The organism is Cypionkella sp. TWP1-2-1b2, assembly GCF_049896245.1.
GTDB lineage: Bacteria > Pseudomonadota > Alphaproteobacteria > Rhodobacterales > Rhodobacteraceae > Cypionkella.
This window is the reverse complement of sequence record NZ_JAFCTX010000001.1, coordinates 55,420-109,264: the sequence shown is the minus strand read 5'-3', so window position 1 is coordinate 109,264 and position 53,845 is coordinate 55,420. Positions and strand designations below refer to the sequence as shown.

Here is a 53,845-nt window from a genome sequence, read left to right as displayed (position 1 = left end):
AGATCATCGGCATCCTGAAAGACGCAGCGGCGGCACATCATCATGCGCCAAAAGGCGAAAATGGCGTCACTGAATTGCATGCCGCCGTCGCCAAGTTGATCGACGGCATCCTCGCTGGCGGCAATTCGGTGCGCAGGCGGTAGCGGTGCCGCGCCTCAAACTGCAAGCAACCCGATAAAGCGCGCGCCGATACGCGCGCGCAGATCTTGCGGCTCGACCTCCAGCGCCTGCGCCATGGCGCGCAGGTGTTGGCGGGTGCTGTGCAACTGGTCAATCAACCCGATCACCACAGCCAAGGCATCGCCCTCCAGATCGAAATGCTCGGCAAGATCACACAGCAGTGCAAGACGCGCCACATCGACGGCGCGAAACATTGCGCCTTCGGGCGAGGGGTGAGCGGTGATAAGCCCCTCGGCCAGAAACACGCCAAGTTGGGAATGTGACAGGCCTGGCACAGCGGCGAGGGTCTGCGTTTCGTTGAAATAGTGCGTTTCGCTGAAATATTCGATCATTCTGCGGCCTCCTGCATCATCGCCTTGCGCGGATCATCGGCATGGCTTTTGCGCCATTCAGCCAGAAAATCGCAAAGGGCTGCGTCACTGCCGGGTGGCGTCACGATGCGCAATTCGATCAGCGCATCGCCCGCAGGACCGCGCGCGCGCGCAACACCGCGCCCGCGCAGGCGCAAGATACGCCCGCTGTTCGCCCCTTTGGGAATGTTCACACTGACCGGCCCGTCGATGGTCGGCGCGGTCACTTTGCCGCCCAGAACGGCCTCATCTATGGTGATCGGCAGTGTGATCAGAATGTCATCGCCCTCGCGCCGGAACACCGGATGCGCGCGGATCTGCACCGTGACCAGCGGGTCTCCCGCAGGGCCGCCGTCATAGCCCGCGCCGCCGCGCCCACGCAGCCGCAGGCTTTGGCCGTCTTGCATACCTTTGGGGATTTGCACCTCAAGATTGCCGCCTTCGGGCAGGGTGATCCGGGTCTTGCTGCCCAGCACCGCATCCAGGAACGCCACCTCCAGCGTGTAGCGCAGATCGGGGCCGGGTTGCGCGTAGCTGCCATCGCCACCCCGCGCGCGTTGCCGCAGGATATGCGCGAAAATATCAGAGGGATCGCCGAAATCGCCAAACCTCGAAGTTGGCCCCGACCTTTGGCCAAAGCCCTGAGCAAACCCTTGACCGCCCGCATCGGCATGATCGCGGTAATAGGTCCGAGGTGGGCGTTCCGCCCCGGTTGCGTCAATCTCGCCCGCATCAAACCGGGCGCGCAGTGCCGGGTCTTTCAGCAGATCATGCGCTGCAGTGATCACCTTGAACCGCGCCTCGGCCCCGGCATCATCGGGATGCAGATCAGGATGCGCGCTGCGCACCAGCTTGCGGTAAGCCTTCTTGATCTCCGCCGCCGTGGCGGATTTGCTCAAACCAAGGGCTGCATACGGATCGTCGCTCATCTGGTCCCCGAAACGGAATTTTGCCTGAGCCTACAACAGTTCCAGCGATGCACCTTGACCCAGATCAGCCCGGTCCCGCAAACCGGCCTGCCTCACTCACAAAGCCGTGCGAAACTGGCGCTTTAGCTTGTAATATGCGTACGCCGTGCGGACACAAAAAAAATAAGGGGTCAGCTATTTCTAGCTAACCCCTTGATTTTATTGGCTCCGGCGGTAGGGATCGAACCTACGACCAATTGATTAACAGTCAACTGCTCTACCGCTGAGCTACGCCGGAACACAAGGGGTCTATAGCAAGGGTGTTTGGGGGCGTAAAGGGGGGGACGCATAAAAATGCATTGCGGCTCAGATGATTTTGAATTGGGCGTCAGGGCTAAGCGGACCTGTGGAGGTCACGATATTTCTGTCATGCAGATCAATGAGATGCGCAAGAATGTTGCGAGCGGCGGCGGGCAGCAGGGCGGGCGGGGTGTCGGTATATAGCTGTACGGCGAGATCGGTGGGGCGAGCGGGGCCTGCCTGTAGCGCCGTACGGATCGCGGTTTCGCGGGCGCGGCGGTGGGCGGCAAGCGCGGCCAGACGGGTGGCCGGATCGGTGATTGTCTCGCCATGCCCCGGCCAGAAGCGCCGCCATTGCCGTGCAGCCAACAGCTGCAGCGACGCCATATAGGCGCTCATATCACCATCGGGCGGCGAGATCAGCGTGCTGGCCCAGCCCATCACATGGTCGCCGCTGAACAGATCCTGCCCCAGCGCAAAGCACAGATGGCTGCCCATATGGCCGGGGGTATGCAGTGCCTCAATCTGCAAGCCTGCCAGTGTCAGCATCGCGCCATCCGCCACCCGCACATCCGGCACAAAGCCTGCATCGACGCCCTCGCCGCCGCCCTGCAACCCCGCCGCCGCCAACCGTTGCATCACCGCAGAGCGCCCCGCCACAGCGTCGCCAAAGCCGTAGACCTGCGCCCCAGTCACCGTCTTCAACTCCGGCACCAGCGCGGAATGATCCAGATGCGGATGCGTCAGCAGAACAGCCCGCAGCGGTACATCGCCCACTGCTGCAAGCACCGCCGCCAGATGGTCGGGCAGGGCGGGGCCGGGGTCGATCACCACCGCGCCCTCGGGCCCGTGCAGCACGTAAGAGTTGGTGCCAGTCCCGGTCATCGGGCTTGGGTTTGCCGCCCTGATCCGCCACACGCCCTCGGCTACTTGCATCCCGGCCTTCCCATCTTGCCGCATCCCCGCTAATCTTGCTGCTATGCAGCGCCGTCTCAAGCCCTTTCTGCCCCGCAGCCTGTTTGGGCGTGCAGCGCTTATTCTGGTGCTGCCGGTGGTGGTGGTGCAGCTGATCGTCTCGATCGCCTTCATTCAGCGGCATTTTGACGGTGTCACCCGGCAGATGACCGGCGGCGTCAGTATTGAGATCCATTATATCCGCGCTCGTGTCGATGCTGTGGCCGATCTGGCGCAGGCCCAGGACGTTGCGCTCGATCTTGCCCGCGGCCTTGATCTTGGCCTGAAATTCCCGCTGAGCCCGGCTGAAATCCCCAAGACGGACAGCCGCGGATGGTTCGACTATGCCGGTCGCGCCGTCGCCCTGACGCTGTATGAGCGGCTGTCTGGCGTGCGCGCGGTCGATCTCACCACCAATCCCTTGGTGGTGCAGGTCTATCTGGATACCAACAAAGGTCCGATCCGGTTTGAGATAAAACGCTCGCGCATCTCGGCCAGCAACCCGCATCAGCTGCTGGTCTGGATGGTGTTCACCTCGGCGCTGATGACCTTCATCGCCTATATATTTCTGCGCAACCAACTCAGCCCGATCACAAGACTTGCCCGCGCCTCGGACGCCTTCGGCAAGGGCCAGACCGTGCCCTATTCCCCGCGCGGTGCCACCGAGGTGCGCGCCGCTGGCAATGCCTTTCTGAACATGCGCGCCCGGATTGAGCGCCAGATCGAAAGCCGCACCCAGATGCTGTCCGGCGTCAGCCATGATCTGCGCACGCCGCTGACCCGGCTGAAACTCGGCCTGTCTTTCCTGCCCGAAGACGACGACACCCGCGCGCTGCAACAGGATGTCGCGGATATGGAGCGCTTGGTCGATGAATTCCTGTCCTTCGCGCGCGGCGACGCGATGGAGGAGGCCGAGCCTGTCAACCCCACCGCTTTGCTGCAACATGTGGCGGATAACGCGCGCCGCATGGGTCAGCCAGTGACGCTGGGCCCCGCCAAATTTGACACAGGCGATGCGCTGGATGTCGCTAAACTACGCCCGCAGGCCATCACCCGGGCGCTGGAGAATCTGATCGGCAATGCGGTGCGCCATGCCAAACATGTCGAGGTCAGCCTGCAAGTCAGCGACCGGGTCTTGCGCTTCATTGTCGAGGATGACGGCCCAGGCATCGCCAAGGACCGCCGCGATGAGGCGCTAGAGCCGTTCAAACGGTTAGACCCCGCGCGCAACCCCAACAAGGGCGGCGGAGTGGGATTGGGCCTGTCGATTGCTTCGGACATCGCCCGCAGCCATGGCGGTGCTTTGCGTTTGGGCGATAGCGAACGGCTGGGGGGCTTGCGGGCAGAAATCAGCGTGGCACGCTGACCCACCGCTCCTTGGCCCTGTCAGGCCTCGTCGCTTGCCTTGATCGCCCACCACAGCGACGCGGCCTGAAAGGGCCAAGGAGCGGCCAAATGTCTGCGCAGAATTTGTATGCGCTCGGCCCGCACAGCAGGGCCACCATGCGCGGGCACCCCCCGTTGAAACGCCGCCGCCGCGTCCTATCTCTGACAAGTTGAAATTTTCGTATTAACCAAATTTTCAGCACATCCGAGCTAAACCGCAACGCAACCCATCGCCGATTGCAGCAATGCGCCCGCCCGCCCTTGCACCCCCCGGCGCGCGCCACTAAGACTCTCGAAAGCATACGGCGTTAAAACAGTTCCACGGACCTAAACAGGCAGGTTTCCATGCGCGATCCAGTTGACCACTACATGAATACCCTTGTGCCGATGGTGGTCGAACAGACCAGCCGCGGCGAACGCGCCTACGATATTTTCAGCCGTATGCTGAAAGAGCGCATCATTTTTTTGTCAGGCCCGGTGCATGACGGCATGTCCAGCCTGATCTGCGCCCAGCTTTTGTTCCTTGAGGCGGAAAATCCGTCAAAGGAAATCTCGATGTATATCAACAGCCCCGGTGGCGTTGTGACCTCTGGTCTGTCAATCTATGACACCATGCAATACATCCGCCCCAAGGTCTCGACCTTGGTGATCGGCCAAGCCGCCTCGATGGGTTCGCTGCTGCTGCAAGCGGGCGAAAAGGGCATGCGCTTCAGCCTGCCGAACAGCCGCGTCATGGTGCACCAGCCCTCGGGCGGCTATCAAGGCCAAGCGACAGACATCATGATCCACGCGCGCGAAACCGAAAAGCTGAAGCGCCGCCTGAATGAGATCTATGTCAAGCACACCGGCAACGATTATGAGACGGTCGAAGCGGCGCTGGAGCGGGATAATTTCATGTCCGCCGAAGATGCCAAGGCTTGGGGCCTGATCGACGAGATTCTCGAAAGCCGTGGCAAGGCTGACGAAGTGAAATAACCCCGGTGCCCGCGGCTGACACCGGGGGCACTTTCGGCCTGCCCCAGTTGGGCGGGGGCACTTTCGGCCCGCCCACGCAGGGCGGGGGCACTTTCGGATTGTGGAGGTTTGGGCCTTGGCTTACACTTCCCTCAAACGCTCCCTACGGGCGCAGGGCAGAGGACACTCATGGCGAACAATTCCGGCAGCGACAGCAAGAACACGCTCTACTGCTCCTTTTGCGGCAAAAGCCAGCATGAGGTGCGCAAGCTGATCGCCGGCCCGACGGTTTTCATCTGTGATGAATGTGTCGAGCTGTGTATGGACATCATCCGCGAGGAAACCAAGACCACGGGGCTGAAAACCACCGATGGCGTGCCAACGCCGCGTGATATCTGCAAGGTTCTGGACGATTATGTCATAGGGCAAGTCCACGCCAAGCGCGTGCTCTCGGTCGCGGTGCACAACCACTACAAGCGACTGAACCACGCCAGCAAAACCGACATTGAACTGTCGAAATCCAACATCCTGCTGATCGGCCCGACGGGTTGCGGCAAGACTTTGCTGGCGCAAACTTTGGCCCGCATCTTGGATGTGCCGTTCACCATGGCCGATGCGACGACCCTGACCGAGGCGGGCTATGTCGGCGAAGATGTCGAAAACATCATCCTGAAACTGCTGCAAGCTTCGGAATATAACGTTGAACGCGCCCAACGCGGCATCGTTTACATCGACGAGGTCGACAAGATCACCCGCAAGTCGGACAACCCCTCGATCACCCGCGATGTGTCGGGCGAGGGCGTGCAGCAGGCGCTTTTGAAGATCATGGAAGGCACCGTGGCTTCGGTGCCGCCGCAGGGCGGGCGCAAGCATCCGCAGCAGGAATTCCTGCAAGTCGATACCACGAATATCCTGTTCATCTGCGGCGGGGCGTTCTCGGGGCTGGAGAAAATCATCGCACAACGCGGCAAAGGCTCGGCCATCGGCTTTGGTGCTGCGGTGAAGGGCCCGGAAGATCGCGGCGCGGGCGAGTTGTTCCAGGAATTGGAGCCGGAGGATCTGCTGAAATTCGGTCTGATCCCGGAATTCGTCGGTCGTCTGCCGGTGATCGCCACCCTGACCGATCTGGATGAGGCCGCGCTGATCACGATTTTGACCGAGCCGAAGAACGCTCTGGTCAAGCAATACCAGCGGCTGTTCGACATCGAAGGCACCAAATTGACCTTCACGCCGGATGCGCTGATCGCCATCGCCAAACGCGCCATCAAGCGCAAAACCGGCGCGCGCGGTTTGCGTTCGATCATGGAAAGCATCCTGCTCAACACCATGTTCGAGCTGCCCGGCATGGATGATGTCGAGGAAGTCGTGGTCAACGAGGAAGCCGTCAACAACGGGGCAGCCCCGCTGTTGGTGCATACCGATGCGAAAAAGAAAGAACCCGCGACTGCAAGCTAAGCCATTGCACGCACAACAGATTAAGCGGCGGGCCAATGGCTCGCCGTTTTGCTTTTAACGTCTTTGTGCCGTCATCTGGCAAAAACAACACGAGTGGCTTACCAATCCCCCCTACATGTTGTGCGCGCAATCCTGCAAAACACAAGTCCATCCCCGCTGGGAAAGCGGCGTTCGGCCTCACCCTGACATCCACGCAGCCCAACCAAACCTCTGGCACCGCTGCGAAACTGCGCCCAAAGTCTTGCCGTGCCCGCCATGCCCCCTAGACCTTTCCCCCCCTTTCGGCCATATCAAGATCAAACCCCTGCGGAGGCCTCTATGTATTTCCTCAAGCGAATGTTGACCTGGTGGAACAGCCAAACTTTGGGCACCCAGATCTATACCGCCCGCAAGGGTCAAAAGGTCGGCGAGGATGAGCAGGGCAATATCTATTACCAAACCGCCGACACCAAGCGCCGCTGGGTGATCTACAACGGCGAATCCGAGGCAAGCCGGGTGTCGCCCGATTGGCACGGCTGGCTGCATTTCACCTGGAATGATCCGCCGACCAAGACCCCGTTGAAGCATAAGGCGTGGGAGCAGCCGCATCAGGAAAACCTGACCGGCACCGCCGCCGCCTATGCCCCCCCCGGCTCGATCCGCGCCCACGCCCCCGCCTTGCGCAGCGATTATGAGGCATGGCAGCCGAAATAATGCCAGCCGAAATGATGGCAGCCGAAATAATGCCAGCCGAAATGATGGCAGCCCGAATAAGGCCTGAGACCCAGACATGACTGAAAATCGCGCAGAAATCTTGGCCGGGGCCGCCGTGCTCGCCGCCGCCTTAGGCTTTCTGGTCTATGCTACGGGCGGGCAGGGCCTGACCGCAGCCGCCGGCACCTATCCGTTGAAAGCTTCGTTCCGCTCGGTCGATGGCATCACACCGGGCTCGGATGTGCGGCTGGCGGGCGTCAAGGTGGGCAGCATCACAGCACTGACGTTGAACCCCGAAACCTTCTTTGCCGATGCCAGCATCGTCATCGACAGCAAAATCCAGCTGCCGACCGACACCGCGATTCTGATCTCGTCCGAAGGGCTGCTTGGCGGTAATTTTGTCGAACTGGTGCCCGGAGGTGCTGCCGATATCCTCGCCCCCGGCGATGAGATTGAAGACACCCAAGGTTCGGTCAGCCTGATCTCGCTGTTGATGAAATTCGTCTCGGGTGGGTCGTCCAGCGGCGACAAACCGGCTGATCCGGCTGCAACAATGCCGGATGCAACAACGCCATGAAACGCTTGGCGATTTGCCTTAGCCTGCTGGCCACCATGGCCACAGCCCAAGACGCCGCCGACGCCCCCGGAGCGAAACTGCGCCTGCTGGATAAGCTGACAGGCAAGGTCACCGATCTGGACCTCTCGAATGGCCAATCGCAAACCGTGGGTCGGCTGACCGTGCAGATGGACGGTTGCCGCTATTACCCCGACAGCCCCGCCGCCGAGGCTTTTGCGCATCTGACCATCCTCGATGCCCAAGTGCCCGACCCGGTGTTCAACGGCTGGATGACTGCTTCTAGCCCGGCATTGTCGGCTTTGGACAACGCGCGCTATGACGTTTGGGTGCTGCGCTGCGACGTGCCCGATGTGGTGCTGCCCAATGTCGAAGACCCGCCCGAGGATACCCCCGGTGAAGGTCAGGACCCCAACGCTGACCCCGCCACCACCGATGGCGGCAACGGCTGATAGCCGGCTGGGGCAAAAGTCGCTTGGCCCTGAACGGCTTGGGCCAACCGACGCTGATACTCCGCCCGCGGAATTTCCACAGCACCTAGGCTCGCCAGATGCGGCGTCAGAAATTGCGTGTCAAACAGTTGAAACCCACCCGCTCGCAACCGATGCGTCAGGTAAGCCAGCGCGGTTTTCGAAGCATTGGTCTGCCGCGAAAACATGCTTTCGCCAAAAAACGCCGCCCCCAAAGTCACCCCATAGACCCCGCCAATCAGCGCCTCGCCCTGCCAAACCTCCAGGCTATGCGCAAAACCCATTCGGTGCAGCGCCGTATAAAGCCCGGTTATCTCGGCGTTGATCCATGTCACTGGTCGATCCGCGCAGCCGTCGACCACTTCTGAGAACGCCTCATCCACGCTGACGCGGTACTCCGCCGTCAGAATATGCTTGGCCAGCGACCGCGAGATATGAAAGCCGTCCAGCGGAAAGACGCCACGCCGTTTCGGGTCCACCCAATGGATTTCAGGATTGTCCCGGCTTTCCGCCATCGGAAAAATCCCCATAGCATAGGCGCGCAGCAGGGTTTCAGGGGTAAGGATTTGGGTCATAAATTGATGCGGCTTTGCTGGATGGAGGGAAATCCTAGTAGCAAACTCTCAGGCAAACAACCCGCCCGGAATCAAGCCGCGAATGCGCCGCCGGGCAATGCTTCGTTGCCCGGCAGGCGATTGTCTTGGCCATCGCCGAGAAGGGGACCGCCCCCTCGGGCGGGCGCTTCTGCGCAGTCTCGCTTAGAACTTCTGGCGAGCAGGCTAAACCATAAACCGCCTGGAATCAGCGTTTCTGCGCCCTGCCGGCGGTCAGGCGCTGCCCTCTGATTGGTTCGAAATGCCAAAAATCCACTAACTGTCTATAGTAAAGTCATTGGCTTAAAACAATAAAATGGTCCGAGTTAGGACCATCAAAAAGGGCGCCCGAAAGCGCCCCTCACTCTTATTGCCCAAAGGTCGCTTCCAGCCATTTCTCCAGCCAGTGAATGCCATATTCGCCGTTCTGAATATCAGGCTCGGCCAGCAGCATGTCAAACAGCGGCACGGTGGTTTCGATGCCGTCGATGATCAACTCGCCCAACGCCCGCTTCAACCGAGCAAGCGCCTCAGGCCGGTCGCGCCCATGCACGATCAGTTTCCCGATCAGGCTGTCATAATAGGGCGGAATCGAATAGCCGCCATAAAGCGCCGAATCCATCCGCACGCCCAAACCACCGGGGGCATGGAACACCTTGACCTTACCGGGGCGCGGCGCGAAATCGGGCAGCCGTTCCGCGTTGATCCGCACCTCAATCGCGTGACCGTTGATCTCCAGCTCATCTTGGGTGAAGGACATCTCCATCCCAGCCGCAACCCGGATTTGCTCGCGCACGAGGTCCACCCCAAAGATCGCCTCGGTCACCGGATGTTCCACCTGCAAGCGGGTGTTCATCTCGATGAAGAAGAACTCGCCGTCTTCATACAGAAACTCGATGGTGCCAGCGCCGATATAGTTGATCTTGGCGACCGCATCGGCGCAGGTCTTGCCGATCCGCGCCCGCATTTCCGGGGTGATGCAGGGGCCGGGGGCCTCCTCGAACACCTTCTGGTGGCGGCGCTGCAAGGAGCAATCCCGTTCCCCCAGATGCACAGCACGCCCTTTGCCGTCGCCAAACACCTGAATTTCAATGTGGCGCGGCTTTTGCAGGTATTTCTCGATATAGACTTCATCATTGCCAAACGCCGCTTTCGATTCCGCCCGCGCGGTGCGGAAGGCGATCTCAAGTTCTTCAGCGTTTTTGGCAACCTTCATGCCACGACCACCACCACCAGCGGTGGCTTTGATGATCACCGGAAAGCCGATGCCTGCGGCCACCCCAATCGCGGTTTCATAATCGGCCACACCGCCGTCCGAGCCCGGAACCACCGGAATCCCCAGATCTTTCGCGGTGATCTTGGCGGTGATCTTGTCGCCCATGATGCGGATATGTTCGGCTTTCGGGCCGATGAAGGTGATGCCGTGATCCTCCAGCGCCTGCGCGAACGCGGCATTTTCGGAGAGGAAGCCATAGCCCGGATGTACCGCCTGCGCACCGGTGATCTCGCAGGCCGAGATGATCGCGGCTTTCGACAGGTAGCTGGCCGAGGACGAGGCCGGTCCGATGCAAACGCTTTCGTCGGCCATCCGCACATGCATCGCATCGGCGTCGGCGGTGGAATGCACGGCGACCGATTTGATCCCCATCTCCTGGCAAGCGCGGATCACGCGGAGGGCGATCTCGCCCCGGTTGGCGATCAGGATTTTTTCAAACATCGGCTTACTCGATGATCATCAGCGGTGCGCCGTATTCGACAGAATTGCCGTCGGCGACAAGGATGCGTTTCACGGTGCCCGCCCGCTGGGCCGGGATGTGGTTCATGGTTTTCATCGCTTCGATGATCAGCACAGTCTGGCCTTCGGTCACAACCGAACCGACGCTGACGAAGGCCGCCGCCCCCGGTTCGGCGGACAGATAGCAAGTGCCAACCATTGGCGAGGTCAAAGCGCCGGGATGCTGCGCCGGATCTTCAATGGCGGCAGGTGCTGCGGCTGCCGGAGCGGCACCCGCAACCGGGGCGGGCGCGTAGTGCATCGCAGGCGCAGCGGCTGCCATTTGCACGATATTGGCCTGCTTGACCACGCGGACTTCGAGGCTGTCATCCTCGCCATACTCACGTTTGACCGACAACTCGGTCAGCTCATTCTTATTCAAAAGCTCTGCAAGAGCCGAGATGAACGCAACGTCTGCGTCGGAAGATTGTTTGCTCATGCTGTCCTCTTTTAGCGTCTTTTGGCGTCATTGCTGCGCGCTGGATGGGCCATATCCGCGCCTTGATCGCACACATATACATAAGCCAGCGCCTAGAAAAAAGGCCCAAGATCGGTTGCGGCTGGCCAGAGCTAAAAAAACTCTCCACAAACCGTCTTGGATAAAATTTACCATTTGATAAAAAAATAAAGCTGTGCCAGCCTCAAAAAAACAACATAGCCAAGGGAGGCCCCGCCTTGTCCAATAGCCCGTTGACCCCCGGTGTGGTGGCAGAGCGCTTGTCGCCTGCCGCTTACGCCGATAACTTTTCCGATGTGCAGCCGGTGTTGGATCGGCATGAGGCGCGGGTGGCGGCGGATCGCTGTTACTTCTGCTTTGACGCACCCTGCATGACGGCTTGTCCGACCTCAATCGACATTCCGTTGTTCATCCGGCAGATCGCCACCGGCACACCGGATGCGGCGGCCAAGACGATCTTTGCGCAGAATATCCTGGGCGGGATGTGCGCGCGGGTCTGCCCGACCGAGCAGTTGTGCGAAGAGGTTTGCGTGCGTGAAGTGGCCGAGGGCAAGCCGGTGGAAATCGGGCGGCTGCAACGTTTTGCCACCGATACGCTGATGGGCAAGGGCGTGCATCCTTTCACGAGGGCGGCTTCGACAGGCAAACGTGTGGCGGTGGTGGGGGCAGGGCCTGCGGGTCTGGCCTGCGCGCATCGTTTGGCGCTGAAGGGGCATGATGTGGTGATATTTGAGCGTCACGCCAAGCCTGGTGGGTTGAACGAATATGGCATCGCCAGCTATAAAACCCCCGAGAATTTCGCTGCGCGTGAGGTGGAATGGCTGCTGAAAATCGGCGGCATCACGGTGAAAACCGGGGTCGAACTGGGGCGTGATATCACTTTGGCCGAGTTGGAAAAGGACTACAACGCGGTGTTTCTGGGCATTGGTCTGGCCGGGGTGAACGCCTTGCGTGCGGCGGGTGAAGATTTGGAAGGCGTGCGCAATGCTGTTGATTTCATTGCAGAACTGCGGCAGTCGGATAAGCCCTCGGTCGCGGTGGGCCGCGATGTGGTGGTGATCGGCGGCGGCATGACGGCGGTGGATGCGGCGGTGCAATCCAAGCTTCTGGGCGCAAATTCGGTGACAATGGTCTATCGGCGCGGCAAGGATAAGATGAGCGCCTCGGAATATGAGCAGGACCACGCGACGCAAAGCGGGGTGCGGATCATCTACGGCGCGGCTCCGGTCAAGGTTTTGGGCGCTGAATCGGTCAAAGGTGTAGAGTTTGCCTATACCCATGACGGTCCGAACGGGTTGGAACTCGGCGAAACCTTTACTCTGAAAGCCGATCAGGTGTTCAAGGCGATCGGGCAGATGCTCGCGGCGGCTCCGGTTGCCAAGGACGGTGCGAAGTTGGTGAAACAGCAGGGCAAGATCTGGGCGGGCGGCGATTGTGCGGCGGGTGGCGAGGATCTGACGGTGACGGCGGTGGCCGAAGGGCGCGATGCGGCGGAAGCTATTCATGCGGCTTTGATGGGGCGTGGTGCGTGAAATCACGCACCCTACGGAGAATTTTGACATGGCAAATCTGACAACCGACTTCATCGGCATCAAGTCCCCCAACCCGTTCTGGCTGGCATCAGCTCCGCCGACCGACAAAGAGGTCAACGTGCGCCGCGCTTTTGAGGCCGGCTGGGGTGGCGTGGTTTGGAAAACCTTGGGCTCGGAAGGTCCTCCGGTGGTGAACGTCAACGGCCCGCGTTATGGCGCGATCTGGGGCGCGGATCGGCGCTTGCTGGGGCTGAACAACATCGAGTTGATCACCGACCGGCCGTTGGAGGTCAACCTGCGTGAGATCAAAGCGGTGAAGCGCGACTACAAAGACCGCGCGATGATCATCAGCCTGATGGTGCCTTGTGACGAGGATTCGTGGAAGGATATCCTTGGCCATGTCGAGGATACCGAGGCCGATGGGGTCGAGCTAAATTTCGGATGCCCGCATGGCATGGCCGAGCGCGGTATGGGCGGCGCTGTCGGTCAAGTACCTGAATATATTGAAATGATCACCCGCTGGTGCAAGATGCACACGAGGATGCCGGTGATCGTCAAGTTGACGCCCAATATCAGCGACATTCGCAAACCCGCCGAAGCTGCCAAGCGTGGCGGCGCGGATGCGGTCAGCCTGATCAACACGATCAACTCGATCACCTCGGTGAATTTGGACAGCTTTGCGCCGGAACCGATGATTGACGGCAAAGGCACACACGGCGGCTATTGTGGCCCGGCGGTGAAGCCGATTGCACTGAACATGGTCGCCGAAATCGCGCGTTCGCGCGAAACCCACGGTCTGCCGATTTCTGGCATCGGCGGCATCACCACTTGGCGCGATGCGGCGGAATTCATGGCCTTGGGCGCGGGCAATGTGCAGGTTTGCACGGCGGCGATGACCTATGGCTTCAAGATCGTGCAGGAAATGATCTCGGGCCTGTCGGAGTATATGGACGAGAAGGGCATGACCTCGACCGCCGATCTGGTGGGCCGTGCGGTGCCAAATGTCACTGATTGGCAGTATCTGAACCTGAATTACGTCACCAAAGCCCATATTTCGCAGGATGATTGTATAAAATGCGGCCGCTGCTATGCGGCTTGCGAGGATACCAGCCATCAGGCGATTGCCATGTCTGCGGACCGCACCTTCACCGTCAAAGACGACGAATGTGTCGCCTGCAACCTGTGTGTCAACGTCTGCCCGGTGGAAAACTGCATCACCATGATCGAGCTGCCGAAGGGGGCGATAGACGAACGCACGGGGCGTCCGGTCAGCACCTATGCCAACTGGACGACGCATCCGAACAACCCGACCGCCACGGCAGCGGAATAAGCTTGCGGCCTCAAGCGCGCTTGTCGACGCTTGTGGCTGCGTCGGATTCCGGCGGATCGGGGTTGGCCTGATCCGGGTCTGGCGGCGCAGTAGGGGGGCCAGGCTCTGCCCGCACCGCTGAAATCTCGCGCTCGTCGAGGTAGGCGCGTTCGGCGTGGTCGGACAGCTCAGGATCGGCGTCTGCCTGCGCCTCGGTTTCGGGATGCAGAGCGGCGGGCGTCACAAAAGCCAACGTCAGCGCCTCGGTGGATTTGGCTTTTGGCGCAGGCGCGGGCTCGGCTTGAGGCAAATCGTCCAGCAAGACCGCGCCATCGCGCAGATAGGGGATGCCGTCAAGGCTGATGCCATCCACCTCGGTCAGCGTTTCGATTTGGTCGCTATCTGCCTGCTCTTGCGCCTGTATCATGGCTGGCGGCACCGGCAGCAGACCCTTGAAGATCGCCTCGCTGCTCGCGGGCGGCAAGATCGGGCGCGGTGCGGCTTCTGTCGGCAGCTCCGCCCGCAACTTCAGCGCCGTAGCATGACTGTCAAGGCTGGGCGTCATCAGGGCCGCCGCCGCACGGGCCACAGGTTTGACGATTAACGATTGGAATTGCGGCGCGGACGGCGCCGCAAGCGACGAGATCTGTCCCATCCTTGCACCTCTTTTACAACTACCCCCAAGCCTGACCTTAGCAGAAATTAACCGCCATCGGGGATACAAACTGCCAAGCTTTCTAAGCGCTTGCCATGCTTTCGCCATGATCTGACGCGGCTTTTCACCCGTCCAACGCCGCAATCGGCAGATAAATCCCGGCGTGCATCTTTCAATTTCGCAAACTAAACCCAACTGTATAGAAAGCCCGCGATGACTTCGCATCCGGCGCATTCATAACAAAAGATATCCCATGCAATATTCGCTTCTTGATCTGTCTCCGGTGGCCGAGGGTCAAACCGTTACTGACGCCCTCGCCAACACGCTGGACCTTGCCCGCCATGCCGAGGCTTGGGGCTATCATCGCTTTTGGCTGGCCGAGCATCACAACATGCCGGGGATCGCCAGTGCCGCGACCTCGATAGTGATCGGGCATGTGGCAGGCGGCACCAAAACCATTCGGGTGGGTTCGGGCGGCATCATGCTGCCCAACCACGCGCCCTTGGTGATTGCCGAGCAGTTCGGCACCCTTGCCACCTTGTTCCCCGACCGGATTGATCTGGGCCTTGGCCGTGCCCCCGGCACCGATCAGGCCACTGCACGCGCCTTGCGGCGCAACATGCAAGCCTCGGACCAGTTCCCCGAAGATGTGCTGGAATTGATCAACTACCTTGACGCGCCACACCCCGACGCCCGCATCCGCGCGGTGCCGGGGGAGGGCACCGAAGTGCCGGTCTGGATACTTGGGTCAAGCCTTTACGGCGCGCAGCTGGCGGCCTATCTGGGGCTGCCCTATGCCTTCGCCAGCCATTTCGCCCCGGCGATGCTGGAACAGGCGATTGAGACCTACCGCGCCACCTTCCGGCCCTCGCAATGGCACCAGAAACCCTATTTCATGCTGCTCACTGGAATTGCGGCGGCGGAGACCGACGCCGAAGCGGAATATCTGCGCAGCTCGCAAGTGCTGGCGTTTTCGCGTTTGCGCTCGGGTCAACCCGGCAAACTGCCGCGCCCGGTGCATGATCTGTCGGAAGTCTCGCCACAGATGCGGGCCGAGGTGGAACATGCTCTGTCTTGCGCGGCGGTGGGCTCGCCCGCCACCATGCGCGGTCAACTGGCCAAGCTGATTGAAACCTATGCGCCAGATGAGATCATGCTGACAGGCATGATCCACGATCATCAAGCCCGGCTGCGCTCGTTCGAGATCGCGGCAGAGGTGATGCGCGGGCTGTAAGCCGCTTATCGGCCCTTGCAGGCCTCTGCGCTGCGGTTGGGCCGCGCAGAGCGCCCGCGAGGAAGCGATGAGCGATCAGATCGCCAGCTGCTGCCCCAGTTCCACCACCCGGTTCGACGGCAGGCAATAGAACGCCGTCGCATCCGAGGCCGATTTGGTCATCGAGATGAACACGCGCTCTTGCCAGAACGGCAGCCCATGGTTGCGGGCCGAGCGGAAGGTGCGGCGGTTCAGGAAGAACGACGTGGTCATGATGTCAAACTTCTCGCCACGCCTGCGCGCCAAAGCCAGGGCGCGCGGCACGTTCGGGGTTTCCATATAGCCAAACAGCAGCCGCACCCGCACGAAATTATCCGACAACCGCTCAATGGTGATGCGGTTCTCGTCATTGACCTTTGGCGTGGTCGCCACCCCCACCGTGACGATGAAATTCTGGCTGTGCAAAACCCGGTTGTGCTTGAGGTTATGCAGCAAAGCCGAGGGCGCGGTATCTGGGTCTTGCGTCAGAAACACCGCGGTGCCCGGCACTTCGATGGGGTGGGATTTTTCCAGCATCTTGATCAGCTTGGACAATTCCACCGCAGAATCATGCGCCTTGCGTTGCACATGTGCGGTGCCACGCACCCATGTCCAGATCAGGAAGCAAGAAGTTGCCGCCATCAGCACCGGCACATAGCCGCCATCCGGCAGCTTGATCAGGTTGGCTGACAGAAACATCAACTCGATGATAAAGATCGGCAACAGCACGGCGATCACGCCCCACAGTGGCCATTTCCATGCTTTCAGGAACAGGATCGAGGCGAGGATCGTGGTGATTACCATATCGCCGGTCACCGCAATGCCGTAAGCCGAGGCGAGGTTGGACGACGATCCAAACGCCACCACAAGGCACAAAACACCGACCATCAGGATCAGGTTGACCTTGGGCAGATAGATCTGGCCCAGCGTGGTTTCCGAGGTGTGACGGATCTCAAAACGCGGCAGCAGACCCATTTGCACGGCTTGGTGCATCATCGAAAACGCCCCCGAAATCACCGCCTGGCTGGCGATGATGGTGGCGGCGACCGACAGCAACACCAAGGGCAGCAGCAGGAAATCCGGTGCCATCAGGAAGAACGGGTTGTGGAACGTCTCGGGATGCGCCAGCACCAAAGCGCCTTGGCCAAGGTAAGACAAAGTCAGCGCCGGGAACACCAGAAGCGCCCAAGCCAGCCGGATCGGACGGCGGCCAAAATGCCCCATATCGGCATAGAGCGCCTCGCCCCCGGTCACCGCCAGAAACACTGAGCCCAGCACGAAGAAGGACGCCTTACCGTTGGTGACAAGGAATCCCAAAGCATGGGCGGGGTTAAAGGCGGTCAGGATGCTTAAGTCATCGCTCAGATGGTAAATCCCCATCGCGGCCATCACCACAAACCACGCCACCATGATCGGACCAAACAGGATCGCCACCCGCTCGGTGCCTTGGCTTTGGAACAAAAACAGCCCCAGAATGATCAGCAGCGTCAGCGGCAAAATGAAAGGCCCCAGCGAGGGGGCGACAAGGTCCAAACCTTCAACGGCTGACAGCACCGACATCGCCGGGGTGATCATCGCATCGCCGAAAAACAGCGAAATCCCGACCACGCCGATCGCCAGCAACCAGCCGGGGCGCTTGTTCAGCGCGCGTTGCACCAAGGCGACCAGTGACAGCGTGCCGCCTTCGCCCTTGTTGTCGGCCCGCATGATCAGAGCGACGTATTTCACCGTCACAATCAGGATCAGCGTCCAGATCAGCAGCGAAATCACCCCGATCACATCATCGCGAGACAGCCCGTCATAGCTGGCGGCGTGCAGCGATTCCCGCATAGCGTAAAGCGGCGAAGTGCCAATATCGCCATAGACGACGCCAATGCAGCCCAGCACCAATTTGCCCATGTTTTGCGGGGTGTGATGCTCGGGGTGCGGGGGAACGGGCGTCGGGTTGGCAGCCCGATCGGGGGTTTCGTTGGTTGGGTTCATTACCTTCGACCGGAAACTCTTGCAGGCGTGCTGGTTATACTGACTGGGTTCAAAGGTCCAGCACTACACGCATGACGTCAGGGTGCCGCTACGTCGCCAGCGGGGGCGAGCAGTTTTGTGAACAGCGTTTGCAGAAACGCGCCGGCCTCAGCGAACGGATCATGCTCGGGCCCTAGCACCGCGCGCACCTGCACGTCGAAATCGGCATAATGCTGGGTCATCGCCCAGATTGAGAAGATCAGATGCACTGGCGGCAGATTGGCGATGCGGCCCTGATCCATCCACGCCTGCAACACGGCGGCCTTTTCATCGACAAGGGCTTTCAAATCGCCCTCGATCACATCGCGCATCCGCGGCGCGCCTTGCAGCATCTCATTGGCGAACAACCGGCTTTCGCGCGGGAAATCGCGCGACAATTCCAGTTTGCGATGCACGTAGGCCATGATTTCGGCCACCGGATCACCCTCGGGGTTCATCGCGCGCAACGGGTCCAGCCAGGTGCGCAGCAACTGATTCAACAGCGCGGTATGCACGGCTTCTTTTGAGGCGAAATAATACAGCAAGTTCGGCTTCGACAGCCCGGCCACATCGGCAATCTGATCCAGCGTCGCGCCGCGAAACCCCTGCTGCGAGAACACGTCCAAAGCCGCATCGAGAATCGTGTTCGAGTTGCGCGCCTGTATCCGGGTTCGGGGTTTGGTCATTGCACTCGCCGCCATTTGCTTCGCCGCCATCTGCACCTAGGAGGGCTAACGTGACGCATAGTTGGGCAGGATGTAAACCCCAATCGGCACGGGCTTTCGGCACAGGCTTGACGCGGGCCCTGCACCGGGTAGCCTGCCAAAAAAGGAGTCTGCCCATGCGCGAAACCTGCACCGCCACCCAACTGGTCGATGATGACCGCGTCCGCGTCACCCGCTTTGACTTCGCGCCGGGGGCCGAGACCGGATGGCACCGTCACAGCATGGATTATGTCATCACCGCTGTCACCGATTGCCACATGCTGCTGGAAGACCCCGACGGCAGCAGCCGCCGCGTGCTGGTCCCCGCAGGCACCGCTTACCGCCGCGCCGAAGGGGTCGAGCACAACGTGATCAACGCTGGCGATCAGGGTATGAGCTTTGTCGAGGTCGAATTGAAGTAACCTGCGGCTACACTGCCAGCGCAGGCTTGCACGCTCAACCCGCCAGCATCGCCTGTATCGCCGCCACCACCAGCGCGTGATCCTCGGCTTGCGGCAGGCCCGAAACCGTCGCGCAGGCCACAATCCCCACGCCTGTCACCCGGATTGGCACAGCACCACCGTGATCGGCATAATCGGCCTCGGCCAGCCCATTGCCCGCCAGCGAGCCACCATTCGCCTTGTGCCGCAGCCCGACCAGAAACGACGGCAGTTGAAACAGCAGCGCGGTATTGCTTTTGCGCCGTGCCCAGAAATCGTTCAGCGGCGCAGAGCCCGGTAGGGCTGCATGAAACAACACCCGGTCGGCGCTGCGAATATTGATTACCACCGGGGCCTTGCCCGCCAGTTCCACCAGCTTTTGCCCCAAAGCCCAAGCCTCGGCCTCAGCAAAGCGCGGAAATTGCAGGCTGGCGTATTCGGCCTCAAGGCTTGCGGCGGTGGCGGTTGTCATGGCAGGCTCCGGTCAGAATTGATCTTGGATGCGGTCGGGCAACCGATAGGTCTTGCGGTTGTGCAAGCGGTCGTGCCGCCAGATGCCAGCCTCTGCATCGTGGTGCCAACTGTCAATGATGCGCTTGCGCTGCCAGCCAAAGCTGAAATCACTGTCCAACGGCGGTCCGGCATCAACAAAGCTTTGCAGAAAATCCGTCATATCCTGCGCGCCCTTCAACCAGCCCGCCCCCGCCACCTCTGCCCCCTTTGCCGCCCCAGGCTGCATCATCGCCTGACGGTTGGTCTGCCGCGCGCGCAGCATGTCGTGATCGACAAAGCGCAGATGAAACAGCAACAGGGCCGGATCGAGATGCAGCGTCGGATAATCCGAATAATGCCCGCCAATGCTCCAGTTGATCGGCTTGGCGGTGATGCAGGGCTTGCAATAACTGGCATTGATCCGGCCAAACCGCCGCTGCGACAGCACCGGACGCGCGGGGTCCAGCACCTCAGGCTCCAGATCAATCCGGTGCAGCAGCTCGATGGCGAAGGGTGAGATCACCCCGACCTCGCGCGCCCGCCCGATGTGGTCCAGCAGATCGCCATCCTGCGCCGGATCGACCAGCAAAATCTCATCAACATCGTTGAACACCACGACCCCAAAGCGCTGCAGCAAGGTCTGGGTGAACAGCGAGATCATCCGCCAGCGCACCACATCCCACCCCGGCCCCGGCGTGACGCTGGGCAACCGAATGATCTGACAGCCCTCTGCCTCGGGCGGGATTACGCGGTGCAAGCCGTCCACCAGAATGAACAGCTGTGATTTTGGCACCAAGCGTGCGTAATATTTGGTCCAGATCGGCAGGAAAACCGGCTCGTCGCCGACCATGGTGGCAAAAGCGATATCGCTGGGCGGGGCTTGCATGGCTCAGCGCTTTACATCGGTGCGCAGCGCATCCGGCATCCGGTCCACATAGTGCCCCGGCAGTTCCGGCGAGATCGCCTTGCGCGCGACCAAAGCATCCAGACAATACAGCACCAGCGAATGCGAATGAAACACCCCCGCAGCCAGTATCGCCTGATGCTTCAACTGCTCATCGCTATAACCCGCCAACTCAGCGATATTGCGCAAATAAACCCCATCGCCATCAATCAACTGATCGGTCAGTTTCTTCGCCTTCAACCGCCGCGCTTGCGAATTGCTCAGCATATAACCTTTGTTGAACATGAACTTGTGCAGATAAAACCCCTGCCGCCGCAATTCCGTGTCCACTCCGCCCAACATCGGCTCGTCATGGTAAAGCCGCATATAGCGCAACTCGACCATGACCGAGATGCAGCCTTTCAGCACCCGCTCGGCCCCCTGAAACACCAGATTTTCCGCGCCTTGAATGTCGATCTTCAGCAGATCGAATTCGGGCAAGTCGGTGGTCTGATCCAGCGCAACCGTCTCCATCGCGACGGTTTCCCGCACCCGCGCCATGCCCATCTCATTCACCATCGCCATCGTCGGCACATAGGGATCGAAGATCGAGGTCATCCCCGAAGATTTGTAAATCCGCAGGTTCAGCGTCTCGCCGGTGCCGACAGCGAAAGGATAATATGTCTCATCCGGCCCCTTGTTCTTCTGCAATTCGGCAAAGGCTGCGGGTTGCGGCTCAAACCCCACCACCTTGCAGCCGCCCACCCGCAACAAGTCTGCATAATCAGGCGCATAGATCGGGTTCGCCCCGACATCGACAATGGTGGTCTTGCGCGCCGGGGCGAGTGCTGCCAGCAGCCAAGTCAGAGTCTCCACCGGGGTTTCGCCGTCTTCACCGTCCATCACGCCACACCGTTTCTAAAGGGGATACAATCACCCCGATATCTGCGAGATTCGCCAAGACGGCAAGAAAAACCCGTCAAACCGCCCCAATCCCGCGCAGGATCATCACCTTGACGCTGTCTTTCGCCTCGCGCCACTGCACCTCTGTCAGCGGCCCGCCATTCAGCGTCTCAATCTGGTGGCCAAAATCGGCGTAATGCTGCGTCGCGGCCCAAAGCATATAGAGCAGATGATCCGGGTTCACCGCCGCCATCTGCCCGGCATCAATCCAACCTTGGATCAGCGCCACCCGCCCCGCCGTCCAGTCGCGCAAAGTGGTCTCCAGATAATCCTGAATAACGGGTGCGCCATGCATCACCTCCGACGCCCAGACCTTTGATCCATCCGAGTGCCTGCGCGAAATCTCCATCTTGGCGTCGATATAAGCCCCGATCCCCTCCACCGGGCCGGGCGCATTGTCCATGCTTTCCGCCGCATGCAGCCAGATGTCGAAGATGTTCGAGACAACTTTGCGGTAAAGTTCCTCTTTGGTGGCAAAGTAGTAATGCAGGTTAGCTTTCGGCAGCCCCGCCACATCCGCGATCAACTGCATCGTCGCCCCGCCAAAGCCCGCCTCGGCAAAGACTTTCTCGGCTGCCTGTAAAATCAGCGCCTCATTCTGCTGGCGGATCTCATTGCGCCGCAAAGGGCGAAGGGCGTCGGACATTGCACTTTGGCCTTCAGATTTTAGTTGACCGCTTGGTCAGGTTGTATCAGCCTTCTATCTGACCATACGGTCAGGAAAAGATTCGCAGCAAGCGCGATCTGGGGCAACGTCCCCGCAGGGAGTTTTGGTGGTGACGACGCTCGGTGCAAATCTGCGGATCAATTCCGCACGCCTTTGGGACAGCCTCAATCAGATGGCGCAAATTGGCCCCGGTGTGGCAGGCGGCAACAACCGCCAGACCCTGACCGATGCCGACAGCGCAGGCCGCCACCTGTTTGCCGATTGGTGCAAAGCCGCTGACATGGTGATGGGCGTCGACACCATGGGCAATATGTTCGCCACCCGCGCAGGCACCGATCCCGATGCGCTGCCGGTCTACATGGGCAGCCATCTCGACACCCAACCCACCGGAGGCCGCTATGACGGCGTGCTCGGCGTTCTGGGCGCTTTGGAAGTGATCCGCACGATCAACGACATGAACCTGCAAACCCGCCATCCCATTGTGGTGACGAACTGGACCAACGAGGAAGGCGCGCGCTTTGCCCCCGCCATGCTGGCGAGCGGCGTGTTCGCGGGTATTCATACCCAAGACTACGCCTATGGGCGGCAGGATATGGACGGCCTGCGCTTTGGCGACGAATTGGCCCGCATCGGCTGGGTCGGCTCCGAGGTGGTCGGTGCCCGCAAAATGCACGCCATGCTAGAACTGCACATCGAACAGGGCCCTATTCTGGAGTCCGAGGGCTGCGAGATCGGCGTCGTCACCCACGGCCAAGGCCTGTGGTGGCTGGAAATCACCCTCACAGGCCGCGATGCCCATACTGGCAGCACCCCAATGGCGATGCGGGTGAACGCAGGCTTAGGGATGGCCCGGATCACCGAGCGCGTGCATCAGATCGCCATGGGCCACCAACCGGGTGCCGTGGGTGCTGTGGGGCAGGTCAAGGTGTTCCCGAATTCGCGCAACGTGATCCCCGGCAAAGTGATCTTCACCGTCGATATCCGCTCCCCCGACCAGACCAAGCTGGACCTGATGCGCGGCGAAGTCGAACGCGCCGCCCACGCCGTCGCCGCCGAGCTTGGCCTTGGCTGTGAAATCGAACCTGTCGGCCATTTCGACCCCGTAACCTTCGACGCAAACCTCGTGAACATCGTCCGCCAAAGCGCTGAAAAGCTGGGCTATTCCCATATGGACATCATATCAGGCGCAGGCCACGACGCCTGCTGGATCAACCGCGTCGCCCCCACCGTGATGGTGATGTGCCCCTGCGAGGGCGGATTGTCGCACAACGAGGCCGAAAAGATTTCCCCGGAATGGGCGGCGGCGGGAACAGACGTGCTGCTGCACGCCGTGCTGGAAGTGGCGGGGGTGGTGGGGTGAAAAGTGCCGCGCTGCTTTCAGGAGCCTATATCCTTGGCGTGCTTGGGCTCGGATTTTTTGTTTCAGGAAGTTTCGTCGTAGGCTTCGCGGCCTATTTCGCGTGGCTTCCGGCTATCCTCTGCTTAGGTGTGCTCCTGATTGCGCACATGATCTTTTGTATGAAGCAAACGATCACGCTACAGTTTCTGTGGTTTGGATTGGTTCCGGCCATTGCTTCATGGGCCTTTGTGGTCATGCGGGGCGGGAGTTTGCTCGGGGCAATGCAACTTGGGGTCAGCTGTATCCTGTTGTTCGCAGTCGTGCAGTTCTTCGTCACGGTTTTCAAAGGACTTCTCAGTGTGATGTTCAAATCGGCGGCATGAAGCAAATTAAGGAACGCCCCATGACCACAGTCATCAAAAACGGCACCATCGTTACCGCTGATCTGACCTACAAGGCCGATGTCCTCATCGACCAAGGCAAGATCACCCAGATCGGCCCGAACCTGCACGGCGACCGCACGCTCGACGCCACGGGCTGCTATGTCATGCCCGGCGGGATTGATCCGCATACCCATCTGGAAATGCCGTTCATGGGCACCTATTCGGCGGATGATTTCGAATCCGGCACCCGGGCGGCCCTCGCAGGCGGCACCACGATGATCGTCGATTTCGTGCTGCCGGGGCAGGGGCAGGGGCTGATGGATGCAGCGCAAATGTGGCACAACAAATCTGGCCGCGCGAATTGCGACTATTCCTACCATATGGCGATCACTTGGTGGGGCCAGAAGGTGTGGGAGGATATGGAATTGTCCGTGAAAGCAGGCATGACTTCGTTCAAGCATTTCATGGCCTACAAGGGCGCGTTGATGGTCAACGATGATGAAATGTATCAATCTTTCAAACGGGTTGGCGATCTTGGTGGCCTCGCCATGGTCCATGCCGAAAACGGCGATGTGGTGGCGGAACTGACCGCGAAACTGCTGGCCGAGGGCAACACCGGCCCCGAAGCCCACGCCTATTCCCGCCCGCCGCAGGTCGAAGGTGAGGCCACCAACCGCGCCATCATGATCGCCGATGTGGCCGGGGTTCCCCTATATGTGGTGCATACAAGCTGCGAAGACAGCCACGAAGCCATCCGCCGTGCGAGGATGCAGGGCAAGCGCGTCTGGGGCGAACCGCTGATCCAGCACCTGACGCTGGACGAATCCGAATACTTCAACCCCGATTGGGACCACGCCGCCCGCCGGGTGATGTCGCCGCCGTTCCGCAACAAATCCCACCAAGACAGCCTCTGGGCGGGCCTGCAATCGGGGTCTTTGTCGGTGGTGGCCACCGACCATTGCGCCTTTACCACCGAGCAGAAACGCTATGGCCTCGGCGATTTCTCCAAAATCCCGAATGGCACCGGCGGGCTAGAGGACCGGATGCCGATGCTTTGGACCTACGGCGTTGCCACGGGACGCTTGACCCCGAATGAATTTGTCGCCGTCACTTCGACCAATATCGCGAAAATCCTAAACTGCTACCCGCAAAAAGGCGCGGTTCTGGTCGGCGCCGATGCCGATCTGGTGGTGTGGGACCCTGAAAAGTCGAAAACCATCGGCGCAGCCTCGCAGCAATCCGCGATTGATTACAACGTGTTCGAGGGCAAAGCTGTGAAAGGCCTGCCGCGCTACACCCTGACGCGCGGCGTGGTTTCGGTCGATGATGGCGAGATCAAGACCCGCGAAGGCCACGGCCAATTCATCGCCCGCGACCCCCGCCCCGCCGTGAACCGCGCGCTGAGTGCATGGAAAGACCTGACCGCGCCGCGCCCGGTGGCGCGGTCGGGCGTGCCTGTGACGGGCGTGTGATGGACAACTGGCTTCTCCGCTCTGCACTGGATTCCCGATTTGTGGACTTTGCAATCTTTGTCAGCATAGCGGTCTGGATATGGATTGCCCCCGTCACGATGTTCATCGCGCTGTTTGCGTGGAGATTTGTGCTGCTTTGTCAGGTGGTCGCTTTGCCTTTTTCGGTCTTGGGCTGGGCCGTCGGTTTTCGCTTAGGTAGATCATACAGGTTACGTCCTGCTCAGGCTGCAATGGTTGCAGGTTGGACAGGGCTTCTGGTGGCGGAAATCGGTATGGCTTTGGTGCTGTTGCCATTTCTGGGCAAGGCAGCGGCATTTGCCGGTCTTTGGGCTTTCCCGGGACTGGCCGCTGCGGTGACGATTGGGGTGCCGTGGTTTTATCGTGCGACAACATGGCGGCGCTGGGAAAGCTGGAATGAAGGAATCGCGGCTTGAAAGATACTTTAACTCCATCCCCCATCATTGAGGCCCGCAACCTGCAACTGGTGTTCTCCACCAATGACGGCCCGGTGCAGGCTTTGAAGGATGTGAACCTCACCATCAACAAGGGCGATTTTGTCTCGTTCATCGGCCCGTCCGGCTGCGGCAAAACCACCTTTCTGCGCGCGATTGCGGCCTTGGAGCATCCAACGGGCGGCACGCTGACCGTCAACGGCCTTTCCCCGGATGAGGCCCGCAAGCGCCGCGCCTATGGCTATGTGTTTCAGGCGGCAGGGCTTTATCCTTGGCGCACGATTGCGGGGAACATCCGGCTGCCGCTGGAGATCATGGGGTTCTCTAAGCCTGAGCAGAACCAGCGGGTTGAGCAGGTGTTGGAACTGGTCGAACTCTCGGGCTTTGGCAAGAAGTTCCCGTGGCAGCTTTCCGGCGGGATGCAGCAGCGCGCCAGCATCGCCCGCGCGCTGGCCTTTGATGCCGATATTCTTCTGATGGACGAACCCTTCGGCGCGCTGGATGAGATCGTGCGGGATCGGTTGAATGAGGAGGTTCTCAAACTCTGGGCGCGAACCGGAAAAACCATTGGGTTCGTCACCCATTCCATTCCCGAGGCAGTGTATCTTTCGACCAAGATCGTGGTGATGTCCCCGCGTCCGGGGCGGATCACCGATGTGATCGACAGCCCTTTGCCAAAGGAACGCCCCTTGGATATTCGCGACTCAAAGGAGTTCATCGAGATTTCGCATAGGGTGCGTGAGGGGCTTAGGTCTGGGCATTCCGATGAATAAGCACGTCATGCAACCCGCGCTTATCACCTGCTTGATCACTGCATATGCGGCGGGCACGCGATGAACCTTGTCACCCTCGCGTGGCTGGCCGCCTCAACCGCCGTGTTTGTCGCCGCCAACGGCGTGTTGAAAACCTACGCGCAAGCTGGCGGCACTTGGGTGCTTCTGGGCGCGCTGGCTTTGTTCTGCCTTGGCAACACGCTGATGGTGCAGGTGATGCGCGGCAATGGCCTCGGCGTCGCGATTGCCTTGTCGGTGGTGTTCCAACTGGTGGCGATCACCGCGATGGCGGTGGTGGTGTTTGGCGAAAAACCCAGCCCGCTGCAACTGGCGGGCATGGCTTTGGGCGTGGTGGCGGTATTGATGATCGCTTGGCCGGGGGGGCAGGCATGAAGCGGGCGATGCCAATCCTGACCGTTCTGTTGATCATCCTCGCCGTCTGGTATGCGGCGGCGATCTGGATGAACGTGCCTTGGGCCTATGATCAGGCGGCGCGGGCGGATCAGGCGGCTCCAAGCGTGATGCAACTGCCGGGGCTGACGCTGAACCAAGATCGCCCGGTGTTGCCCAGCCCGCATCAGGTGATTGCGGAGTTGGCGCGTTCGACCTTTGGCTTGCCGCCTGCTTCGAAAAAATCGCTGGTCTATCATGCTTGGGTGACGATCTCGGGCACCTTGTTGGGCTTTGCGATGGGCACGACGTTGGGCGTGCTGTTGGCGGTTGGTATTGTCTATTCGCGCAGCATGGAGATGAGCGTGCTGCCTTGGGCGATTGCGAGCCAAATGGTGCCGATCATTGCCTTGGCACCCATGCTGGCGGTGGTGATGCACGCGGTGGGGGCGACGCCGCTGATGACCAAGGCGGTGATCTCGGCTTACCTCAGTTTCTTCCCGGTGGTGGTGGGGATGGTGAAGGGGCTGCGCAGCCCGGAGGTGATGCAGTTGGATTTGCTCCAGACCTATGCGGCCCCCGGTGGCGCCGTGTTCTGGAAGCTGAGGCTGCCTTCTTCAATGCCGTATTTCTTCGCAAGCGTGAAGGTGGGGATTGCGGCGAGTTTGGTGGGGGCGATTGTGGCCGAGTTGAACCAGCAGGCAGGCTTAGGGGCGCGGCTGTTGCAGGGCTCGTATTATGGGCAAACCACGCAGATTTGGGCGGCTTTGTTCCTGTCGGCGATCTTGGCGGCGGTGTTGGTGATGCTGGCGGGGCGGATTGAGCGCCGCGTTCTGACACGGATGGGGATGGCGCGATGATGGTGCTGGACCCGCGCTTGTGGTGCTTGCTGGCGTTTTGGGCCGGGGCTTGGTTGCTGAATTCTGAGCTGTCTAAATGCCGTGCGGCTTGGGTGCGCTATGCGGTGCCCTTGGTGTTTGGGCTGACTGTGCTGGTTTTGTGGCAGGCGGGCGTGACGGCTTACGGCGTCAACAAGATCATCCTGCCACCGCCGAGCGATGTTTTGGCGCGGATGAGTGCCAGCGTGCCGACTTTGTGGGCCGATCTGGTGCAGACCTTTTTCAAGGGCGCTTTGAGCGGCTATGCGATTGGTTGTGCGGCGGCGATCCTGACCGCGATTGCGATTGACCGCTCGCCCTTCCTGCAAGCGGGGTTGCTGCCGGTGGGGAATTTCGTCGCCGCTTTGCCGATTGTGGGGATCGCGCCGATTCTGGTGATGTGGTTTGGCTTTGATTGGCAGTCGAAAGCCGCCGTGGTAGTTGTGATGGTGTTCTTCCCGGTGCTGGTGAACACCATTGCGGGGTTGGCTGCATCCGAGGTGATGCAGCGTGATCTGATGGCGACCTATTCGGCGAGCTATTGGCAGACCCTGTTCAAACTGCGGCTGCCGAGCGCGATGCCGTTCATTTTCAACGGGCTGAAAATTGCGACAACTCTGGCGCTGATCGGCGCGATTGTTGCCGAATTTTTCGGCAGTCCTATCGTGGGCATGGGATTCCGCATCGTGGCTGAGGTTGGGCGCTCGTCGCCCGACATGGTTTGGGCCGAGATTGCGGTGGCGGCATTGGCGGGATCGGCGTTTTATGGGCTGGTTGCGCTGATCGAGAAGCGGGTGACATTCTGGCATCCGTCACAAAGAAACTAACGACGTAAACAAACGGGCCCAAAACCGGGCTTCAACTTGGAGGTTGAGAATGAAAAAGCTACTTACAGCCGCGCTGTTCACCGCACTGGCGACGGGCGGGATGACTTCTGCCGTGCAGGCAGCCGATGACGTGACACTGCAACTGAAATGGGTGACCCAAGCGCAATTCGCAGGCTACTATGTCGCCGCCGTGAAAGGCTATTACACCGAAGAAGGCCTGAACGTCACTATCCTGCCCGGCGGCCCGGATGTGGCCCCAACGCAGGTGATCGCGGGCGGTGGTGCGGATGTGGTGATCGACTGGATGCCCTCGGCCCTCGCTGCGCGTGAAAAGGGTCTGGCACTGGTCAACATCGCGCAGCCGTTCAAATCTTCGGGGATGGAGTTGACCTGCCTGAGGGAATCCGGCGTCGCGACCTCGGCGGATTTTGCCGATAAAACCCTCGGCGTTTGGTTCGGCGGCAATGAATATCCGTTCCTGAACTGGATGAGCAAGCTGGGGCTGAAAACCGATGGCTCGGCGGGCGGTGTCACCGTGCTGAAGCAGGGTTTCAACGTCGATCCGTTGTTGCAAAAGCAGGCGGCTTGCATCTCGACGATGTCCTATAACGAATACTGGCAGGTGATCGACGCGGGTGTGAAGCCGGAAGACCTGGTGGTGTTCAAATATGAAGACGAGGGCGTCGCCACTTTGGAAGACGGGCTCTATGTCATGCAAGACAAACTGGCCGACCCTGCGTTCGAGGATAAAATGGTGCGCTTCGTGCGCGCCTCGATGAAGGGCTGGAAATACGCCGAAGCCAATACCGACGAGGCCGCACAAATCGTTTTGGACAATGACGCGACGGGCGCACAGACTATCGAGCACCAAAAGCAGATGATGTCCGAGATTGCCAAGCTGACCGCAGGCTCGAATGGCGCGCTGGATGAGGCCGACTACAAGCGCACCGTGGCGGCATTGCTGTCGGGTGGTTCGGACCCGGTGATCACCAAAGAACCGGAAGGCGCTTGGAGCCATGCGGTGACCGATAAAGCTCTGCAATAAGCGCAGGGGTGACCGATGAAGCGGGCGCGGGGGAAACCTTGTGCCCGTTTTGTTTGCGGCAAGACGATTTATCAAAGACATAAATCGTGGCCACCCTGCACATTGTAAAGTTTTCAATTTCTTGTAAATTTCATGGCAGAAGTCGGAGTTATGCCATGCCAATCTCTTCCCTGACCGGAACCCGTCTGCGTGAGCGGCGTGTGGCTTTGGGCCAACGACAAGCTGATCTGGCCGAAACCGTCGGCATTTCGGCCTCATACCTCAACCTGATCGAACACAATCGCCGCCGCATTGCCGAGCCTTTGCTGGCGCGGCTGGCGGAAGCTTTGGGTCAGCCGCTGCAAAGCTTTCACCAAGGCGTCGGTGCGGCGGTGCTGGATGATCTGCGCGCGGCGGCGGCGCGTCTGCCGGGGGCGGAAATTGACCGCAGCGAGGATTTCGCGGCTAGGTTTCCCGGTTGGGCCGCGACAGTGATCGGCCTGCATCAGCGCGTCGCCGGGTTGGAGCGGGCGTTAGAGGCGATGAACGACCGGATGAGCCACGATCCGCACCTGTCGGCAAGTCTGCATGAGGTGCTTTCCGCCGTGGCTTCGGTGCGCTCCACTGCTGCCATTCTCGCCGATACCGAGGATATCGAGCCGGAATGGCAGGCGCGGTTCTTGGGCAATCTGCAAGACGACAGCAAGCGGTTGGCCTTGGGGGCTGAAGCTTTGGTGCGCTATCTCGATACGGCGGGGCAAGAGCAAGAGCAGGGTCTGGCCTCGCCGCAAGAGGAGTTAGAGGCTTGGCTGGCTGTGAATGACTGGCAGTCGGGCGATTTGCGCGGGCTGGCGTCAGGCGCGGCGCGGCAGATGGCGGCTGCCTGGCAGGCACAGGCCGCGCGCGATCTGGCGGCCTATCCGGCAGCGGGGTTTGCGCAGGCTTTGGGCGAGCTTGGGCCTGATCCGGCAGCGCTCGCGGCGCGGTTTGGCGGTGATGTTCTTGCGGCGTCGCGGCGGATCGCCTTGCGGCCGGGGGTGCAGGCCGGGTTGGTGGTTTGCGATGCCTCGGGCACATTGACCTTCCGTAAGCCGATCCCGGGCTTTGCTTTGCCGCGCTTCGGGGCGGCTTGCCCCCTGTGGCCGCTGTTTGCAGCTTTGTCGCGACCGATGACGCCGATTGAGATGGTGGTTGAGACCGCCGGGCCGCAGCCGCTGCGCTTTCGGGTGCGGGCGTTTTGTCAGCCGCGCTTTCCGCAGGGTTTTCGCGGGCCAGAGTTGCGCGAGGCGGCGATGTTGATCTTGCCAGAGATTGGGCGCGTAGGTGACGCCTTGGCGATTGGCTCGACCTGTCGGATTTGCCAGCGGCAGGCCTGCCCTGCGCGGCGGGAGCCTTCGATTTTGTCGGCGTAGTGCTGGCGGAGGCTGGGGAGCCTCCGGCGGGAGTATTTAGGCCAATGTGAAATTGTAAGGGCAGTGGCTTCCTTTGACACGGGGCGGCTTTGCCCTGATAGTCGGCTTCCGGGGGAAATACATGCGTCAGGTTTTGCTGATCGAGGATGAGGCCAACATCGCCGAGGCGTTGCGCTTTATTCTGTCGCGGGATGGTTGGGCGGTGTCTGTGATGGCCGATGGCGCGCTGGCTTTGGCAGAGGTGGCGCGGCTGAGCCCCGATCTGGTGATTTTGGACTCGATGCTGCCGGGGATGAGCGGGCTGGAGATTCTGATCGCTTTGCGCGCTGATCCGGCCAATGCGGCGCTGCCGATCCTGATGCTGACCGCCAAGGGCCAGCTGCGCGACCGTGAGGCCGCCGAGCGGGCAGGCGTGACCGCCTTCATGAGCAAGCCATTTGACAATTCAGAAATCCGCGCCTTGGTGCGGGAATTGCTCGGGGCGTGATGCGAGGCCCGCGCGCGCCCTTGTTTCTTGCCCGCGCGGTCTACCGTCAGCGCCGCCTGCGCGATGCAGCGCGGTTATTGCCGCTGGTCGGGTTCTTCCTGCTTATGCTGCCGTTGATGTGGAGCGATGCCACAGGCGCTGGCCGCACGGCAGTCTATGTCTTCGGCGTCTGGGCCTTGCTGATCGGCCTTGCCGCCTATGTCGCGCCCGGATTGGCACAGCCCGAGGCCGATGCGCAGCCTGAGGACGCCTGATGCCGTTCAATGTGCTGGTGCTGACCTGTCTGGCCTATGTGGCGTTCCTGTTCCTCGTCGCTTTCGTCGTCGAACGTCGAGCCTCGCGGGGCGAGATGCGATTCCTGCGCTCGCCCTTGGTCTATACCTTGTCGCTGTCGATCTATTGCACGGCTTGGACGTTTTATGGCGCGGTAGGCTCGGCGGCGCGGACGGGGTTGGAGTTTCTGACGATCTACTTGGGGCCAACCTTGGTGTTTGTCGGCTGGTGGTGGGTGCTGCGCAAACTGCTGCGGATCGGGCGCAGGCAAAGGGTGACCTCGATTGCCGATCTGATTTCCAGCCGCTACGGCAAGTCGAACCTGCTCGGCGTGCTGGTCACAGTGATCGCCGTGGTCGCGGCCACCCCCTATATCGCGCTGCAACTGCAATCGGTGACGCTGTCGTTCTCTGTGTTCGCCCAAAGCTCGCCCGAGACTTGGGCGATGCCCGACCGCGATGCCACCGCGATCTGGGTGGCGGCGGGGCTGGCTTTGTTCACCATCCTGTTCGGCACCCGCAATCTGGATGCCAAAGAGCAGCACCACGGCATCGTCATGGCCATCGCGGTCGAGGCGGTGGTCAAGCTGGTGGCCCTTTTGGCAGTGGGCATCTTCGTGGTCTGGGGCTTGGGCGGCGGCCCCGTAGCGATGATCACTCGGATTGAAAATTACACCGACCCGAACTGGGCGATCCATCCGGGGCGCTGGGGCGGTTTGATCTTTCTCTCTGCCGCCGCCGTGATCACTTTGCCGCGGATGTTCCAAGTGCTGGTGGTGGAGAATGTCGAGGAGGGTCATCTTGCCCGCGCCTCTTGGGCATTTCCGACCTATCTGTTTCTGATCAGCCTGTTCATCCTGCCCATCGCCGTGATCGGGTTGGAGCGGATGCCCGCAGGCGCGAACCCTGATATGATGGTGCTGACACTACCCTTGCACGAAGGCCAAGGCGGTCTGGCATTGCTGGCCTTCCTTGGCGGGTTTTCTTCCGCCACCTCGATGGTGATAGTAGAAACCATTGCCCTTGCCACCATGGTGTCAAACCACATCCTGATGCCCGCGTGGCTGTGGCTGCGCCCGCAAGCCGCCCATTCGGGCGATCTGCGCGGCGCCATCCTGCTCGCACGCAGGCTTTCGATCATCGGCGTGCTGGCGCTGGGGCTGGAGTATTTCCGTCTGTCCGGCGGCTCGGCAGCGCTTGCGGCCATCGGCCAGATTGCCTTTGTCGGCATGGCGCAGGTGCTGCCCGCCTTGCTCGGTGGCATTTTCTGGCGCGGCGGCACCAAGCTGGGGGCCATGCTTGGCCTTAGCATCGGCTTTGCCACTTGGGGATTTACGCTGTTCCTGCCATCCTTCGGGGCGGGGGCTGCGATCTCGGCTGATGTCTTGCAGCACGGGTTGTTCAATCTGTCATGGCTGCGTCCACAAGCCTTGTTTGGCACCGAAAGCATGGACCCGCTGAACCATGCGATCTTCTGGTCCTTGGCTCTGAATATTGCCGGCTATACCGCAGGCTCGCTGCTGTCCTTCCCCGATCCGGTCGAGCGCATCCAGGGGGCCGCCTTCGTCAATGCCTTTGATGATGAATTGCAGGCCGAACGGCTTGGCTGGACCCATGGCCAAGCCGAACCCGAAGCGCTGATGAACATGGCACAGCGCATCCTGGGCGACGAAGCCGCGATTTCGTTTTTCGAGACCGAGGCCCGCGCCCAAGGCAAGGCGGGATTTCTGCCCGACCTCACGCCGCGCTTTCTGGCGGGGTTGGAGCGTAATCTGGCAGGCTCGGTTGGGGCCGCCACCGCCCATGCCATGATCAGCCAGCTGTTTGGCCGCGCCACAGTGACGGTGGAAGATCTGATGACGGTGGCGACCGAAACAGCGCAGATCATGGAATATTCCGCGCGGCTGGAGGACAAGCAGACCGAGCTTTCCCGCACCGCGCGGCAGTTGCGCGAGGTCAACGAAAAGCTGACCCAGCTTTCGGTGCAAAAAGATGCCTTTCTCAGTCAGATCAGCCACGAGTTGCGCACGCCGATGACCTCAATCCGGGCGTTTTCCGAGATTCTGGCCGAGGGCGATCTGCCACGCCCGCGCGTCGCCGAATATGGTCAGATTATCCATGCCGAGGCCAAACGGTTGACGCGGCTGCTGGACGATCTTCTGGACCTTTCGGTGTTGGAAAATGGCGCGGTGCAGCTTGATCTGGGGCTTGCGCATCTGGGTCAAACCATCGACCGCGCCTTGGCAGCGGCCTCCCAAACCCGGCCCGAACGCAACTTTGACATCCAGCGCGACTATGCGTCCGAGGAGATTTTTCTGCGCACAGATGCCGATCGTTTGGTGCAGGTGTTCATCAATCTGATCTCAAACGCGCGGAAATATTGCGATGCGTCCGATCCGGTGTTGCGCATTGCGGTGCGGCAAAAGGGTGGGCGGGTGGTGGTTGATTTCATCGACAACGGCGCGGGCATTGCCAAAGACGCACAAGGCCTGATCTTTGAGAAATTCGCCCGGCTGACCGATGATGCGCGGGCGGGGGGCGCGGGTTTGGGGTTGGCGATCTGCCGCGAGATCATGGCGAATTTGGGCGGCACCGTCAGCTATTTGCCGGGGCAACGCGGCGCTGCATTTCGGGTCTCTGTGCCGCTGCGGATGGAAAAATCTGGTTGACGGTAACGCTTTGTTAGGGCGGGGGCCGCTAATCTGACCACAGGGCGGTCCGATCAGGGGAACCAAGTGGCAGAAGCACAGCAAGACGGCGTCATTCGGCGCAAAATCGCGGCGGCCAAGGCGCTGTTGGCCGAAGGTGGGCCGGGGGCAGATCGGGCATGGCGCTTGGGCCTGGCGCGCGCTGCGCGGGACAGGCTTAGCCTGTCGGTCGAGGTGACGACGCTGGCGATGCAGCGTCAGTCTCTGGCCGAACTGCTGGAACTGCCGCCGCAACAGGCGCTGATCGCGGTGCTGCAAGGCCCGGCAGAAGGTATGGGCCTGCTGATCCTGACACCGCCGGTGCTTGCCGCGATGATCGAGGCACAGACCTTGGGCAAAGTCTCGACCAGCGCGCTTGCCAGTCGCAAACCCACCCGCACTGATGCCGCCATGGTCGCGCCCACGCTGGATGCAGCGCTTGAGGGGTTAGAACAGGCCTTGGCGCAAGAGGCAGATTTGCACTGGGCGGGCAGCTTTCGCTATGCCAGTTTTCTCGATGATCCGCGCCCCTTGGGGCTGCTGCTGGAGGATATCGACTACCGGGTGTTGACGGCAGAGCTGTCTTTGGGTCTGGGCGCGCGGCAGGGTGCGGTGATCTTGGCGCTGCCTGCTGAGGGCAAGGGTGTGATGCCCGCTGTGGCGGTGTCAGGCCCTGAGGCTGCGGCGCAATCCGGGTTGGCCTTTGCGCAGGCTTTGGCGGAACAGGTGGAAGAGACGGCTTGCGTGCTCGATGCGGTTGTCAGTCGGGTCTCACTGTCGCTGAGCCGGGTGCTGGGGCTGAAAGTCGGCGAGATGCTCACCTTGCCGCGCGCCGCGATCGACCGGATTCAGTTTGAAGGCATGGATGGCCGCAGGTTGGCAGAGGGGCGCTTGGGGCAGAATCGCGGCATGCGCGCGATCCGGCTGACCAGCGGCGAAGCGCAGGCGCGCAAGGCCGCCGGGGTTGATATTTCGGTGGTCCCCGAACCGCTGCGCCAGACCGGCTGAGCGTCGCAACCACCAGACAGAAGCCGATTTCCGAAACGGAAATCGACACGGAATTTTTTGGAAAATTCCGGCTTTGGACAAAGGTTAAGCCTTTATGAACGACGATCTGCAAGCCATTGATTCATCACGCATCGGCCCCGTGTCCACGCGTGGACACATCCCGAAACTCAGGCTTTGCCCGCGCCCGCTTCCGCCGCCACAGCCTCGATCTGCCCGCGCAAAGGCTCCAGATTATAGCCGTATTTCGCCGGGGTGCGGATCAGATCATCGGTCGATCTCTGCCCCGCATTCATCAGCGCCCAAACCACTGAACAGCGGTTCCCCGAGGCACAATAAGCAAACACCGGCCCGGTCGCATCGGCCATCACTTGAGATTGCAGGCGGACATTCTCCATCGTCAGCGCCCCGCCAATCACCGGGTTGGCGATGAAATGCAGCCCCAAAGCCTCCGCCACCGCCTTCATATGCGGGGTATGAAGATGCGCGGGGATTTCTCCGTCTGGGCGGTTGTCGATCACGGTGGTAAAACCCGCGGCCTTGATCGCGGGCAGGTCGGTTGGCTCGATCTGCGGCGAGACGGCATAGGTCGGGGTCAGGGCGCGAATGTCCATTTTGCTCCTCGGGCTGGCGGCTGGGGCGGCGCCGTCAAGACGCGCGCGCAGGGCGGGTGCCGCGACCATACCGCCGAGCATCGCCAATAGAAAGACCAGACCGCCCACGCCGCCAAAACTGATCGACGCCAGCGCCGGACCAGGGCAAAGCCCCGCCAGCGCCCAGCCCATACCGAACAGGATCGAGCCTGCAATCAGGTTGCGATCAAGATCGCGGCTTGGGGCAGGCGGCAGAGCAAGCCCGAGATACGAGCGCTCCCTTCGCGCCGCCACCCGCCACGCGACGGCCATCGGCAAGATCGCGCCGCCCAGCACAAAGGCCAGCGTCGGGTCCCAAGTGCCGAAAACATCCAGCCAGCCCTGCACGCGTCGCGTGTCCGCCATCCCCGAAATCCGCAGACCCGCGCCAAACAGCCCACCCGACAGTATGGCAAATCCCAAGTGCCGCATCAGATCACCCCGATCAGGTGGCGCAGCAGCACCATCGTCAGCCCGCCCGCCAGCAGATAGATCAGCGTCGCCACAATCCCGCGCAGCGACAGCCGCGAGATGCCGCAAACGCCGTGACCCGAGGTGCAGCCGTTGGCAAGCCTTGTGCCAATCCCGACCAGCAGTCCGGCCAGCACGATAACCAGCCAGTTGCCGGTTAGGTGAGTCTCACCGCCGATCAGCAGCGACAGCAGATATGGCACGCCGATCAATCCGGCCAGAAACACCAACCGCTCAGCCGAGTTGCCCCAGCCAGAGCGATCCATCAGCCCGCCGATGATCCCCGAGGCCCCCATCACCCGGCCATTGAACAGCAAATACACCGCCGCCGCCCCGCCGATCATCAGACCGCCGACAAAGCCCCAAAGCCAATCCAGCATCACTGCCCTTTCGCCGTAAATTCAAAGACCATTCAGCGGCACTTTCAGGTAAGACAGTCCATTCTCCTCAGCCTCGGGCATCTGACCCGCGCGCATGTTGATTTGCAGCGAGGGGATGATCAGCCGGGGCATCGCAAGGCTGGCGTCACGCTTTTCGCGTAAGGTGATGAAATCGTCCCGGTTACGGCTGGCACCCACATGCACATTCAGCGCCTTTTGCGCGCCGACGGTGGATTCCCACGCGAAAACCTCGCGCCCCGGCGCTTTGTAGTCGTGGCCGACAAAAATCCGGGTGGCATCCGGCAAAGTCAGAATACGCTGCACGGAATCGAACATCACCGCAGCCGAGCCACCGGGAAAATCGCAGCGCGCGGTGCCGAAATCCGGCATGAACAAAGTGTCGCCGACGAAAGCCGCGTCGCTCGCCACAAAGGTCAGGCAGGCGGGGGTGTGACCGGGGGTGTGCATCACATCGAGGCGCATCTGGCCGATCATCAGACTGTCACCGTCACGAAACAGCCGGTCAAATTGGCTGCCGTCACGGGCAAAACGGGTGCCTTCGTTGAACACCTTGCCGAAGGTTTCCTGCACCACGGTGATCTGATCGCCAATGCCGATCTGACCGCCCAAGACTTCCTGAATATAGGGCGCGGCAGACAGGTGGTCGGCATGGACATGGGTTTCCAAAATCCATTTCAGATCAAGCCCTTCTGCGCGGATATAGGCGATCACCGCCTTGGCAGACCGCGTGTCGGTGCGCCCCGAAGCATAGTCGAAATCCAACACGGAATCGATGACCGCACAGGCGCTGCCGTTCGGTTCGCGCATGAGATAAGTGATGGTGTTGGTGGCTTCGTCGAAAAAAGCGTGAACGTCGGGATGCATCGCGGCCTCCTTGGGCTTTAGGCGACAGGATAAGTCGCGTCGGCTTACATCGCAATGTCCGAATAATTTTGATTTGCCTGTGTTGACCTGCATCAAGGTCGATCGGTGCCTTTGGCATAGAATGGGCGCAGTCAGGAAAGGACAGCGCATGATCTCAACCACGGGCCACAAGGCGCAGATGCAGCAGCGTTTGGCCGCTTTGAAAAGCCGATTGAGCGGAATTTCCACCGAGCTTGTTGCCGAACATTCGCCCGATTGGGAGGAGCTTGCCACCGAGCGCGAGGGCGATGAGGTGCTGGAAGGCATGGGCAACGCCGGGTTGTTGGAAATCCGGCGGATTGAGGCGGCTTTGGCGCGGATCGAGGCCGGAGATTACGGCATCTGCGCCACCTGCGGTCAAGACATCGAGCCCGGCCGGTTGGATGTGCTGCCTGACACGCCGTTCTGCCGCAACTGTGCCACATAGGGGGAAATGTTATGCCGAAGACCAATGCAATGACCGAGATGACGGGCGAAATACTGGCGGCCACGCTGTCGGGGCAGGCAATGGGGTTGAACCTGTTGCTGGCTGAAATGCGGGCGCTGAGTGAAGTGCTGCCGGGGGCTTTGGGGCAGATGCCTGCGCTGGCCGAGCCTATCGGGGCCGCTGAGGAAGCCGATTTCGACAACATGCCGGTTTGAATGTTGCCCGTCTGAACCCAGCCCGTAAGAATTCTGCCAATCTGCCAATCTGCAATAAACGGTCCGAAATCGCGCAGGCCCACCGCTTATTGCGCTCTGGGATTGCCAATGTCCGCGCGCGGTCGCTTAATACCGCAACGGTTTGGTGGAGCGGGTGGTATGGACGGCAAGGCCTTGACGGATGCGGTGCGTGTAGAGCGCAGAGGGGCCGTTTTGCTGCTGATCTTGGCGCATCGCCCGGTGAACGTGCTGTCTCAGCATCTGCGCGCCACGCTTTCGGCGGCATTAACTGCGGTCGCGGACAGTGATCTGCGCGCTGTGGTGATGTGTTCCGATCTGGCGGCGTTTTCAGCCGGGGCAGATTTATCTGAATTGGGAAAAGCCCATGCAGCGCCGGGATTGTCGGCGCTTTGCCAACAGATTGAGGATTTTCCCAAGCCGGTAATCGTGGCCTTGAACGGCAGCACATTGGGGCCGGGATTGGAATTGGCTTTAGCGGCGCATGGTCGGGTGGCGAGCCCTGCGGCGCAGCTTGGTCTCCCCGAGATCGGGCTGGGACTGGTGGCTGAGGCCGGGGCGACGCAGCGCTTGCCGCGTCTGGTGGGGGCCGCGGCGGCGTTGAAACTGATGCTGGAGCCTGCAACGCTGACAGCTGCGCAAGCGCTGACCATCGGTCTGCTGGATCAGGTGGTAGAGGGTGATCTGCGGGCGCAGGCTTGCGCTTTTGCCGAAACCATGGCGGTGGCGTTGAACGGGGCTGCACCTTTGAAAACCTCGGATCGGCGCGACGGCTTGCGCGATGGCAAGGCCTATCAGGCGGCGATTGTGGCGGCACGGGCGCGCTACGCCGGTTCGCCCCTGCCGGCACCTTTGCGGCTGATCGACTGTGTCGAGGCCGCACAGCTTTTGCCATTGCAACAAGGGCTTGGTTTTGAGGCGGCGGCCTATAATGCCTTGGTGAACACCCCCGAAGCGCAGGGGCTGCGCCATGCGTTTTATGCCGAGCGGCGGGCGGTTTTGCCACCTGCAGCACTGGCCAGTTTCGGGACAGGCAAACTTGCCAGCCTTGCGGTGTGGGGCGCGGCAGAGCCTGCGGCAGAACTGGTGGGCCAAGCTTTGGCGGCCGGGTTGCGGGTCAGTCTGATCGACCCCTCGCGTGAGGCGCTGGTGGCTGCGTTGCAGAAAATCGCGTCGCGGCAAGAGGCGGCGGTGACAGCGGGGCGGCTGACTGCTGAAGCGCGCGATGCCGATTGGGCGCGACTGAGCACGGGATCGGCGGCGATCAGTGGCGTTGATCTGGTGCTGAACAACGCGGGTGCGCTGCCGCCGCTGGAGGATGCCGCTGTGCCAGTCATAGCACTGGGGGCTTTGCCTGCGCGCGGGGCGGGCACGCGCGTGGGGATCAGCATGGCGCTGGCGGCGGGTCTGGTGGCCGAATTTGCGGCGGGGGCGGATGCTCCGGTGGCGGTGCAGGCGATGGGGCTGGCTTTGGGGCGGCGGCTTGGCTGGAAGCTGGTGTTCACCGGGCCGGGCGGGCCGATAGACCGCCGCCTGCGCGCGGCATTGTCGGCGGCCATCGCGCAGCTGGAGGCTGAGGGTATGGCGCGTCCGGTGATTGCGGCGGCGCTTGGCTCGTTCGGGATCGGGGTTTCGGCACGCGGACCACTGCCTGCGCCACCGCCCGACGCCAAGCGGGTGCTGGATGCCTGCCTCGCCGCTTTGGCCAATCAGGCGGCCCGGTTGATCAGCGAAGGGGTGGCACGCAGGCCGCTGGATGTGGATGCGGCTGCGGTGCTGCACGGGATGTTCCCGCGTTGGCGGGGCGGGCCGCTGTTTCAGGCCGACAGGCGCGGGTTGTTGGTATTGCGCGCCGATCTGCACAAACGCGCAGAAGCGGCACCGCAGATTTACGCCCCCGATGCGCTGTTTGATCGCTTGATCGCCGATGGCCGGGATTTTGGCTCGCTCAACAGCGCCGATTAGGCCAGAATCACCCCGACGACGACCATGATCAGCCCGAGAAATGATACGGCCAGCGCGCCCATGTTCCACGCCACCACGCGCTGCATCGCGATCCGCGCCTGATCATCGGCCAAAGCATGTCGCTTGATGCCCAGCACCAGCTTGATGCACCACGCCAGCCCGACGATACCCAACAGGGTCAGCGCCGTCCCGATCCCGATCACGATATGCATTGCTGCCTCCCTTAAAACCTGCACCTGCGGTAACGCCGTTGGCAAAGCCTTGCAAGCCTTCGCAGGCCCGCTTGATCCTGCAAGCCCCGCCCTGTAGGAACAGCCAAACCCAAACCAAAAGAGCCCCCGCGATGAATGATGTAACCGCCGCCTATACCGTGACCGCCGACGAGCTGCGCCAGTTCATCGAGCGCGCCGAGCAACTCGCGTCCGAGAAAAAGGACGTGGCCGAGCAGGAAAAAGAGCTGTTCGCCGAGGCCAAGGGCCGGGGCTATGACACCAAAGTCATGCGCAAGGTGATCGCGTTGCGCAAGCGCAAGCCCGATGAGATCGCCGAAGAAGAAGCGATCATCGAGATGTATAAATCCGCGTTGGGGATGCAGTAACCGCTGCCACGGGCGATCGGACTTAAGAACAAAATCCAGGTTGTGCGCTGGCGCTGCCCGGTTTTCGTTTGGCGATGATCCCCACAAAATCTGCTCAAACTTAGACACAACTGCCAGTTTCAGTTTCGCAATCTTTCAGGGTGCGATGTTCTGGTTGACCCTGAAGACGTTGTCGGGGTCATACTGGCGCTTGATCTTCACCAGCCGGTCAAAGTTGGTGCCATAATTGGCGCGGGCTGGCGTTGCCTCATCGTCATCCATGAAGTTGACATAGCCTCCAACCTCCAAATGCGGCGCGACTGCGTCGGAGCAGTCGCGCACCCACCTTGTATTGGCCGCGTCACCTGCGGGATATGACGATGCCGCAAGGATCACCATGGAAAAGTTAGCGTCGCGATGCCCGAACGCGGTGGCATCCGACGCCACCCTATGGCAGGCTCGATTGATCGGATATAGGTGCATGGTCGAGATCGCGTTCGGTGCGTGCTGGACATGCGCCGCGATCGCACCATCCTTCAATTCCTTGATGAAATCGCCCGTCTAGTACTGACGGATTCCCGGCGGGAAAAGGCCGTCGAAGGCACGGTTGATCACCGGATGGGGGACCGGTCCCACCATCTCGGCCTTCGCTTCGGCGAGATCGTGAAACGCTTTGAACTGGCGGTCGCCTTCGGCGGGATCACCAGACCAGCAGGCGACCATCGCCACAAACATGTCACCGTGCCGGTTTTCGGGGATGAAGGGCAGCGGCGGCGCGATCTGAAAGGCTGGAAAATCGCCCATCTGCTCGGACGCGTCCTTGATATGATCGCGGCAGAAACGCATAATATTCGCGGCCTCGCTGACCTCATGGAACATCGGCCCCCAGTACACATTCTTGACCGGCTGGAGTTTATACTCCAGCAAGGTGCACACGCCAAAGTTGCCGCCTCTGCCGCGAATGGCCCAGAACAGGTCCGCGTTCTCGGTCTCGCTGGCAACAAGCATCTTGCCATCGGCCGTCACCAAATCGGCCGTCACCAGACATCGACCGACACCAGATTGTCCATCGAAAGACCGTGACCACGCGTCAGATATCCGATACCACCGCCCAGCGTCAGGCCGGCAATCCCGGTCGTGGAGATGATCCCTTCGTCGTGGCAAGGCCAAACGCACTGGTTGCGGCGTTGAAATCGCCCCAGATTGCGCCCCCTCGGCTCTGGCTGTCATGCAATTTGGCTCAACCCTGACGCCGCGCATCTTTGAAAAATCAATCACAACCCCGCCATCGTTGGTGCCGAAGCCAAGGCCACCATGTCCACCGCCCCTGACCGATAGTTTGTGGCCATTGTCGCTTGCCTGGTTTACCGAGGCGATCACATCACCGGCGTTCATCACGCGTACAACCACGGCGGATCGCTTGTCGATCATGCCATTGTGGACCGAACGGGTGCGCTCGTACGCAGCGTCGCTTTCAATAATCACTTCCCCGCGCACCAGATCACGGAGTTCATTTGGTGTCTTCACACGCATTTCTTCCTCCCGAATGGATTGTGGCTGACCGCCACTGGTGGCTGTTTACTGAAATGTCAGTTTAGCGGTCTGCGGGCACAGGCGGTGCGCGGCCAAGATCATCAGACGCCTGAAACTGCGCGCGTCTGCGTCCTGATTTGGAGTTTACCACGCTTCCGTCACAAGAGGGGGTTCGGTTATCGGAACAGATTCCAAGCGAGTTCTCGCTAAAATTGTCATCCTCTGTGCTCAAATATCCCACAGAGGTTTGGGGGTGTGAAATCCCCAATCGACGCCGACACAGGGGCACCCGATCTCAAGGCGTGATGAAATCCACCCCCGGCATATGGCTGATGCGGTAGACATCCTCCTCATAAAGCCGAGTCAGCTCGGCCACGGTCGCTTCGGTCCAGCCGGGCATTTCGACCTCGGTGGCGATGCGATCCGGCAAAGCGAATTTATCCAGAAAAGCCGAGACGATCTTGCGCCATTGCATCACCGAGCCGGGCTGATGGCTTTCAAGATAGCTTTGCAGCCGGGTCAGGCCCTCGCCCGACATCAGCGTGGCCAGCAGATCATCCGCGCCTTCCAGCATCACATCATCGGGCAGCCCTGCGACGGTGCGCAAAACTTCGGGCCAAATCAGCGGGGTGTCTTCATCACACCAAATCGTCAGCGCCACGCCGGGGTTAAGCGTCAAAATCCGCTGCACCACCTGCGACCAGTGCAGTTGGAAGATATCGGCCTTGCCGATAAACTCGGCATAGGTTTTGTTCGGCAGTTTTTTCAACAAAGCCGGCAAGAAAGTCGCAGGGTTGCGGATGGCAAGATGGAACTCTGCCTCAATTTCAGGGAAAATCTGGCTGAAGGCGCGCACCCGCTCGCCCGCCGCCGGATAAAGCGTGCCATCGAGCGCCCAAGGTGCGAGCGACAGAAAGCTGTCCCAAGACAAAACCATGCGGTCGGCGACATCTTCTTCCATGATCTTATCAAGGATCAGCGCCTGCGTGTCGCGGCTGGCGGTGTTGCCTTTCAGTTGGATGGCGGTGTCGCGCAACAGGTTGCGGTAGCGTTTCGGCCCCGGCACCACGATGCCATGCTCGGCCAACACCTCGCGGTTTTTCAAAAGACATTTCAGAAGCCGCTCTTCATCGGTGAAGTGCGCGCCAAGGTGATAGACGATCCGCATCGGGGGGTGGCCTGCCTGCTTGTTCTTGTTGGCGCAACTATAGTCGGTTTTCTTTACAGGGAAACAGCTTTCCGTTATCTGGCGCGGATGATGCCCTTGCAAAACAGTCAGAAATCCCGCCTTCGCCCGCGCTGGCTGCGGATCAAAGCGCTGCAGTTTGATATCTGGTCGCTGGGTGCGCTGCTGGTCGGCGGCATCGTGCTGGTGCCGATGCTGGCGGTGGTGTGGATCGCGTTTCATCCGACCGAAAACATCTGGCCGCATCTGCTGTCCACCGTGTTGCCGCGCTATTTTACGGCGACGTTGCGGATGATGCTCGGCGTGGGCCTGCTGTCGGCAGCTATGGGGGCGGGGGCTGCGTGGCTGGTGGTGATGTACCGCTTTCCCGGCAGCCGCAGCTTGGATTACGCACTGCTGTTCCCGATGGCGATCCCGGCCTATGTCGGGGCCTATGCGCTGGTGGATTTTCTGGATTACGCAGGGCCGTTGCAGATCGCGCTGCGCGGGGCTTTTGGCTGGAAGAACGCCCGCGACTATTGGTTTCCCGAGATCAACTCAGAACCTGCCGCCATTCTGGTGCTTTCAGCAGCGCTGTATCCCTATGTTTACCTGATGACCCGTGCTGCCCTGCGCGAGCAATCGGGCGCGAGTTACGAGGTGGCGCGATCCTTGGGTCTGGGGCCGTGGGGGATGTTCTGGCGGCTGGGCCTGCCTTTGGTGCGCCCAGCGATTGCGGCGGGCGTTGCCTTGACGATGATGGAGACGGTGGCCGATTTTGGCACGGTATCCACCTTTGGCGTGCAGACGCTGACCACCGGAGTGTTCTCAACCTGGCTGAACGGCGGCAATGCGGGCGGGGCTGCGCAGATCGCGGGGGTGATCCTATCTCTGGTGCTGGTGCTTTTGAGTATCGAATATGTCAGCCGCCGCAACGCGCGCTTTCACCGTCCAACCCGCGCCAGCCGCCCGGTGACGCCGATCCAGTTGCATGGGGTCTGGGCTTGGACCGCGACGGCGCTGTGTCTGGTGCCGTTTCTGCTCGGCTTTGTGCTGCCGACGGCGGTGATGCTGGGTCATGCCTTGGCGAAGCCGCAGATGTGGTTGGCACCGGGGCTGTTGCAGGCTGCGCTGAACACGGTGATTGTTGGCGGCATTGCGGCGGCGCTGACCGTCTCGGCGGCGCTGTTTCTGGTGTACGGCGTGCGGATGGCGGGGCGCAGCCTTGCGCGCAGCGTGCTGCCACTGACTACCTTGGGCTATGCAATGCCCGGGGCCGTGCTGGCGGTCGGCTTGCTGGTGCCGCTCGCAGCGCTGGATCACCGTGTCGCCGATCTGGTGCTGGCGCTGACCGGCCACGACCCCGGCCTGATGCTGACCGGAACGGCTGCGGCGATCGTGCTGGCCTACCTCGTGCGGTTCTTCGGCATCGCACAGGGCGCGGTGGATTCGGCCTTCGGGCGGATTTCACCGTCACTGCCGATGGCCGCGCGCAGTTTGGGGCGCGGGGTCGGTGGCACCTTGCGCGATGTCTATCTGCCGCTGATGCGGGGGTCGGTTCTGACCGCGCTGCTGTTGGTCTTTGTCGAATGTGTCAAGGAACTGCCCGCAACCTTGCTGCTGCGCCCGTTCAATTTCAACACCTTAGCCACGCGAGTCTATGAACTCGCCAGCCTGGAGCGCATCGGTGAAGCCGCCCCCGCCGCCCTGATCGTTACCGTCATGGGCCTTGCGGCGGTGGCGCTGCTGGTTCGCGCCACAAGATAGCATATCCCAAGCAACCCCCTTGCACCCGACCGCGCCTGCCGATATTTGAAGGGAACTGCCCTTATAGCTCAGCTGGTAGAGCACCTGATTTGTAATCAGGGGGTCTCGGGTTCGAATCCTGATGGGGGCACCAAAATTTCTTATATTATCGTTTATAAACATATGGTTGGCTTTCTTGGATAGGTTTCTATCCACCCCTAGACCCACCTTTTGCGCGTCGTTAGGGTGGATTGCTTGCCCGATGCGGCAATTCGCGGCACTCGGCCTAACACCCCACCCGCGCCCGCGCGCGTAGTTCTGCGCAAATACCGCATTTGAGGTTTTCTCAGGTTCGCCCAGCGCATATGCAACCTTAACATTTGATAACATGCTGCGCGGCCGAAGTGCGGCGGCGAGACTAACATTCGCTGACACGCACTCGGACAGGGCGGCGTGAGCTGTGTCAACATGCGCGCCACTTCTCCGCCTCGGTGTTTGAGGCTAGATCGTCTGTCTAAACTGTTCCACGGGCCATACACTCCCGCACCTTGTGCAGGCTGCGGCGAAGTGTCGTGCGCACCGTGTTTAAGGGCATATCAAAGCTGTGGGCCAGATTTAGATACGAATGGCCACCCAAGTAAGCTCCACGCACCATCGCCGCTTCGGTCGCAGTAAGACAACCGAGACACGTTTGCATCCGTCTGACGTCACCAATTGCAATCATGCGGGTCTCGGCGCTCAAGGTGGTGTCCAAAACTAAGTCTATGGCACTATTGTCATATTCTAACCATGGCCGCGACCTTATCCTATCAATCGCATGATGGCGCGCTAATGAGTGCAACCAAGTCATGCCCCGGCCCTTCGTCGCATCAAATTGACCGGCTTTACACCAAACGCGGATGAAAATTTCTTGCAACGCATCCTCTGCCTCCCCTCTGGTGCCGAGTATCCGCATCAACACGCCAAAAAGCTTATCGCTTGCTCTAAAATAGAGATGCCGAAAGGCCTCTCGATCCTGAGCAGCAATCGCCACTAAAAGCTCCGCGACAGGGTCATTCCCCACAGTAATTCAGGTCTGCGGATGTCACCCTAGGCTGGGCGAACATGACAAAAAATTTGGCTTGGTACACGGATATTTCCTGCATGTTGTAATCCCGGACTAAAGCCCATGCATCATGAGCGCGCGCCTCACAGGAGAACTTTGAATGTAGAAGATAGTTCCCACGTAAGGTCAGCTTCGCTTAACCCACGAACTAAGGTTGCCCGAGCAATGCACATCGCGGCCCCTACTGGGGTATCAACAATGCCTGTTTTACTCTACCTTGCGCGAGACATGGGAGGCACGTCATGAAGTTCAAGCTCTTTTTAGAGCTCCGCAAAACGGAGTATGACGCGAAGGGCGATTTCGTACGCCTTGCGCTGGCCGATCCAGAACTACCCGACGCAGCAAACTGGAACGAGTTCCGGCTCTACTTTCTACAGCGCCATAAAAATGAAAGCGTTACTGACGCTGGCGCGTTTGTCTGGAAGGAATACCAAGCGGCGAAAAGGAAAGAAGACAAAGCGATGAAAGCTTAAAGATGGGGATTTCTGCGCGACGCTAAACCCGCGCGCTACCTCTTCTCAATGACAGGTTTTGACAGGTTCGCTCTGCGCAGCGGCATCCTAAGATTTCCTAACATGCGGCGGTTGGCGGAAACTCAAGTTTTCTGAAGCTCGCCCGCGCCTTAGAAAGTCAACATTTGTTAACTTGCGCGGTGCGTCATCGACCCGGGCAATCTCAGGTTTTCTAAGGTTCCTGTCAGTCTGGATCGGCTCACCCATCCCCCCTTTCAGCGTTGCACTCAGTGCGAACGAAACCCGGCATGCGGTTCCCCGGTGCGAAAGCGCAGGAGATATCACCGCCCCCGGCCTTGGGCGCAAGCACAGAGCCGCCCGAGTTCCGCAATATCTCGATCAAGCGGGAACTAAGGCTGGCCATGCAGGTTACCCCCTTGTCAGCAAGATAAGTGCTTTCAGTTTGTAGTAGGTTACAAGGCGCGCCGGAAAGTACCCTCGATCTGGCGCGCCCTATTTTTGCCTGCTTAGCAATGCGAAAGCCCAGCGCTGGGCGGGGCTAACACTCCATAGGATGGCCGAAAAACATTAGGGTAATCTTAGGGTCATACACCAGCATTTGCTCCGAATGAGTTGAACCCCGGTGCTATTTCTGCGGCATCCCCACAAGCGCCACGATTTCCTGAAACAGCGGCTCATACTCGGGGCAGCGATCAACCACATCGCCAGTGTGCGCCGCGTAAATCTTCATAGCCAGATCGGCAGGCGTCTTTGCCGGGAAAAGCATCATCGCATCCTCTGCCCGCATCATGGCTTCAAAGTGCGGGTCAGGCTCGTTATCAAAGCGCCCATCTTTCGCCCGAAGGTTTAAGGCTGCGCGTGCGGCTGTCCAGTCTGCAAACAGGCGGGCTATCTCGGACGGTGGCGAGGCCATGCCTTGCTTAGGCATGAACAGCGGTTCCCGGCGCTGCCATGCGGTGCGGGGGTCAAACAGCCAATTCAGATTGGCGCGATGCCGGGGGAAGGCTTGCGCGTGTGGTGGACAAGCCCGATAGCGGCCCCGGTGTCGGACGCCAGCGCCCGGATGCGCCCGCCCAGCGCCCGGAAAACCTCGTTTGTCTCGGGGCTATGGCTCAGGTCCTGCAGCGGGTCGAATATGGCGAGGGCAATACCTTCCCGCTTGATCAGATGGGAAAGCGCCTGGAATGCGGTTTCGGCAATGTCGCCTTTCTCGCCCCTGATCAAAACGACAGGGCTTTCAGCCGATACCCCCGAGACCGCGAACAGCCGCCCCGTGATTTCGGCTTGCGGGATTTGCCATGCCTGCAACACCGCAGCCACCCGGCCCTGAATGACGGCTAATTCATCCTCGGCATTGTAATACAAAACCTTGATCGGCGCGGTGGGCTTGCCTGTCAGAAACCCGCGCCCGGTGGCGGCGTCTATCGCCTCGGACAGCGCCAAGAGGCTCTTGCCTGTCTTGGGGGCGGCGAAGGTGACACTCAGGTATCCCGCCGCGAAGGTGTCGCCATAGACAAACCGCAGCCGGGGGATTTGGGCCGGGTCAATCTCTTGCCATGCCTGAAAATCATAGGACAGCGGCGAGGCCCCGGCCTGCGGTGTAAAGGGGATTGGCTGCGGCAGGTTCAAGCTGCAATCCCCCCGCGAAGGGCGTCGTTCCAATCCATCCCCGCAGGTGCGGGCAGCATTGAGACGGCCCAGCCCAGAGCCGCCGCGCGCTCGGCCAAGGCATTGCCCGCCTGCCATCCGGCCCCGGCATCATCGGAATCCGTCGCCACGATCAATTCGCAGGGGGGCTTGGGCAGGGCGAGGGCTTTCATGCCAGAGGTGGACAGCGCCGCCCAAACCGTCGCAGGACTCGCCAGAAGCCCGCTGAGAAGGCTCAGGCCCGTTTCTATGCCCTCACACACCACCAACGGCCCCGGTGCCTCTGACAGCGCCACAGCGCCGCCTGCACAGGGGCCTTGCATCATCTTGGGGCTTGCAGTCTTGGGCAGGCGAATGCCCGACTTTTCAAAATAGGTGCGATGCACGCCCCCCGTGGACACGTCCCCCACCATTGCCGACAGCCAGCGTGCGCTGGGCGCGTGGAAGGCATCAGCGGCCCAGCCAAGCGACGGCGGCAACGGGCAGGTGATACCGCGCCCGCGTAGGTAGGCTTCACCCTTGGTGCCAGCCAGAGGCTTACAGGTCGCCCAGAGCCGCCGCGCCTTGGTGAGTTGTTCAACGGCATAGGCTTCGCGCTTGGCATCGGCTTCCCGTGCGGCTTGTGGATCTATGCGCAGGGCATCGCGCGGCAGTCCCGCTGCCCGCACAATATCGCGAAAATCGCAGCCGCTCTTGTGGCAGAACGCCAGCAATGCCCCGCCATCGGCCCGGATCGAAAGCCCGCGTTGATCGGCGCGGCGCTCGGACTGGCAGACCGGGCAAGGCGCAAGCCCACTATTGCCCCGCCATTCGCCACCCAGCGCTTGGGTCAAAATATGTGCCTCGGTCATTCCCGGCCCTCCCCATAGATTAGCGATGCCAGCAGCATGGCAAGAGGGGCAGAAACCCCCAATGCACGGCGCAAGCGGGCGAGTTGCAAGACGGTCATGCGCTCTCCCCCTGTGCTAAGGTGACGCGGGATTTCAAAATGTAGCGCGAGTGAGTTCCTTCAAATGGCCCGCCGTGTTTTTCGTCCGGCGCATCAATGTCCAAGCCATACTTGCGCTTAAGCTTGTGCTTGTATGACGACCAGCGGGGCGCAGGGTTGTCTAGGTGCGCTTCAAGAGCATCCCTGTTGCGCTTGAGGTATTCCACCCCGCTGACCGTGACGACCTCGATAGGGTTCGCCATCTGGTCCGCCATGCCCACAGCCCAGTCCACCGCCGCTTGATACTGGTCAATGGTCCTTGTGGTCAGCAGGTGGCGTTTCTCCGACCCCATCAGCCACGTGTACACAAAGGCGTCCTCGGGCTGGGGGTCGTAGGCGTAAACGTGGTTCCGCTTGGTCCTGATGACGGTCTGGACCTGTCCCGGTTTCGTTCCGGTCTTTTGAGAGCAATACTCGCCATCAAGGAGACCGGATAAGTGTTCATAAAAATTCGCCACGCAGAAGCGGCGATTGTTCTTGATGACGCCAAAAGACAACGCTTGACCGGAGACTTTCTGAGGTCCACAAACAAGGCCACGTTAGGTCCACAATCGAGGGCGCGGAAAGTTCTAAAGCGTTGATATGATATACATTTGAGGTGTTCGATTTCCCGTCTGCACGCCTGATGGGGGCACCATTTCCACCTTTCCCAAAGCGGAGCCTTGCGATGAAGCTTGCCGAGGAAGGCCGCCGGATTTTACGCACCGCCGGGTATTCTTGGGATGGTTGGCGGCATGGCTGGCGCGAAGAGAAAAGTCTGCGGCAATGGGTGGGGGTCAATCTGGCGGCTTGGGTGGCGCTGGCGATCTTGCGTCCGCCGCTGTGGGCCTGCGCGCTGATCGTGGCGCAGGGTCTGCTGCTGTTGGCGCTAGAGCTGGTGAACTCGGCGATTGAGGCGACGATCGACTATATCTCAACCGAAAAACACCCACTTGCCAAGGCTGCGAAAGATACGGGCTCGGCTGCGGTGGCGGTGATGGGACTGGGCTATATCGCGACATGGGTGTTCGCTCTGCTTGCCCTTTTCTGATGCCCGGTTAGTGTTCAGCCAAACCGCTACGGGAGTGCCAAGATGAGCGACCGCAAAACCATTCTGATCACCGGGGCGGGTTCGGGGATTGGAAGGGCGACGGCGCGGGCTTTTCTTGCGGCGGGTTGGACCGTGGCGCTGATGGGACGCCGCGCCGAGGTATTGGCCGAAACGGCAGATGGCCAGCCTGCCTTGCTGCTCGCCGCTGATGTGACCAACCCGGCAGAGGTCGATGCCGCCTTTGCCAAGCTGTCCCGGCTGGATGTGCTGTTCAACAACGCGGGCATTTCGGCCCCGGCGGCAACGATTGACGAAATCTCGGTCGAGCAATGGCTGGCGGTGTCCAATACCAACATCACCGGCATGTTTCTATGCGCGCGGGCGGCGTTTCGGCTGATGCGGCACCAGAACCCGCGTGGCGGGCGGATCATCAACAACGGCTCGATCTCGGCGCATGTGCCGCGCCCCGGTTCCGCGCCTTACACCATGTCGAAACATGCGGTGACTGGCCTTACCCGCACGCTGGGGCTGGACGGGCGGGCGTTTGACATCGCAGCGGGGCAGATCGACATCGGCAATGCGCTGACCGATATGGCGGCGGGCTTTACCAAAGGCGTGATGCAGGCCAACGGGCAAGTCGCGGTCGAGCCGGTGATGGATGTGGCGCATGTGGCGGGTGCCGTGCTGCACATGGCCAATCTGCCGCTGGAGGTGAACGTGCCGTTCCTGACGATCATGGCGCGCGACATGCCGTATATCGGGCGTGGGTAACGGCTTTGCCTGCGCGCCTGGGGCCTTTCCAAACCCACCCCGCCGTCACTGGACTGTCACGGCTGCTTGACTAAAGTGCCGCCAATGACCTGCAAGGAGCCTTTGATGCAACGCGATCCCGCCTTCACTGCCCCCGGCCAATTCTGGCGCGGCAACCTGCACACCCATTCGACACGTTCGGATGGCGTGCTGCTGCCCGAGGAAGTGTGTCGGCGCTATAAAGCCGAGGGCTATGATTTCATCGCACTCACCGACCATTTCGTCGGGATTTATGGCTATCCGGTTGTTGACACCAAGCCGATGCGCGACCCAGGTTTCACCACGATTTTGGGCGCAGAGCTTCATTCCGGCGCTATGGCGAATGGCGAGTTGTGGCATATTCTGGCGGTGGGGTTGCCCGCCGATTTCGCGGCCTCGAACAGCCCCAGCTTCATTCCGGTCGTGGGCCAAGAAACCGGGCCAGAGATTGCCGCGCGGGCGGTTGCGGCCGGGGCGTTTGTCGCTATTGCGCATCCGCAATGGTCGGGGCTGACCTTGGCCGATGCCCGCAGCATCACTGCCGCTCACGCGGTTGAGGTTTATAACACCGGCTGCGATACGGGATGTGATCGCCCGGATGGCTTCGCCATCGCCGATCTTTTGCTGACCGAGGGCCGTCATCTGAGCATGATCGCCACCGATGACGCACATTTCTCGGAACCCGATCACTTCGGCGGCTGGGTGATGGTGAAATCGGAAACCAACACGCCAGAGGCTTTGCTTGCGGCCCTGAAGGCGGGCCATTTCTACTCCAGCCAAGGGCCAGAACTGCGCGATGTGCGGATTGAGGGTGATCACGTCGTCGTTGAATGTTCGGCGGTGGTTTCGGTTGTGGCGATCGGGCATGGCACCGGGGCGAAGGCGGTGCATGGCCATTCGCTGACCCGCGCCGAGGTGCCGCTGGCACGGCTGAACAACTCGCCATGGTTGCGGGTGGCGGTGATTGACGCGGCGGGCAAGCGGGCGTGGTCAAATCCGATCTGGGTTGAGGGCGCTTTGGCTAAGAACCCGCGTATTGCACCCTAAGACATGCAGTCGGTCTGGATTTAACACTACGCCGCCCCGGACGTACTCCGGGGCCTCATGGCGGCAGCCAAGATGCAGCAGGCCCCGGATCAAGTCCGGGGCGGCGTTGGATATACCCCTGAACGCTTAGCCCCGCGCGGGATCGCTGCTGCGCAGGAAGCGTTTGGCCAGCATCCGCGTCAGCTTGCGGTGGGCCTTTGACACCCGCTGGCGCAAATGCATCGCCGCAAACACCGGCTGGTCGATGGCTTCGACATCGGCCACGTATTTGAAGCGTCCGGTCGCGACCATTTCAGCGGCTTTCTCAGCCATCACAAACCCTGATCCGCCAGTGGCCAGCAGCAGCGAGGCGATTGTCGAGCTTTGGCCAACCGACAGGGGTGCGCCAATCAACTCGGGCAGGGCGGTGCGGTGGGCTTGCTCGAAAGCTGCCGAGAAATGGCCCGAGATATAGGTCTCCAGCTTGATCTCGGCCCGCGTCGTGGCATCCGAACTGATCAGACGATAGGGCAGGTCGGCCAAAGTTACGAAATGCAGATCGGGATGCGGTTTCGGCGTGAACAGCACCGCGAAATCATGCACCCCTGCGACGATATCAGCACACATCTGCGCGGAATAATCCGGCTCGATGTAGAAGGCCATTTGCGGAAACATCCGCCGGAAATCGGCCAGCAGATCACCGATAAACGCGTCGGCCAGATCATTCTGGATACCCAAACGCATGATGACAGCGGATTCGCCTGTAGGGGCCACGGCGCGCTTGGCCTCATTCCAGTCGCGCCGCAGCATCCGGGCATGGGTCTCAAACCGCAGGCCCTCGGTGGTCAGATCGGTGCCGGCGCGCGATCTTGTGAACAACCGCGCGCCTACCGCGGCCTCCAGCGTTTGCACGCGGGCCGAGACGGTGGATTGCGTCACATCCAGCCGATCGGCGGTGCGGTGAAAGCTGCGGGTTTCCACAAGATCAAGGAACGTATCAAGAAGTTCGATTTGCATGGTCTGCTCCGCTGCTATGCGTCCGATGTTTTGCGCTGATCGGTTCACTCGATCAATAGCGCGGCTTTGGGGGAATTGAAAGCGCAAAGCCGCCGTCTGATAAGGGTGGTGCAATACCCGGAGCCAAGCATGTCTGATTTTCCCAAAACCGCGCGCGTTGTTATCATCGGGGGCGGTGCTGTCGGTGCCTCCAGCCTGTACCATCTGTGCAAGGCGGGCTGGACCGATTGCGTTTTGCTGGAGAAGAATGAGTTGACCGCAGGCTCCACCTGGCACGCGGCAGGCAATGTACCGACGTTCTCGTCGTCTTGGTCTGTGATGAACATGCAGCGCTATTCGGCGGAACTCTATCGCGGCTTGGGCGATGCGG

General features: G+C 60.9%; 61 protein-coding genes, 2 tRNA genes and 1 pseudogene (2 of these 64 running past the window's edge). 36 read left to right on the top strand and 28 right to left on the bottom strand.

Annotation, left to right across the window (positions count from 1 at the left end; all coding sequences use genetic code 11):
- A protein-coding gene (locus tag ACP7AP_RS00605) for a hypothetical protein (protein WP_426031173.1) crosses the window boundary here: on the top strand, window positions 1-143 show its 3' portion. 97 nt of this gene lie to the left of the window's left edge; the window shows 143 of its 240 coding nt (coding positions 98-240); its start codon lies off the left edge, out of view; it ends in the stop codon at window positions 141-143.
- 12 nt (window positions 144-155) lie between these two features.
- Here ACP7AP_RS00605 and ACP7AP_RS00600 read toward each other — a convergent pair whose 3' ends face one another.
- The 4 genes from ACP7AP_RS00600 to ACP7AP_RS00585 form a co-directional block, all read right to left on the bottom strand.
- Complete coding sequence (locus ACP7AP_RS00600) at window positions 156-512, bottom strand: hypothetical protein (RefSeq protein ID WP_426031171.1); 357 nt, start codon at window positions 510-512, stop codon at window positions 156-158.
- A complete protein-coding gene (locus tag ACP7AP_RS00595) occupies window positions 509-1,459 on the bottom strand; it encodes a DnaJ C-terminal domain-containing protein (RefSeq protein ID WP_426031169.1) in 951 nt (316 codons plus the stop codon). Before ACP7AP_RS00595 ends, ACP7AP_RS00600 begins: the two co-directional genes overlap by 4 nt.
- A 202-nt stretch (window positions 1,460-1,661) precedes the next feature.
- Window positions 1,662-1,736, bottom strand: a tRNA-Asn gene (locus tag ACP7AP_RS00590).
- A 68-nt stretch (window positions 1,737-1,804) separates the two neighbouring features.
- A complete protein-coding gene (locus ACP7AP_RS00585; RefSeq protein ID WP_426031167.1) occupies window positions 1,805-2,674 on the bottom strand; it encodes an MBL fold metallo-hydrolase in 870 nt (289 codons plus the stop codon).
- Between the two features lie 43 nt (window positions 2,675-2,717).
- Between ACP7AP_RS00585 and ACP7AP_RS00580 the strand changes: the two genes are divergently transcribed.
- The 6 genes from ACP7AP_RS00580 to ACP7AP_RS00555 all read left to right on the top strand — a co-directional run bounded on the left by ACP7AP_RS00580 (window position 2,718) and on the right by ACP7AP_RS00555 (window position 8,206).
- Complete coding sequence (locus ACP7AP_RS00580) at window positions 2,718-4,058, top strand: ATP-binding protein (protein ID WP_426031165.1); 1,341 nt, start codon at window positions 2,718-2,720, stop codon at window positions 4,056-4,058.
- A gap of 365 nt (window positions 4,059-4,423) precedes the next feature.
- The gene (locus ACP7AP_RS00575) at window positions 4,424-5,053 is read left to right on the top strand and encodes an ATP-dependent Clp protease proteolytic subunit (RefSeq protein WP_426031163.1); all 630 of its coding nucleotides are present in this window, start codon (window positions 4,424-4,426) and stop codon (window positions 5,051-5,053) included.
- A 168-nt stretch (window positions 5,054-5,221) separates the two neighbouring features.
- Entirely contained in the window at window positions 5,222-6,487 is a 1,266-nt protein-coding gene (clpX, locus tag ACP7AP_RS00570) for an ATP-dependent Clp protease ATP-binding subunit ClpX (protein ID WP_426031161.1), read from the top strand.
- 318 nt (window positions 6,488-6,805) lie between these two features.
- The gene (locus ACP7AP_RS00565) at window positions 6,806-7,180 is read left to right on the top strand and encodes an NADH:ubiquinone oxidoreductase subunit NDUFA12 (RefSeq protein WP_426031159.1); all 375 of its coding nucleotides are present in this window, start codon (window positions 6,806-6,808) and stop codon (window positions 7,178-7,180) included.
- 76 nt (window positions 7,181-7,256) lie between these two features.
- Window positions 7,257-7,757, top strand: a complete 501-nt coding sequence (gene mlaD / locus ACP7AP_RS00560) for an outer membrane lipid asymmetry maintenance protein MlaD (RefSeq protein WP_426031157.1) — start codon at window positions 7,257-7,259, stop codon at window positions 7,755-7,757.
- Window positions 7,754-8,206, top strand: coding sequence for a DUF2155 domain-containing protein (locus ACP7AP_RS00555; RefSeq protein ID WP_426031155.1), 453 nt, complete (start codon window positions 7,754-7,756; stop codon window positions 8,204-8,206). Before mlaD ends, ACP7AP_RS00555 begins: the two co-directional genes overlap by 4 nt.
- Here the strand turns inward: ACP7AP_RS00555 and aat are convergent.
- The 3 genes from aat to accB form a co-directional block, all read right to left on the bottom strand.
- Entirely contained in the window at window positions 8,158-8,799 is a 642-nt protein-coding gene (aat, locus tag ACP7AP_RS00550; protein WP_426031153.1) for a leucyl/phenylalanyl-tRNA--protein transferase, read from the bottom strand. The genes ACP7AP_RS00555 and aat overlap by 49 nt on opposite strands.
- 385 nt (window positions 8,800-9,184) lie before the next feature.
- A complete protein-coding gene (gene accC, locus ACP7AP_RS00545; RefSeq protein ID WP_426031151.1) occupies window positions 9,185-10,534 on the bottom strand; it encodes an acetyl-CoA carboxylase biotin carboxylase subunit in 1,350 nt (449 codons plus the stop codon).
- Between the two features lie 4 nt (window positions 10,535-10,538).
- Window positions 10,539-11,030 carry an acetyl-CoA carboxylase biotin carboxyl carrier protein gene (gene accB / locus ACP7AP_RS00540; RefSeq protein ID WP_426031149.1) on the bottom strand — a complete coding sequence of 164 codons (492 nt, stop codon included), beginning with the start codon at window positions 11,028-11,030 and terminating at the stop codon, window positions 10,539-10,541.
- Between the two features lie 236 nt (window positions 11,031-11,266).
- Between accB and ACP7AP_RS00535 the strand changes: the two genes are divergently transcribed.
- The gene (locus ACP7AP_RS00535; protein ID WP_426031147.1) at window positions 11,267-12,580 is read left to right on the top strand and encodes an NAD(P)-dependent oxidoreductase; all 1,314 of its coding nucleotides are present in this window, start codon (window positions 11,267-11,269) and stop codon (window positions 12,578-12,580) included.
- Between the two features lie 28 nt (window positions 12,581-12,608).
- On the top strand, window positions 12,609-13,910 hold the full coding sequence (gene preA / locus ACP7AP_RS00530) for an NAD-dependent dihydropyrimidine dehydrogenase subunit PreA (protein WP_426031145.1): 1,302 nt from the start codon (window positions 12,609-12,611) through the stop codon (window positions 13,908-13,910).
- 10 nt (window positions 13,911-13,920) lie between these two features.
- Here the strand turns inward: preA and ACP7AP_RS00525 are convergent, their stop codons facing one another.
- Window positions 13,921-14,544, bottom strand: coding sequence for a hypothetical protein (locus ACP7AP_RS00525; RefSeq protein WP_426031143.1), 624 nt, complete (start codon window positions 14,542-14,544; stop codon window positions 13,921-13,923).
- 253 nt (window positions 14,545-14,797) lie between these two features.
- On the opposite strand from ACP7AP_RS00525, the gene ACP7AP_RS00520 reads away from it, so the two are divergent.
- A complete protein-coding gene (locus tag ACP7AP_RS00520) occupies window positions 14,798-15,778 on the top strand; it encodes an LLM class flavin-dependent oxidoreductase (protein WP_426031141.1) in 981 nt (326 codons plus the stop codon).
- A 75-nt stretch (window positions 15,779-15,853) separates the two neighbouring features.
- Here the strand turns inward: ACP7AP_RS00520 and ACP7AP_RS00515 are convergent, their stop codons facing one another.
- Entirely contained in the window at window positions 15,854-17,779 is a 1,926-nt protein-coding gene (locus ACP7AP_RS00515) for a potassium transporter Kup (RefSeq protein ID WP_426031139.1), read from the bottom strand.
- Window positions 17,780-17,856: 77 nt separating this feature from the next.
- Window positions 17,857-18,483, bottom strand: coding sequence for a TetR family transcriptional regulator C-terminal domain-containing protein (locus ACP7AP_RS00510; RefSeq protein WP_426031137.1), 627 nt, complete (start codon window positions 18,481-18,483; stop codon window positions 17,857-17,859).
- A 155-nt stretch (window positions 18,484-18,638) separates the two neighbouring features.
- Between ACP7AP_RS00510 and ACP7AP_RS00505 the strand changes: the two genes are divergently transcribed.
- The gene (locus ACP7AP_RS00505; RefSeq protein ID WP_426031135.1) at window positions 18,639-18,923 is read left to right on the top strand and encodes a cupin domain-containing protein; all 285 of its coding nucleotides are present in this window, start codon (window positions 18,639-18,641) and stop codon (window positions 18,921-18,923) included.
- Window positions 18,924-18,957: 34 nt separating this feature from the next.
- On the opposite strand, the gene ACP7AP_RS00500 is transcribed toward ACP7AP_RS00505, so the two are convergent.
- The 4 genes from ACP7AP_RS00500 to ACP7AP_RS00485 all read right to left on the bottom strand — a co-directional run bounded on the left by ACP7AP_RS00500 (window position 18,958) and on the right by ACP7AP_RS00485 (window position 21,925).
- The gene (locus ACP7AP_RS00500; protein ID WP_426031133.1) at window positions 18,958-19,413 is read right to left on the bottom strand and encodes a heme-degrading domain-containing protein; all 456 of its coding nucleotides are present in this window, start codon (window positions 19,411-19,413) and stop codon (window positions 18,958-18,960) included.
- Window positions 19,414-19,425: 12 nt separating this feature from the next.
- Window positions 19,426-20,319, bottom strand: a complete 894-nt coding sequence (locus ACP7AP_RS00495) for a hypothetical protein (protein ID WP_426031131.1) — start codon at window positions 20,317-20,319, stop codon at window positions 19,426-19,428.
- Window positions 20,320-20,322: 3 nt separating this feature from the next.
- The gene (locus ACP7AP_RS00490; RefSeq protein ID WP_426031129.1) at window positions 20,323-21,219 is read right to left on the bottom strand and encodes an FkbM family methyltransferase; all 897 of its coding nucleotides are present in this window, start codon (window positions 21,217-21,219) and stop codon (window positions 20,323-20,325) included.
- A gap of 76 nt (window positions 21,220-21,295) precedes the next feature.
- Complete coding sequence (locus tag ACP7AP_RS00485) at window positions 21,296-21,925, bottom strand: TetR/AcrR family transcriptional regulator (RefSeq protein WP_426031127.1); 630 nt, start codon at window positions 21,923-21,925, stop codon at window positions 21,296-21,298.
- A 130-nt stretch (window positions 21,926-22,055) separates the two neighbouring features.
- Between ACP7AP_RS00485 and ACP7AP_RS00480 the strand changes: the two genes are divergently transcribed.
- The 14 genes from ACP7AP_RS00480 to ACP7AP_RS00415 all read left to right on the top strand — a co-directional run bounded on the left by ACP7AP_RS00480 (window position 22,056) and on the right by ACP7AP_RS00415 (window position 35,350).
- A complete protein-coding gene (locus tag ACP7AP_RS00480; protein WP_426031125.1) occupies window positions 22,056-23,306 on the top strand; it encodes a Zn-dependent hydrolase in 1,251 nt (416 codons plus the stop codon).
- Entirely contained in the window at window positions 23,303-23,668 is a 366-nt protein-coding gene (locus ACP7AP_RS00475; RefSeq protein ID WP_426031123.1) for a hypothetical protein, read from the top strand. The genes ACP7AP_RS00480 and ACP7AP_RS00475 overlap by 4 nt, the downstream gene beginning before the upstream one ends.
- A gap of 20 nt (window positions 23,669-23,688) precedes the next feature.
- On the top strand, window positions 23,689-25,140 hold the full coding sequence (gene hydA / locus ACP7AP_RS00470; protein WP_426031121.1) for a dihydropyrimidinase: 1,452 nt from the start codon (window positions 23,689-23,691) through the stop codon (window positions 25,138-25,140).
- Complete coding sequence (locus ACP7AP_RS00465; RefSeq protein WP_426031119.1) at window positions 25,140-25,574, top strand: hypothetical protein; 435 nt, start codon at window positions 25,140-25,142, stop codon at window positions 25,572-25,574. Before hydA ends, ACP7AP_RS00465 begins: the two co-directional genes overlap by 1 nt.
- Window positions 25,571-26,365: an ABC transporter ATP-binding protein gene (locus ACP7AP_RS00460; RefSeq protein ID WP_426031117.1), complete on the top strand. Its 795-nt coding sequence runs from the start codon at window positions 25,571-25,573 to the stop codon at window positions 26,363-26,365. The genes ACP7AP_RS00465 and ACP7AP_RS00460 overlap by 4 nt, the downstream gene beginning before the upstream one ends.
- Before the next feature lie 60 nt (window positions 26,366-26,425).
- Window positions 26,426-26,758: a hypothetical protein gene (locus tag ACP7AP_RS00455; RefSeq protein ID WP_426031115.1), complete on the top strand. Its 333-nt coding sequence runs from the start codon at window positions 26,426-26,428 to the stop codon at window positions 26,756-26,758.
- Complete coding sequence (locus ACP7AP_RS00450; protein ID WP_426031113.1) at window positions 26,755-27,615, top strand: ABC transporter permease; 861 nt, start codon at window positions 26,755-26,757, stop codon at window positions 27,613-27,615. Before ACP7AP_RS00455 ends, ACP7AP_RS00450 begins: the two co-directional genes overlap by 4 nt.
- Complete coding sequence (locus tag ACP7AP_RS00445) at window positions 27,612-28,460, top strand: ABC transporter permease (RefSeq protein WP_426031111.1); 849 nt, start codon at window positions 27,612-27,614, stop codon at window positions 28,458-28,460. The genes ACP7AP_RS00450 and ACP7AP_RS00445 overlap by 4 nt, the downstream gene beginning before the upstream one ends.
- Window positions 28,461-28,509: 49 nt before the next feature.
- Window positions 28,510-29,505: an ABC transporter substrate-binding protein gene (locus tag ACP7AP_RS00440; protein WP_426031109.1), complete on the top strand. Its 996-nt coding sequence runs from the start codon at window positions 28,510-28,512 to the stop codon at window positions 29,503-29,505.
- A 155-nt stretch (window positions 29,506-29,660) separates the two neighbouring features.
- Window positions 29,661-30,896 carry a short-chain fatty acyl-CoA regulator family protein gene (locus ACP7AP_RS00435; RefSeq protein ID WP_426031107.1) on the top strand — a complete coding sequence of 412 codons (1,236 nt, stop codon included), beginning with the start codon at window positions 29,661-29,663 and terminating at the stop codon, window positions 30,894-30,896.
- Window positions 30,897-31,017: 121 nt separating this feature from the next.
- The gene (locus ACP7AP_RS00430; RefSeq protein WP_426031105.1) at window positions 31,018-31,383 is read left to right on the top strand and encodes a response regulator transcription factor; all 366 of its coding nucleotides are present in this window, start codon (window positions 31,018-31,020) and stop codon (window positions 31,381-31,383) included.
- Window positions 31,383-31,637 (top strand): hypothetical protein, encoded by a 255-nt coding sequence (locus ACP7AP_RS00425; protein ID WP_426031103.1) that lies wholly within the window; start codon window positions 31,383-31,385, stop codon window positions 31,635-31,637. Before ACP7AP_RS00430 ends, ACP7AP_RS00425 begins: the two co-directional genes overlap by 1 nt.
- Window positions 31,637-34,324 (top strand): ATP-binding protein, encoded by a 2,688-nt coding sequence (locus ACP7AP_RS00420; protein WP_426031101.1) that lies wholly within the window; start codon window positions 31,637-31,639, stop codon window positions 34,322-34,324. Before ACP7AP_RS00425 ends, ACP7AP_RS00420 begins: the two co-directional genes overlap by 1 nt.
- 66 nt (window positions 34,325-34,390) lie before the next feature.
- Window positions 34,391-35,350, top strand: a complete 960-nt coding sequence (locus ACP7AP_RS00415) for a FliM/FliN family flagellar motor switch protein (RefSeq protein ID WP_426031099.1) — start codon at window positions 34,391-34,393, stop codon at window positions 35,348-35,350.
- Window positions 35,351-35,517: 167 nt separating this feature from the next.
- Here ACP7AP_RS00415 and ACP7AP_RS00410 read toward each other — a convergent pair whose 3' ends face one another.
- From ACP7AP_RS00410 to ACP7AP_RS00395, 4 genes and pseudogenes are all read right to left on the bottom strand, one after another.
- The gene (locus tag ACP7AP_RS00410; protein ID WP_426031398.1) at window positions 35,518-35,961 is read right to left on the bottom strand and encodes a TIGR01244 family sulfur transferase; all 444 of its coding nucleotides are present in this window, start codon (window positions 35,959-35,961) and stop codon (window positions 35,518-35,520) included.
- Between the two features lie 69 nt (window positions 35,962-36,030).
- Window positions 36,031-36,411, bottom strand: a pseudogene (locus tag ACP7AP_RS00405) (DUF6691 family protein); the annotation flags it as partial.
- A complete protein-coding gene (locus ACP7AP_RS00400) occupies window positions 36,411-36,833 on the bottom strand; it encodes a YeeE/YedE family protein (protein ID WP_426031097.1) in 423 nt (140 codons plus the stop codon). The gene ACP7AP_RS00400 and the pseudogene ACP7AP_RS00405, both read right to left, overlap by 1 nt.
- An 18-nt stretch (window positions 36,834-36,851) precedes the next feature.
- The gene (locus ACP7AP_RS00395; protein WP_426031095.1) at window positions 36,852-37,715 is read right to left on the bottom strand and encodes an MBL fold metallo-hydrolase; all 864 of its coding nucleotides are present in this window, start codon (window positions 37,713-37,715) and stop codon (window positions 36,852-36,854) included.
- A 148-nt stretch (window positions 37,716-37,863) separates the two neighbouring features.
- On the opposite strand from ACP7AP_RS00395, the gene ACP7AP_RS00390 reads away from it, so the two are divergent.
- The 3 genes from ACP7AP_RS00390 (at window position 37,864) to ACP7AP_RS00380 (ending at window position 40,379) form a co-directional block, all read left to right on the top strand.
- Window positions 37,864-38,181: a TraR/DksA family transcriptional regulator gene (locus ACP7AP_RS00390; protein ID WP_426031093.1), complete on the top strand. Its 318-nt coding sequence runs from the start codon at window positions 37,864-37,866 to the stop codon at window positions 38,179-38,181.
- An 11-nt stretch (window positions 38,182-38,192) separates the two neighbouring features.
- Entirely contained in the window at window positions 38,193-38,396 is a 204-nt protein-coding gene (locus ACP7AP_RS00385) for a hypothetical protein (RefSeq protein ID WP_426031091.1), read from the top strand.
- Between the two features lie 159 nt (window positions 38,397-38,555).
- Window positions 38,556-40,379 (top strand): enoyl-CoA hydratase-related protein, encoded by a 1,824-nt coding sequence (locus ACP7AP_RS00380; protein WP_426031089.1) that lies wholly within the window; start codon window positions 38,556-38,558, stop codon window positions 40,377-40,379.
- Here ACP7AP_RS00380 and ACP7AP_RS00375 read toward each other — a convergent pair.
- Entirely contained in the window at window positions 40,376-40,591 is a 216-nt protein-coding gene (locus ACP7AP_RS00375; RefSeq protein WP_426031087.1) for a hypothetical protein, read from the bottom strand. The genes ACP7AP_RS00380 and ACP7AP_RS00375 overlap by 4 nt on opposite strands.
- 131 nt (window positions 40,592-40,722) lie before the next feature.
- On the opposite strand from ACP7AP_RS00375, the gene ACP7AP_RS00370 reads away from it, so the two are divergent.
- Entirely contained in the window at window positions 40,723-40,977 is a 255-nt protein-coding gene (locus ACP7AP_RS00370) for a DUF2312 domain-containing protein (RefSeq protein ID WP_054004785.1), read from the top strand.
- A gap of 135 nt (window positions 40,978-41,112) precedes the next feature.
- On the opposite strand, the gene ACP7AP_RS00365 is transcribed toward ACP7AP_RS00370, so the two are convergent.
- The 3 genes from ACP7AP_RS00365 to ACP7AP_RS00355 form a co-directional block, all read right to left on the bottom strand.
- Window positions 41,113-41,439: a BBE domain-containing protein gene (locus ACP7AP_RS00365; protein WP_426031085.1), complete on the bottom strand. Its 327-nt coding sequence runs from the start codon at window positions 41,437-41,439 to the stop codon at window positions 41,113-41,115.
- A gap of 78 nt (window positions 41,440-41,517) precedes the next feature.
- The gene (locus ACP7AP_RS00360) at window positions 41,518-42,489 is read right to left on the bottom strand and encodes an FAD-binding oxidoreductase (RefSeq protein ID WP_426031083.1); all 972 of its coding nucleotides are present in this window, start codon (window positions 42,487-42,489) and stop codon (window positions 41,518-41,520) included.
- Between the two features lie 295 nt (window positions 42,490-42,784).
- Window positions 42,785-43,657 (bottom strand): hypothetical protein, encoded by an 873-nt coding sequence (locus tag ACP7AP_RS00355; protein ID WP_426031081.1) that lies wholly within the window; start codon window positions 43,655-43,657, stop codon window positions 42,785-42,787.
- A 210-nt stretch (window positions 43,658-43,867) separates the two neighbouring features.
- Between ACP7AP_RS00355 and ACP7AP_RS00350 the strand changes: the two genes are divergently transcribed.
- Together ACP7AP_RS00350 and ACP7AP_RS00345 are read left to right on the top strand one after the other, a co-directional pair.
- A complete protein-coding gene (locus tag ACP7AP_RS00350) occupies window positions 43,868-45,421 on the top strand; it encodes an ABC transporter permease (RefSeq protein WP_426031396.1) in 1,554 nt (517 codons plus the stop codon).
- Window positions 45,422-45,478: 57 nt separating this feature from the next.
- Window positions 45,479-45,554, top strand: a tRNA-Thr gene (locus ACP7AP_RS00345).
- 360 nt (window positions 45,555-45,914) lie between these two features.
- Here ACP7AP_RS00345 and ACP7AP_RS00340 read toward each other — a convergent pair.
- Complete coding sequence (locus ACP7AP_RS00340; RefSeq protein WP_426031079.1) at window positions 45,915-46,433, bottom strand: sigma-70 family RNA polymerase sigma factor; 519 nt, start codon at window positions 46,431-46,433, stop codon at window positions 45,915-45,917.
- Window positions 46,434-46,747: 314 nt separating this feature from the next.
- On the opposite strand from ACP7AP_RS00340, the gene ACP7AP_RS00335 reads away from it, so the two are divergent.
- Window positions 46,748-46,978 (top strand): hypothetical protein, encoded by a 231-nt coding sequence (locus tag ACP7AP_RS00335; protein WP_426031077.1) that lies wholly within the window; start codon window positions 46,748-46,750, stop codon window positions 46,976-46,978.
- A 625-nt stretch (window positions 46,979-47,603) separates the two neighbouring features.
- Here ACP7AP_RS00335 and ACP7AP_RS00330 read toward each other — a convergent pair.
- The 4 genes from ACP7AP_RS00330 to ACP7AP_RS00315 form a co-directional block, all read right to left on the bottom strand.
- A complete protein-coding gene (locus ACP7AP_RS00330) occupies window positions 47,604-47,906 on the bottom strand; it encodes a hypothetical protein (RefSeq protein ID WP_426031076.1) in 303 nt (100 codons plus the stop codon).
- A 50-nt stretch (window positions 47,907-47,956) separates the two neighbouring features.
- Window positions 47,957-48,607, bottom strand: a complete 651-nt coding sequence (locus ACP7AP_RS00325) for an AAA family ATPase (protein ID WP_426031074.1) — start codon at window positions 48,605-48,607, stop codon at window positions 47,957-47,959.
- Window positions 48,604-49,476, bottom strand: a complete 873-nt coding sequence (locus ACP7AP_RS00320; RefSeq protein ID WP_426031072.1) for a toprim domain-containing protein — start codon at window positions 49,474-49,476, stop codon at window positions 48,604-48,606. Before ACP7AP_RS00320 ends, ACP7AP_RS00325 begins: the two co-directional genes overlap by 4 nt.
- Window positions 49,477-49,570: 94 nt before the next feature.
- The gene (locus tag ACP7AP_RS00315; protein WP_426031070.1) at window positions 49,571-50,110 is read right to left on the bottom strand and encodes a winged helix domain-containing protein; all 540 of its coding nucleotides are present in this window, start codon (window positions 50,108-50,110) and stop codon (window positions 49,571-49,573) included.
- 170 nt (window positions 50,111-50,280) lie between these two features.
- Between ACP7AP_RS00315 and ACP7AP_RS00310 the strand changes: the two genes are divergently transcribed.
- The 3 genes from ACP7AP_RS00310 to ACP7AP_RS00300 all read left to right on the top strand — a co-directional run bounded on the left by ACP7AP_RS00310 (window position 50,281) and on the right by ACP7AP_RS00300 (window position 52,479).
- Window positions 50,281-50,643, top strand: a complete 363-nt coding sequence (locus ACP7AP_RS00310; RefSeq protein ID WP_426031068.1) for a diacylglycerol kinase — start codon at window positions 50,281-50,283, stop codon at window positions 50,641-50,643.
- A 42-nt stretch (window positions 50,644-50,685) separates the two neighbouring features.
- Window positions 50,686-51,414 (top strand): SDR family oxidoreductase, encoded by a 729-nt coding sequence (locus tag ACP7AP_RS00305; protein WP_426031066.1) that lies wholly within the window; start codon window positions 50,686-50,688, stop codon window positions 51,412-51,414.
- Window positions 51,415-51,519: 105 nt separating this feature from the next.
- Window positions 51,520-52,479 carry a CehA/McbA family metallohydrolase gene (locus ACP7AP_RS00300; RefSeq protein WP_426031064.1) on the top strand — a complete coding sequence of 320 codons (960 nt, stop codon included), beginning with the start codon at window positions 51,520-51,522 and terminating at the stop codon, window positions 52,477-52,479.
- Between the two features lie 126 nt (window positions 52,480-52,605).
- Here the strand turns inward: ACP7AP_RS00300 and ACP7AP_RS00295 are convergent, their stop codons facing one another.
- A complete protein-coding gene (locus tag ACP7AP_RS00295) occupies window positions 52,606-53,475 on the bottom strand; it encodes a LysR family transcriptional regulator (RefSeq protein WP_426031062.1) in 870 nt (289 codons plus the stop codon).
- Between the two features lie 129 nt (window positions 53,476-53,604).
- Here ACP7AP_RS00295 and ACP7AP_RS00290 point away from each other — a divergent pair, with 129 nt between their 5' ends.
- Window positions 53,605-53,845 carry the beginning of a GcvT family protein gene (locus ACP7AP_RS00290; protein ID WP_426031060.1) on the top strand. Its footprint extends 2,192 nt past the window's final position, so only the first 241 of its 2,433 coding nucleotides appear in the window; it begins with the start codon at window positions 53,605-53,607; its stop codon lies off the right edge, out of view.

Excerpts from the sequence above, each read along its gene's own strand:
- ACP7AP_RS00320 (WP_426031072.1), bottom strand. The coding sequence starts at position 49,476 with ATGACCGAGGCACATATTTTGACCCAAGCGCTGGGTGGCGAATGGCGG.
- ACP7AP_RS00365 (WP_426031085.1), bottom strand. The coding sequence starts at position 41,439 with ATGCACCTATATCCGATCAATCGAGCCTGCCATAGGGTGGCGTCGGAT.
- ACP7AP_RS00370 (WP_054004785.1), top strand. The coding sequence starts at position 40,723 with ATGAATGATGTAACCGCCGCCTATACCGTGACCGCCGACGAGCTGCGC.
- ACP7AP_RS00525 (WP_426031143.1), bottom strand. The coding sequence starts at position 14,544 with ATGGGACAGATCTCGTCGCTTGCGGCGCCGTCCGCGCCGCAATTCCAA.
- ACP7AP_RS00565 (WP_426031159.1), top strand. The coding sequence starts at position 6,806 with ATGTATTTCCTCAAGCGAATGTTGACCTGGTGGAACAGCCAAACTTTG.
- ACP7AP_RS00515 (WP_426031139.1), bottom strand. The coding sequence starts at position 17,779 with ATGAACCCAACCAACGAAACCCCCGATCGGGCTGCCAACCCGACGCCC.
- ACP7AP_RS00510 (WP_426031137.1), bottom strand. The coding sequence starts at position 18,483 with ATGACCAAACCCCGAACCCGGATACAGGCGCGCAACTCGAACACGATT.
- ACP7AP_RS00490 (WP_426031129.1), bottom strand. The coding sequence starts at position 21,219 with ATGGACGGTGAAGACGGCGAAACCCCGGTGGAGACTCTGACTTGGCTG.
- ACP7AP_RS00360 (WP_426031083.1), bottom strand. The coding sequence starts at position 42,489 with ATGCGTGTGAAGACACCAAATGAACTCCGTGATCTGGTGCGCGGGGAA.
- mlaD (WP_426031157.1), top strand. The coding sequence starts at position 7,257 with ATGACTGAAAATCGCGCAGAAATCTTGGCCGGGGCCGCCGTGCTCGCC.
- ACP7AP_RS00485 (WP_426031127.1), bottom strand. The coding sequence starts at position 21,925 with ATGTCCGACGCCCTTCGCCCTTTGCGGCGCAATGAGATCCGCCAGCAG.
- aat (WP_426031153.1), bottom strand. The coding sequence starts at position 8,799 with ATGACCCAAATCCTTACCCCTGAAACCCTGCTGCGCGCCTATGCTATG.
- ACP7AP_RS00385 (WP_426031091.1), top strand. The coding sequence starts at position 38,193 with ATGCCGAAGACCAATGCAATGACCGAGATGACGGGCGAAATACTGGCG.
- preA (WP_426031145.1), top strand. The coding sequence starts at position 12,609 with ATGGCAAATCTGACAACCGACTTCATCGGCATCAAGTCCCCCAACCCG.
- ACP7AP_RS00465 (WP_426031119.1), top strand. The coding sequence starts at position 25,140 with ATGGACAACTGGCTTCTCCGCTCTGCACTGGATTCCCGATTTGTGGAC.
- accB (WP_426031149.1), bottom strand. The coding sequence starts at position 11,030 with ATGAGCAAACAATCTTCCGACGCAGACGTTGCGTTCATCTCGGCTCTT.
- ACP7AP_RS00520 (WP_426031141.1), top strand. The coding sequence starts at position 14,798 with ATGCAATATTCGCTTCTTGATCTGTCTCCGGTGGCCGAGGGTCAAACC.
- ACP7AP_RS00295 (WP_426031062.1), bottom strand. The coding sequence starts at position 53,475 with ATGCAAATCGAACTTCTTGATACGTTCCTTGATCTTGTGGAAACCCGC.
- ACP7AP_RS00500 (WP_426031133.1), bottom strand. The coding sequence starts at position 19,413 with ATGACAACCGCCACCGCCGCAAGCCTTGAGGCCGAATACGCCAGCCTG.
- ACP7AP_RS00380 (WP_426031089.1), top strand. The coding sequence starts at position 38,556 with ATGGACGGCAAGGCCTTGACGGATGCGGTGCGTGTAGAGCGCAGAGGG.
- ACP7AP_RS00430 (WP_426031105.1), top strand. The coding sequence starts at position 31,018 with ATGCGTCAGGTTTTGCTGATCGAGGATGAGGCCAACATCGCCGAGGCG.
- ACP7AP_RS00445 (WP_426031111.1), top strand. The coding sequence starts at position 27,612 with ATGATGGTGCTGGACCCGCGCTTGTGGTGCTTGCTGGCGTTTTGGGCC.
- ACP7AP_RS00355 (WP_426031081.1), bottom strand. The coding sequence starts at position 43,657 with ATGCGGATCGTCTATCACCTTGGCGCGCACTTCACCGATGAAGAGCGG.
- ACP7AP_RS00425 (WP_426031103.1), top strand. The coding sequence starts at position 31,383 with ATGCGAGGCCCGCGCGCGCCCTTGTTTCTTGCCCGCGCGGTCTACCGT.
- ACP7AP_RS00335 (WP_426031077.1), top strand. The coding sequence starts at position 46,748 with ATGAAGTTCAAGCTCTTTTTAGAGCTCCGCAAAACGGAGTATGACGCG.
- ACP7AP_RS00410 (WP_426031398.1), bottom strand. The coding sequence starts at position 35,961 with ATGGACATTCGCGCCCTGACCCCGACCTATGCCGTCTCGCCGCAGATC.
- ACP7AP_RS00350 (WP_426031396.1), top strand. The coding sequence starts at position 43,868 with ATGCTGGCGGTGGTGTGGATCGCGTTTCATCCGACCGAAAACATCTGG.
- ACP7AP_RS00305 (WP_426031066.1), top strand. The coding sequence starts at position 50,686 with ATGAGCGACCGCAAAACCATTCTGATCACCGGGGCGGGTTCGGGGATT.
- ACP7AP_RS00330 (WP_426031076.1), bottom strand. The coding sequence starts at position 47,906 with ATGCCTAAGCAAGGCATGGCCTCGCCACCGTCCGAGATAGCCCGCCTG.
- ACP7AP_RS00310 (WP_426031068.1), top strand. The coding sequence starts at position 50,281 with ATGAAGCTTGCCGAGGAAGGCCGCCGGATTTTACGCACCGCCGGGTAT.
- ACP7AP_RS00585 (WP_426031167.1), bottom strand. The coding sequence starts at position 2,674 with ATGCAAGTAGCCGAGGGCGTGTGGCGGATCAGGGCGGCAAACCCAAGC.
- ACP7AP_RS00580 (WP_426031165.1), top strand. The coding sequence starts at position 2,718 with ATGCAGCGCCGTCTCAAGCCCTTTCTGCCCCGCAGCCTGTTTGGGCGT.
- hydA (WP_426031121.1), top strand. The coding sequence starts at position 23,689 with ATGACCACAGTCATCAAAAACGGCACCATCGTTACCGCTGATCTGACC.
- ACP7AP_RS00455 (WP_426031115.1), top strand. The coding sequence starts at position 26,426 with ATGAACCTTGTCACCCTCGCGTGGCTGGCCGCCTCAACCGCCGTGTTT.
- ACP7AP_RS00395 (WP_426031095.1), bottom strand. The coding sequence starts at position 37,715 with ATGCATCCCGACGTTCACGCTTTTTTCGACGAAGCCACCAACACCATC.
- clpX (WP_426031161.1), top strand. The coding sequence starts at position 5,222 with ATGGCGAACAATTCCGGCAGCGACAGCAAGAACACGCTCTACTGCTCC.
- ACP7AP_RS00595 (WP_426031169.1), bottom strand. The coding sequence starts at position 1,459 with ATGAGCGACGATCCGTATGCAGCCCTTGGTTTGAGCAAATCCGCCACG.
- ACP7AP_RS00420 (WP_426031101.1), top strand. The coding sequence starts at position 31,637 with ATGCCGTTCAATGTGCTGGTGCTGACCTGTCTGGCCTATGTGGCGTTC.
- accC (WP_426031151.1), bottom strand. The coding sequence starts at position 10,534 with ATGTTTGAAAAAATCCTGATCGCCAACCGGGGCGAGATCGCCCTCCGC.
- ACP7AP_RS00390 (WP_426031093.1), top strand. The coding sequence starts at position 37,864 with ATGATCTCAACCACGGGCCACAAGGCGCAGATGCAGCAGCGTTTGGCC.
- ACP7AP_RS00495 (WP_426031131.1), bottom strand. The coding sequence starts at position 20,319 with ATGCAAGCCCCGCCCAGCGATATCGCTTTTGCCACCATGGTCGGCGAC.
- ACP7AP_RS00375 (WP_426031087.1), bottom strand. The coding sequence starts at position 40,591 with ATGCATATCGTGATCGGGATCGGGACGGCGCTGACCCTGTTGGGTATC.
- ACP7AP_RS00555 (WP_426031155.1), top strand. The coding sequence starts at position 7,754 with ATGAAACGCTTGGCGATTTGCCTTAGCCTGCTGGCCACCATGGCCACA.
- ACP7AP_RS00600 (WP_426031171.1), bottom strand. The coding sequence starts at position 512 with ATGATCGAATATTTCAGCGAAACGCACTATTTCAACGAAACGCAGACC.
- ACP7AP_RS00435 (WP_426031107.1), top strand. The coding sequence starts at position 29,661 with ATGCCAATCTCTTCCCTGACCGGAACCCGTCTGCGTGAGCGGCGTGTG.
- ACP7AP_RS00505 (WP_426031135.1), top strand. The coding sequence starts at position 18,639 with ATGCGCGAAACCTGCACCGCCACCCAACTGGTCGATGATGACCGCGTC.
- ACP7AP_RS00440 (WP_426031109.1), top strand. The coding sequence starts at position 28,510 with ATGAAAAAGCTACTTACAGCCGCGCTGTTCACCGCACTGGCGACGGGC.
- ACP7AP_RS00300 (WP_426031064.1), top strand. The coding sequence starts at position 51,520 with ATGCAACGCGATCCCGCCTTCACTGCCCCCGGCCAATTCTGGCGCGGC.
- ACP7AP_RS00450 (WP_426031113.1), top strand. The coding sequence starts at position 26,755 with ATGAAGCGGGCGATGCCAATCCTGACCGTTCTGTTGATCATCCTCGCC.
- ACP7AP_RS00575 (WP_426031163.1), top strand. The coding sequence starts at position 4,424 with ATGCGCGATCCAGTTGACCACTACATGAATACCCTTGTGCCGATGGTG.